Consider the following 47,821-nt stretch of genomic DNA (forward strand, 5'->3'; position numbering starts at 1 on the left):
GGTGGTAGCATTGAAGTCCGTCTGCAAATGAATCGCAAAGTTGACGAGGGGTTCATCGCTTTCGCCTTCATCATTTCATTGCCGCTGTGCCTTTTTCAATCCGACACTCATAAGAATCAGCCTGTGCACACAAAGGACGCGTCGTGATGCTACGTTTTGGATGCTACAACACAGGGTATGGGCCGACCGGACCATATTTGGACCAGACCTTGGATCGAAGTTAATCGTAAGTATGGAAGATAAATGGCGTCCCCAAGGGGATTCGAACCCCTGTTACCGCCGTGAAAGGGCGGTGTCCTGGGCCAACTAGACGATGGGGACAGGACGAGCAGATCTTTGGGAGAAGTCAAGTGAGCCCTGCTGGATTCGAACCAGCGACCCGCACATTAAAAGTGTGCTGCTCTACCAACTGAGCTAAGAGCCCATGTTCACTTTCCCGCTCCCGCGGAGAGCCCCTTGTTTACGTAATTTAGGATTTTGGGTCAACTTCTTTTTCTCATCCTGCCTTACAGATATTTACCGGTACGCGCCTAAGAAAATTAACCTTTATCATTTCAGGATGATAAGACCTGAATCCACCTGCCATATAAGGGATTGCCGCAGCCAAGCCGATCTGTCCAGGCAGCCCCTTGCACGAGTAGAGGTCATGGCAGAAAACAAATACGTCATATCCAAAGCGGTTCGGGACAAGTTCAAGGTTACCGCCATCACCGAGGCGGACCTGAAGAAGTTCTCCAACCTGAGTTTGGAGCTTTTCACCTATCTCAAGGAAGTCAAATCTCTCGACTTCAAGATCTATTTCCGCGTTGATTTGGAAATGATTGAATTCATCACGCCCAAAAATTTTGCCGCTGACCTGGTGGATGCGATTATTTCGGCTCGTAATAAAGAATACAGCAACCTCGATATCTGCGTGGAACGCAAAGACTATCCAAAATTCGATCTGCTGATCCAGAATATCCGGCAGAAAAAGATCGACAATCTGCTGAAGAAAGATCCTAACCTGGATCGAAAGACCATTGAAGTCTTCGGCGATTTAAGCCAGGCCAGCCAGATGATAGTCCGCGGCGGCATCAATAAGACCGTCGCCCATAAAGCGCAAATGGCAGCCAACCGTTTGATTGATAATCTTATGGATAGTGAAGTGGCCGTGGGAACGCTGTCCCGCATGATCCTGGCCGACGAAACGCTGTATGATCACAGCGCTGCCGTTGCCATGATTTCTGGCATCATTGCCAGAAATCTGCTGAACAAAAGCAAAGAGGAGGCCGAGCAGATCGCTCGCTCCGGTCTTTACCACGATGTGGGAAAAACCTGTGTGCCCGGCCACATCCTGAATAAACCCGGCAAATTTACGCCTGAAGAATTCAACATCATCAAAGCCCATACGTCCCTTGGCTACGATGAACTGAAAAAAGCCATGGCCAACGGCGCGCCTATCGAAGAGCAGGTGGCACTTGTCGCCCTCGAGCATCACGAAAAGTTCAAAGGTGGCGGCTACCCCATGGGCAAGTCCGGACGCTTTGAAGAGAAGCCTGAAGGCATTCATGAATACGCCCGCATCGTCACCATTGCTGACGTTTACTCGGCGCTGCTCATGAAGCGTGTTTACAAAGAAGCCTATGATCAGGAAAAGTCCCTGACCCTGATGCGTTCGTTTGCGCCGAATGATTATGATCCAGCGATCTGGGGCAAGTTTGAAAAAAGCGTGACCCAGTCCATCGATTATTATGCCGCCATTGAAAAATCCAGCGATAGCAAGGACAATGGTCGCATCATCATCATCGACGAGCATGGCAAGCGCACGACGATCCACTCCAAGAACAAATCCGCTTAATCTTCAGTGCTTTATCCCCAATGAAATACTTCCCGGTACGAAGCCGGGAAAAACTTCTTGAGAAATCCGGTTTGCTCAATCCTTACGGCAGCCATCCAATGCCTTAAAATGATTTCAAGAAAGCGATGAGTCAAACGAAAGGATTCATTTCTCAAGAAAAGTCACCCACACACCCGATGCACCATTAGGTTTTGGCGGGAGTCCCGCAAACCCACTGGAGGAAACGAGTATGCAGCCTTCTGTTACATCAGCACTCTTGGCGTTCGGCCTCTGCTTGACCGCAGCCGGCTGCTCAGATTCAGCTCAATTTACAAACGGCACGGGCCCATCAGCCGGAACGGTTGGAACCAGCTCAACAGCCGCCGACGCGACGGCTGAAGAAAGCGAATTAGGTCCTGAAACCGAAGTTCCTGATTCGTTGGAAATGGATGTTCCCAAGGTGGCCGACGCGGCTTTGGATCCATCGGAAGTCAGTGCCGGGCAAACCTTACCAGGCAGTCAAACAACTATCGATCAGTTCAAGGCTGCTTGCAGTCAAGGCACGAAGAAGACTCTGACGCAAAAGATTCGCTTTCCGGAAACAGCCAACTGCCGCTTCGGAACAGCGGGGAATCTGGGTCGGAAAAATTTCTATCTGCAAGCCATGGAAGCCCAGACAACGTCCATCACTTTACCCGGCAAAGCCCAGCTTTGTGGTGTTTCGGTGAACTCCGCTGTGAGTACGATTCAGTATGATGATTTCATGATTCTGACTTTAAATGGTTATGTTCTGTTGAGCAGCAATGCGAAAATTCTGGAAGGTTTGGAAGGCACTGCGGGGACCGCTTATAAGTGGGACTTCAACCGGATCCGTGGCGTACCGGTGGACTTCGACAGCGCCTCGTATTGCATGGGTACAGATGCTTCCATCTGTACCGTCCCGGTCACCGACACATCCGGACAGTTCCAGGTTCAGGTTGATCCCACGAGTCTGATCCATCTTGCGGATCAGGTCGTGGAAAATCATACTCTTAATTTCGCGCTGGTGGCCACAGGTGATAACGACGATCTGGACTGTTGGCACACCGAATTGAATCTGGACTTCACACTTCAGTATGTCGAGGCTCCATAAGCCTCGACACGTTCTCTACCTACTTCAGGCCAGGGATCTTTAACTTGCTTTTGATCTGATCTTTGGCCTTTTCTTCCTGCTTTTTCTTTTCTTCGCTTATCTTCTGTTCCGCTTCCGCTTTCTTCGCATCAACCATGGATTGCAGCTGATTCTTCTGAGCATCGATCTGGGACCGCGTCCCCTCGGCTTCCTGCTGCGCAGGATTCAGCTGGCTCTCCCACGCTTTCAATTGGTCACGCATGCGGCCTTCGAGTTTGCCTTTCTCTTCAGCCATACGCTTATCGAGCTCCTGCTTCAATTGATCCTGCATGGCTGCAATTTCCTTGCTGAGAGCCTGACGCAGGGCTTGACGCAAATGATCGGCAAGATTGGATGTGACGTTCCACTGCAGGCTCTGCCAGGGGCCCTGGGCTTTAGCTGCAATCCTGACTTCCGTCATCGGACCAAAGACGCTATCAAGCAGAGCCTTGATGCGCTCCGACTGAGCCTCCACTTTCCAACTGAGCTGCTTCATCATGGAATTCATTTCCAGCTGGACCTGATCACCTTCCAAAATGAAATTCATGTTCAGTCCACCCTGGGCTTTATAGAAACCCAAGGCATAGTCCTGAGATTGGGTCAGCATACGATCGGCCACAGGGAACGAGGCCACACCCACTTGTATCACATCACGGGCCACAGCCTTTCTATGATCCAAAGTCGCTTCAGCCTTCAAACCCTGGATGCCCAGCTGCTGAAAATTCCCTTCCAGCTCCACCATGGTCGGCTGCGGGACCAGAGCTGGTGTACTGCTCAAATCCGTGACCTTGCCCAGCATGTCGCCCAAGGGTCCGCCAGCGGTTTCCTTGGACGAAATCTGCATCTTCTTCAACCAGAACGCAGGCAATCCATTGCGATCAGGAAAGCTCACATCCGTTCCCGCCAATCGCAGGGGCTTGCTGGGTGCAGGCTTTTCCTTGCTTTCGAGATATGGCTTGACCTTCGCATAATACACTTCAAAAACTTTGAGGGAGCGTTTGATCTCGGGTCCACAGATTTCTTCGGCCAGGTTCTTAAAATCCAGATCAGGCAGTTTGAGCTTTTGACTGAGAACAGCAATGTCCTGCTTGACGAGCTCATCCAGAATTTTGATGCGGTTGCTAACCTGAGCACCTTCATTCTTGATCTGCTGAGCGGCGGCGTCGACTTTGTCATATTGCGCCTGAGCCTTGGCTTTCAAGCTGTCAATATTGGCAAGAGTCGCTTGGATTTGGGTGGGATCATCGGGCGGCTTGATAGCGCTGGCTTCCGCCTTGATTTGCTGAAAATCAGCCGGTTTCGGCAATGTTCCGATCATGCCTTGAAACATCTGCTGGCGGTTATTCCAGTCGCCCTCGATCTGCCGAATCGCCTGGCGCGAAGGCAAATCCTCCCAGTTGATATCCTTAAGGGGATTGACCAGCCCCTTATCTTTAAGAACGTTCATGGCATTGGCCATGACTTCGTCTTTGACAGGATTCAGCATGTCCTTGGTCTTGTCCAGGGCTCCGAGACCTTCAGCCTCGGGTGGTGGCGGCGGCAAAACCCGACCCGGGCGAGCTCGCTTGGCGTGAATCTGAATATCCTGCATGGTGGCGTCTTCGATAATAACCTTGCCGCGCAGAAGCCCAGGTGAGCCGAGGTCAAAACGCATTTTATCAACTTCAAGACGGTTGAATTCAGGCGCTTCCGGATCGGTCATCTGGACCTTTTGCACTTCGATATAAAGACCGCTGATGCTGGTCTTCAGGCTTCCGATATTCACTTCTGCGCCATTGGCATCGGTAGCGAGCTTTTCCATCAACCAACGCAGCTGCTGATCCAAAAGCAAAAACGTATAGAGAACCAAGGCCAAAATGCCAAGGGCCAGGGGCAAACCAAACTTCCAACGAATCAAACCGCCGTAAGACTTCATCTTCCTCACCTCAGTTATGTTCAGGCGCGCACAGAGCGGCGAAGGGTTAAACTCAACACGACCCACAGGGGAATCAGGCCAAGCGCCAGCACCGTAGCTCCCATGACCATGGAATTATTGAAACGCGTCCATGGAATCACCGGGGCGTTATACATCTGGGTCCAAAGTCCGCTGAGCGAGGGCTCCCGTAACACCTTAAGCCCCAGAGCATGGATACCAGCATCGACCCCGACCATGCCTAGCGCCCAGCAGGCAGCCGTTACAATCAGGAGAAGGATGAGCGGCAATCTCAGGATGCAAAGGCTCAGCAGCAGCAGCACCAAATGCAGGCTGCCAATCCCAGGCGAAAAGCCCAGCCAACTGCCATAGATGAATGTCAGAACCAATTGAATCAACGAAACGCCGTTCGGAATAATCAAACTCCGACCAGGAAAGGAAAACGCCATCCCTTTGCTCCTGCAATGCTTGGAATATTTGTCACGATATCAAGGTAACATACGGTTTCCAATGGACAAAGCATAAAACGCCGAATCTGTTGAGAAATCAGGATTTTTACAAACCCTCTTCCTGGCGAAAAACAACCTCAAGTTCCCGGTATTTTGTGCCGATACCAATACTCAATGTGGAACTTAGTGCTTGCTGCTCAACTCAGAGGATGAGAATGCGCCGTAGAAACCTTATCGTCGTCGCCCTTTTCCTGGCAGGACTGACTGCTTGCGGCGAGTCGGAGCCTGTTTCCACCGGAACCAAGGCACCGGGTATCAACCGCACGTCAGGCAATCAACAACCCGCCACGACCAACGCGGCACCGGGTGATGCCACCAAAGGGCAAACCGCTTTTACAGCCAGTTGTGCCACATGCCACCCAAAGTCAGCTCAGGTCCTGGACAAAGCCGATGCCGGCGCGGTAGCTGGTGCAGCGTTGAAGGCTTATCACGGTTCAGTGGCAAAAGTTTTTGAATCCGATGCAGCGAACATCAAAGCATATTTGGAAACTTTGTGATTTCAACGAGGGGGCGAGATACGTATGAAAGTTTTAGGTTTGGTCGGCATTCTTTTGGTAACGGTGGCTTGTAACAATGCACCTCCGACCGCGACGGGTTACAAAGAGCAGCTTGGTGCCCCAGCTGCAGTAACCGCCAACCCAGGCGGTTCCTCGGGTGATGCTACCAGAGGTCAGACAGCATTGGCTGCTTGTACGGGTTGCCATGTTGCAGGTGGCGTTGGACACGTGCTGGTCGCGGCTGACGCAACCTCGCTAGAGTCGGGCAAAGCTGCGAGCAATCCAGCCCATGGCGCTGGACTAGCTGCAACGTTCACGGCAAGCGCAAAAGATATCGCCGCCTTTCTTAAGGGCGGAGCAGCAGGAGCGGCAGTAACTGGTGACGCCGTGGCCGGTGAAGCTTTACTTAAGGCCCAGTGCGAAACGTGTCATACGCCCGATGGTACGGGTATGGGTCCAGCCCTGGACGGTTTCGCCAAAGTGGAAGGCCAGGACGCCAAACCTATTCATGCCAGCGTGTTGGCCAATTTTACAGACCCCAAAAAGAAAGCCGATATTCAGGCTGCTCTTACAGCCCGCCCACAGTAAAAATTTAATACTCGAAAGAGTCCGGCACGTGCTGCCGGACTTTTTATTGCTACTGAATGCTCAACCTAAAATAGCATCCAACAGCATAGTCCCGAACCTCCCCTGAGGTTCGCACATATCTTGGAGCACACGTGCGAGGCATTGATCCCGAGCCTCACCCTCCAGACGTTCAACCACCAACCCACTCGCCGTCAGATTCCGCCCCCCCTGGTTCCAGACTTCCATTAAACCGTGTCCAAACACTTCAAACTGCGCACGCCGGCCGGCTGCATAGTCACACTTTGCGGGTGTATCCAAACTCCGAAAAAGTTCTCGGACAACAGCAGCATTTTCAGATGGCTCAACAAAATAAACCACCCCGCCCTCATCGAAACGGGTTAGAGCATCCGTCAGATCATTCCGCAGATTCCCCGTTAAAGAAGGAGGCGTCTCGCGGTACGAATGATAGGCACGTTCATGCAAAGCATATTTGGATAATGGAAACCGAAGCCAGACAAGCGAATTAAAATAATCATGCAGATTACGTTCGCGCATGGGGATTTGATGGTCTTCAATTATGGACGATTCATAGCGCCGCAATGTGGGCAGCCCAGCGTCCCGCTTTTGTCGGGTGAGATTGCGCTTCCGTCGTTGCCCAATTTTGACTTCTGGGAACAACCGCAGGGGATGCGGCAAAGCACAAAAAACCGGATGTTCATCCATCTTCTTCTGCCAGAACGCACAATCGGGCCAATCTTCGCCCTCCAAAACTTCCGGCGCCACGGACCACAGACCTTGAAAATGCGGATATTGCGCCATGAGTCGCAGGCTCTGCACAGGATAAATCAATCCGGATCACTCCATACGCTGAAAGCCAACCTCTTAACATAAAAGAAGCCCGCGGTTCAAAAGAAACCGCGGGCTTTTTGTGTTGGAATGTCATCTCGTCTCGATTGCCCCCATACTCGGACGCTTCTTGCAGAGCGTCTGGTTGGGTGCCAAATTTAACCTATATAGGGGAAACCTGCATAATTTCTCCTGCTTCGCGTCCATCTGCCCTCACAACTCAGTTATAGCCCCGTGTTCCGGACTTCTTCCAGGTTAAAAGAACAATGTGTTCTGTGAAGGCCATGACGGGTGAACATACTGATACCCCTCACTATATTCACTTATGGCGCAGTGAAAAGGGTCGAGGTTATCCACAGGTCCGGTGGAAAAGTCCCCCAGCACCTGTCGGAACCCGCCGCCCACCAAGACTTTGCCCGAATTGCTTATATTTTGATCAGACAGGGTTTCATGCGTCGCGTGGGGTGCTTCTATGACGGAAAGAGGAATTCCTAATGACAGCTTGCTTAGGGTTGGATAGGAAAGAACCCTCGTGCTCGACAGGAAGAACACAAATGGACGGATTTCAACAACGCTTTAATGGAATCGCCCGCCTTTATGGTGAAGCTGGTCTCGCTCGCTTTCGTAAAGCGCATGTCGCCGTCGTTGGTGTTGGCGGCGTGGGTTCATGGACAGCCGAAGCCTTGGCTCGCAGCGGCGTGGGGCGGCTCACCCTGATTGATCTGGATGAAGTCTGCATCAGCAACAGCAATCGGCAGCTTCATACCCTGACCGATACCGTCGGTCGCAGTAAAGTCCAGGTTATGGCGGAGCGGTTGTTGGCCATCAATCCCGAAATTCAGGTGGATGCCATCGACGATTTCTTTACCAGCAGCACAGCTTCGGCATTGCTTGAAGTTCGCTATGATGGACTGGTGGATGCCATCGATAGTTTAAAGAACAAATGCCTCCTGATTGCCCGTTGCCGCGAGCTGCGCATTCCATTGGTCACGGTCGGCGGTGCCGGTGGACGGCGGAACCCAGCCAGGATTCAAATCGCTGATCTTTCCGCGACAAGCAGTGATGGACTTTTGCGTCAGGTTCGGCGCGAATTACGTCATCAACACGACTTTCCCAAGGAAGGTTTATTTCACATACCTGCTGTCTTCAGCACCGAGCCTCCCGTGTTCCCAACAGCCGAAGGCGGCATCTGCGCAAGCGCTCAGACAGGACAAAGCGGCAAAGGCGGGTGTGAGCAAGGCTATGGAGCAGCCAGCTTTGTGACCGGGACGTTTGGATTCGCAGCGGCCTCAGCCATGCTCGATGAACTCCTTCGCGAAACGGGGCTTTGAAGATTGGCCTAGGTTCTGCAATCATCAGAGCAGCAGGGACCTGGAGCCTTCCTTACAAAACCAGTAAGAAGCGAGAGACACACGATTAAGTGAAGACGTCGGTTTAAAGATCCGAATCGCAATACAACAAAATTTTCTCATCAAATTGAGACCTTGGCCTGGAATCCCCTGATATTCCAATGCTCTTATCCTCTCATTGCTTTTGCGACACAGTATTTTATCGCTTTTATCAACGACTTAAATTTAAAAATGACGCCAGGTACGAAACCGATTTTCAAGCCTTGCTCAGTGGGCCTTTGCCACTAGGCGCAAGAACGGTCTGCATTCCAATGGTTTACCTCGATCCTTGAGTCGGTACCATCCTTGCAAAAATAGACACGCACACAACAACAACAATAGGAGGGCTCGAACTATGTCCCATCACCTTAGAGGTTCGATCGTCACACTCTGCAGCGTGCTCAGCTTTTCATGTGCTGATGAAAAAAACCCTTACAAGAATCGTTACGAGACACAAACATCAGGTCCTGCTGGTGCAGCGACCGGCAGCAATAGTGGCAACGCCACAGTCAATGCCGATGGATCCTCTTCGCCGGCGGTGAATGAAGCTGATACGAAAACCGCGGCTAACACCGATACAATCGCCAAGGAAAGCCTAAGCGCCGTTCAGATGATCTGCGGCAACCAGCCAGCTCTGGCGAAGTTTGCAGCGGAGATGGCCGTCCTTTGCGTGAATGGCCAGCCCTCGCAGGCTTTCGCCAACGCGCTTGCGGCCCCCTATAAGGGTGGAGCCAATCCGCCCTTGGTCCTGGTCAAATCCGTGGATAATAACGGCATCAGCGAATTCGTCCTGCTGGCTGTTTTGGAAGTTCCGAAACCCATCACGGAAGTATTCGCCAAGCGTGATCTCACGCATAAAGGAACGATGACCGAAGGCAATGCCACGGTCACCCAAACTGAACTCACGGCCACCCCGGGAGCTGGTGGTGATCAGCTCGGCAGCTTTGATGTTAAATTTGATTTAAAAGTGACCGTTGGCATTATCAACGTCGCTGATACCCGCATCCTCCAGCAGGACTTCATAGGGTTGACGCCCGATAAATCCTTGATTTCCGCCGTGACCTATCTGAAGCCAGGAGCGGCTGACAACACCGATAATATTCTCGCCAACTCAGTCTCATTCTGGATTGGTGATAAAAACACGACCAAGCTGATCTCAGTCAACCATCAGATGGTTGATAACCGCGGCCAGGCAGCAACCGCCGAGACGACCGTGACATCGATCGGTCGGCGGACGATGACTGATACCTACACCACGTTCTCGCAGTAAATCAGGGGATGGGCGATGAGCAGGCTGAAGGCAACCACATGTGAACTTTGGGCGGCGGGAGTTTGTTTCGTACTGGCCTTGCCGATCGGAACGCCGTCGGCTCGGGCCAACGATATTTTTGACTACCAAGGTCCCTATACGCACGCGTCGGGAGGCGCGGGCGTTATCATGAGTCGCAGCGGAGCCGCCGTCCTGCACAATCCCGCCAACCTTTGGGCCAGTCCTACGAGTGATGCCTATGTGGATTTCGCGCCAACCAACCTCACCTATAAGGTGACGACACCAAGTCCCAATATCAAACCAGGGACCATCAAGGTTCCAGTTCTGCCGCTCACTTCAGTGGGTGGCAGCGTCAAAGGCCATTCCGGTCCGCTGAGTTTTGGCTATATGTTCGTGCCTACGGGAGTCGGCAGCACTGTCAAGGTCGAGGATTTCCCCATCTCAGTCAACGGTCAGTATCAGACCGCCAATATCAGTTCCACCCAGAAAGGTTTCCGTTTCGGCATTGGCTCCGCGTATAAGGTGATGAAGAATCTTTGCGTTGGTTTTAGCATTCTGAATAACTTCAGCAGCAACACGACCAAAATCAATGTCGGCGGCCAGGATTTTCTTGAGCTCCAGAACACCTCCAGCTCCTTGCATTTGGCCCTTGGCGTCCGCTATGAGATCGGCTCATGGGCCACGCTCGGCGCTATCTATCGGCCCTCGACCGACATGCACTATACTTTAAAACTGCGTGCGCTGGGTTCCGATACGCAAAGTTTCTATCGTCGCGATTATCGCCCAACGCTCTATGGGGCTGGCCTGCATAGCAAACCTCTAGGCCGTTTTGAACCTTATGCGCAGTATTCCTATGAACGATGGACCCCTGCCACCTTTTATGCTCAGGCCCCCACCCAGGCTGTCAATGGCACAGCGCCTGTGGAGTTCCTCAATACTCATAGCTATGTGCTGGGCTCACGTTATGCTCTGCAGCCGTCTCGTCATCTGTCATTTGCCTACAGCCACTATACAAAAAACAAGGGCGCCGGTGTGATCGACCCGGCTGGGCAGGTGGTCATGCAGGGCCGGGGCGCCCAGGATTTTGAAGCCCTGGACCGCACGCATCTCACAGCCGGACTGGAGCTCAACACCAGGCCTGCCGATTGGCTGGTCTATGGCAGTTATATTCATGGCACGGCTGAAAGCCCTGAAAACACACCGAGTGCCGGCTTTTACGAACTGACAGCCCTTATGGTGGGGCTTGGGTACGTGAGCAAGTGAGAGTCCTGTTTGGAACGACGGACTTGCGGGACGCTCCTAAAAAGTTCAGAATGAGTTGCCTGTTGCCGAAGGATTCGCCATGACAACTGATCGACTCATACATGACCATGAGGGCCTGCAGCTCTATCAACTACCGGTTTTAACCGATAATTACATTTATGTTTTATATGACAAGGCCAGTCACCAGACAGTGGTGATCGATCCTGCCGAGGCGCAGCCTGTGGTGAATTTTTTGGAAAGCAAAGGCTGGTCGCTCGATGCGATCTGGAACACGCATCATCACGCGGATCATGTCGGTGGCAACCATGAGCTCCAAAAACGCTATGAGTGCTCGATCTACGGATCCGATTATGATCATGACCGAATTCCCGGTATCACCCAGACCGTACGCGATCAGGAAGAATTTCAATTGGGAACCTGGCGGGTGGAAGTTTTCGCAACGCCAGGCCATACGCTGGGTCATTGCATTTATTATGTGCCAGCGGCTGAGATTCTTTTTTGTGGTGATACGCTGTTTGCTCTAGGCTGTGGACGGCTCTTCGAAGGTACCGCCGAACAGATGTGGAACAGCCTGCAACGCATTCGCACGCTGCCTGGCACCACCCGCGTGTGCTGCGCTCATGAATATACGCTCGGCAATGCGCGCTATGCCCAAAGTTTACCGCGCTACGCGCTTGGCTTATTAAATTACATTGCAGAATTGCAAACACTGCGCAATCGGGGTGAGCCCACGGTTCCGACCCAACTTGCGGCCGAAGTTGCCTACAACCCCTTTTTGCAAGCGGATCAAACACCGATGCGCGAGGCGATCGGTCTCCCGCAAGCCTCACCGACTCAGGTTTTTGCCTGGCTGCGTACGGGCAAGGACAATTTCAAGAGCTAAAAGGCTTTGGTACTTCGCAAAAAATCCAGGAAAAAGCCCACTTTTTCTGACTAACCTCTGTTTGGCACCTTACGAACCAGTAAAGATCGATCCCGTTTCCGTCGAAACATAAACGCGGAATGGTGTCGGCAACCTGGTTTTCGTGAGGCAACCTGTGACCACATGGCCTTTCAAAAAAGTGAAGCTGCAAACTCCAGTGGAACGATTGGTCTCCAGTGTCCCTCTGCCACCAAGCTGGCAAGGCGACTGGCAGCATACCAACGAACCGCGTCTGGAAGCAGCATTGATTCGCATCGCTGAGAATTGGGATGCGGCCCGCTTCGAGAAAAAAATGCAGGCGGTGACCGAACTCTTCCCGCTCCTGCGCGCTTCGCTCAGTCCGGGGCAGAAAGCCATTGCCATCCGCGAAACACATAAGGTGCGTTGGCGCCTCCTGGATCAACCCGAGCTTCTGCAGCATGTCCTGCACAAGGGTTGGACCGCAGAAATCAATGGTCAATTGCAAATCAATCGGGCTGACAACCATCTCTGGGAAGCGCTTGTGGCTGTCCAGGATGAAGGTGGATTCCTCGTTTGCCTCGTGGCCCATCCCTCGATTGCTGATGCCAGCATGCTTCATGCAGCTCTGGCGAATCTTGAGGCCCACTTTAAGAACCAGGCGCCCTCACCGACCCAGCGGGAAATCCTGGCTCGCGAACGTTTGGACATTCTTACAAAGTCAGCCTGGAACACCTATCATCAGCCATCATCGACGCAACCCGTGGCTTTCCCGGCAACCCTGGTGCAAAAAGCCCGGCAGCCAGGCAAGGCCGGCAGCTGTTCCTTCCGTTTGCCGGCTCATGCCTGGCAAAAAATGAGTGATCATGCCCGGAATCTGGGCCTTCCCTCCTTCACGGTCGCGGCCATGCTCATGCGCGCAGCCCTGCAAAGGCTCTTCGCCGATGATGTCGGCCCCGTTCTTTATAAAAGCAGTCTACGCTTTCCAAAAGCGTCGCATATAGCCTCCCCAAGTGGTTGGGAGGCCATGCAGGTGCCCTGCGCCTCCGAGCATAATTTCACGGACATACTGAAGGCCGCCGATCAAACCGCCTGGACACCCATGCCGCACCCCAGTGAGATAAGCTGGGCTGATGGCCTATGGGTTGGTGTGGGTCTTTTGCCGGGATCGAGTGAATCGCAGCAACTCCGTGTTCTGAGCACCGATGCAGGGCCTACTTCGTTGCTCTGGTTGTGCCCGGATGGTGACGGGGAAACGTTCCTGACCTGGACCGAAGGTGCGTGGGACGCGGAGTTTCCGTTATGCCTGGCTGCACTTCTGAAGGAACTCGCTGAAATGTGGAGCGAGTCGGCTGAAGAACCTCTGAAAAAACTCCCGATCGAGTATATTGTTTTGCCTCTCTGGCAGCGATGGAACAGCACCTACCAGGCCTGGCCGCTCGAGCAAACCATTCCTCAGCTCCTGGCGCCGGCTTTGCAAAAAGCGGGTGACGCCATAGCTATTCGCAGTCGCACCAGTGAGATGAGCTATCGGCAGCTGGATATGCAATCAAAGCAGCTGGCGTTGCTCTTACGCAGCCAGGGTATTGGCACGGGTGATTTGGTCGGCATTGCCCTCCCACGAACACCGGCGATGCTGGTGGCTTTGCTCGGCGTCTTACGAGCTGGTGCCGGTTATGTGCCTTTGGATCCGGCGTTTCCAGCGGAGCGTTTGCAGTACATGCTGAAAGATGCCAAGGTCAAAGGCTGCTTCTGCGAAGAGGTTATGCGGCCCTTGGTTGAAACCTCCTGCACACCTTGGATTTGGACCGAGGTTCAACAAAAGCTTCCCGAGTACATGGCGGATCAATGGCAGGATCCAGGTCAGGATCCGTCGTCCATTGCTTATGTTATTTATACCTCGGGTTCCACAGGTCAACCCAAGGGTGTCATGCTCGGGCATCGATCCGTGGTGAACTTCCTGCTTTCCATGCAGCATGCGCCCGGTCTTGACTCGTCCGATCGGGTTCTGGCCATCACCACGTTGTCCTTCGACATCGCAGTTCTGGAACTGCTTTTGCCGCTGCTGTGTGGGGCCAGTCTGTACCTCGTCAATGCCGAAGAAGGCAAGGACGGCACCCTCCTCCGCCATCTCGTGGAAGAGGAAGGCATCACGCTTTTCCAGGCGACGCCTTCCAATTTCAGGTTGCTGCTTGACGCCGGTTGGAGAGGTTCCAAAATTCGCAAGGCCCTTTGCGGGGGCGAGGCCTTCCCCATCGATGTCGCACGACGCCTGCTGCCGATTATCTCGGAAGTGTGGAATATGTATGGTCCGACCGAAACCACGGTGTGGAGTACACTCCATCGCATTCAGAAAGTGGACGGCCTGATTCCCATTGGCCGCCCCATTGCCAACACGGCCATCTATATTTTGGATGACGACCTGAATCCCGTTTTGCCTGGTGAAAAAGGTGAGATTTATATCGGTGGCTCGGGTCTGGCCTTGGGTTATCTGAATCAGCCGGAATTGACTGCTGAAAGATTTAAGATGATCCCATCCGTGTCGGCACTGGCTTACAGAACCGGTGACATCGGGCGGTTCCTATGGAACGGCGAACTGGAGATTTTCGGCCGGGCCGATCATCAGGTCAAGCTTCGTGGCTATCGCATGGAACTTGGCGAAATCGAGGCCGTGATTGCCAGCCTGCCAGACATTGAACAATGCATAGCGGCAGTGAAGGAATTTGGGCCGGATGATCCCAGGCTCATCGCCTATATCACCACCGCAATTCCATTTGACGAGCGAAAGATCCGGCAGTTGGCGCGGGAAAAGCTGCCCAATTACATGCTGCCGTCACATTACGTTGTACTGCCGAAGATGCCGCTGCTACCGAACGGCAAAACGGATCGTAAACAGCTGCCACATCCTTTGGACCTCCGAGGAACGCCAGCTTCGACTCAAGGTGCGATCAGTTCTTCATCTTCGCAGGTCAGGACGCCTCCTGCTGCCGCACCAACGGCATCACAGGTGCAGTCGCAGTCAGCTGCCACATCAGCGCCATCTCAGGTGCAGTCGCAGTCAGCCGCCACATCAACGTCATCACAGGTGCAGTCGACACCACCTCTGCCGATGACGCCGTCACAGGCTCGCATGCTCTTCGTCGAGGACTTCTATCCGGACACGACCGTTCACAATCTGCTCGGTGCCTGGCTTATCAATGGCGCGATGGATTTTCAGGCTTTCCGTCGTGCGATCGAAGCCCTGATTATGGAACAGGACAGTCTCCGCATGGCAGCTGTTCAAACCGACCAAGGTTATGCGCTGCAAATCAGTCCTCCATTCGCTCCCGAGCTCAAGATCCACGGGCGCGAAAAACCCAACATGTCGTTGGATGAAGTGCGCGCGGCCATAGTCGAGCTGGCTCGTGAAAAAATCGATGCCACGCAGGTACCGAACTTCCGCATGGGTTTATTCCGGCTGAATACCGATACAACGGTCTTTTTTCTGCTCACACATCATATTTTCTGGGATGGCTTCTCGTACGGCGTACTCTGGAAAAGCATTCAGCGTCTCTATAAAGAGGTTCTGGTTTCCGGGCGCGCCAATCCCCAGCCACCGGCTTTTAACTTTTCGCACTATGCCTTGCAGCGGCAAACTGAATTGCAAACCCAGCAAATGCGCGAAGAAATGGACTACTGGCTTAAAGTCTACGAAACGGTGCCTGAACCTCTGGAACTCGCCTACGATTTCAGCCGCCCGGCGCAGTTGCATCACGCGGCATCAACAGCTTGGGTGCCATGGGATCAGACCGTGGACACCAAACTTCAGGCTTTGGCTAAAAACCTGGGCTGCAGCGTTTTCCATGTGCTCCTGTCCGCCTATTATATCCTCCTCTATCGCCTCTCGGGCCAGAACGATCTGGTCGTTGGCACGCCTGTGCATGGACGGCAACAGGTCGAGGTCTTTGATTTGCTGGGCAACTTTATCAATGTCGTGGCGTTAAGGCAGAACATTGATCCTGATCTGAGTTTTGTCAAACTCATTGAGCGCGTGAAAGCGTCCACCACCGATGCCATGGCGCATAGTGATTTGCCTTTTGAAAATCTGGTAGCCCAACTGAAGCTACCACGCGATGCAGGTCGAACGCCTCTTTATAACACGATGTTCTTCTATCAGGATCTATCGCTGCAGCGTATCCAGTTTGGATCCACCACAATTGAGAGTCTCCGTCTCCCCAATATCACTGTGGATACCGACTTGATTCTGTGGATCGAGCGCTACGCACAGCAAACCTATGCTGGATTTAATTTCCGCGTGGATCTTTGGGAGCAGGGAACCATCGACAGCTTTGCCGAAAGTTTCCGTAATCTGCTCGATCGATTGCTGGCCGACCCCCAGCAGACGACCTGTCAGCCTTCTCTGGTTTCCGAGGCTCTGCATCTGGAGCTCATTTATAAACGCCATGAAAACACTTTGCCTGAACCTACTGATAAAACCCTCCCGGCTCTCATGGAGCGACAGGCCCAGGCCGCCCCACAACAGGTGGCCGTGCGTGATTTAAACGGTGGCAGCCTTACGTGGCAGGATCTGGATCGCCGTTCCAAACAGTTGACTCAGGTGCTTCGTCGCAAGGGTGTTGGGCCTGGATCGGTGGTGGGCATCTGTCACAGCCGTAAGCTCGACCTCATCGTGGCAATGCTGGCTACGCTGCGGGCTGGCGCCTCCTATCTGCCTTTGGATCCGTTTTTCCCAGCGGATCGATTGAATTATATGATCGATGATGCCAAGGCCAAACTGATTCTCACAGAATCGGCCTGGCGTGACCTGCTTCGAGGAACGCCTGTGCCCCTCCTATGCCTCGATCAGGATCGGGACAGCTGGATGAATCTCGATCCCGATAAGGATCAGGGTCCTCTGCCACGTCCAATGGATTTGGCTTATATCATCTATACCTCAGGCTCCACCGGTAAACCCAAGGGTGTGGAGATTCAACACGAGGCCGTGGCGTGCTTCTTACAATCGTTCCGGTCGGCAGTCGATGTACCCGCCGAGCCACGAACTTTGGCCATCACCACCATTTCCTTTGATATCTCGGTCCTGGAGATTTTTGGAACATTGGCCTGGGGCGGCACCATCACGCTCGTCGAGCAGGAAAAAGTCATGGACGGCCCGGCTTTGATCAAAGCGCTTACCGATCATCGCATCAATCTCTTGCAAGCCACGCCCGCGACCTGGCGGCTGCTCCTCGAATCGCGCTGGTTTGGGCAGAAGGATTTGACCGCACTTTGTGGTGGGGAAGCTCTGCCAAGAGATTTAGCGCGTGAACTCATTTCCCGCACGCGGGTCCTGTGGAATGTCTATGGTCCCACCGAGGCAACCGTATGGGCGACTGCATCCCGCATTGACAACGCCGAATCTCCCATCACGATTGGTCGCGTTTTACCTCGATACGAAGCCTATATTCTGGATGATCAAAAGCGGCCATTGCCAGCTGGTGTCATTGGCTCCCTTTACCTGGGTGGTCCAGCCCTGGCGCGCGCCTACTGGAATCGCCCTGATCTGACCGCCGAAAAATTTATACCGCACCCTTTCCGCGACAAGGATCGTCTCTATGATACGGGCGACCTGTGCCGTTACCGGGCAGATGGCCAAATCGAATATCTGAGCCGTAAGGATAATCAAATCAAACTGCGTGGCTATCGCATTGAACTGGGTGAGATTGAAACAGCCATGGTGAATCTGCCGGAAATCAAACAGGCTGTGGTCCTGGTCCGGGAAGATCAGCCGGGTGATCAACGCCTTGTCGCCTATGCTGTGTTGCATACAGGTAAAACTATAACGCTAAGTCAGCTGCTGCAGAATCTGCGTCAGTCATTGCCCAACTACATGCTGCCTAATCATCTGCTGACACTGAATCAATTCCCACTGACGGGCAGCGGAAAAATTGACAAAAAATCCTTGCCCGCGCCACAGCCCGGAAAGGAACCCACGCCCGCTTCTGCCAACAGCTCAAACGAGCCGGGATTAAGCCCAGCGGAAGAACGTGTGGCTGCCATCTGGCGTGACATGATTGGCATCAAGAAAGTCAGAGGCTCGGATAACTTCTTCGATCTTGGCGGGCACTCGCTGCTGGCATTGAAGGTCCTGCACCGCTGTCAACAGGAGCTCGGCGCCAACTTTAAGGTGCGCGACCTGCTCCTTTTGAATCTTGCGCAACTGGCCAAGCAGCTCTCCAGTGAAGCACCCAACGCCAGTCGCATGAAAGGAGAAAGGTCATGACCGCTCAACGGAGTCGACCGTTCTTTCTCAACAGCACGAGTCAACAGATTTTTACACTGCATTATCCAGCCGAGGGAACGGCGAAGGAAACCATCGTCATCTGCCCACCGGCACCGCAGGAAATCATGCGGGCTCAGGCAGGCCTCGGCCAGCTGGCCCGCCGTCTGCAAGAGGACGGCTATAACGTTATCAGGTTTGATTACAGCAGCACCGGGGATTCTGAAGGGACCGGCGACACCGCGTCCATCGACCAATGGCTGCAGGATATCCTGCAGGTTTGCACCTTCGCTCAAGAGCAAACTGGCGGCACTGTTCTCTCGCTGGTTGGTTTAAGACTCGGCGCCGCGTTGGCCATTCGCGCCAGTCATCATACGCCTCTTCATCGTCTGGTTCTCTGGGATCCGGTCCTGGATGGAATCCACTATCTACGCGAAATGGAAGCTTCACACGCTCGCATGTTCCACCTTAATGCCATCGAACCGCCCTTCCCTTCCTGGCGTTATGGTCAGACGCAGTGCTGGGGTTTTCCATGGTCCGAAGGTTGGCGCTCTCAAATTGCAGCTGTGAGTCCGGCTCTGCTCGTTCCAAAAGCAAAGAGGACCCATATTGTTCTAAGTGCCACCGACCCTATCGCCCGCGATGTGAGTCAAGGTTGGCAAAAACTTGGCATCCAATCGGATCTGCAGCATATCGGTGAGCCCATGTACTGGGGAGACGAGCGCTACCTTAAAATTCGCGCTTTTCCATCCGCTCACGTGCGTCGCATTCAGGCTCTTTGGGAGACACAGGAATGACTAGAATTGCCCTGCGATTCGGCCGCGACGAACATCTGATCGGGGTGATCCACGAGGCGGAGAATCAGCCACGCTCTCTGGGCATTCTCCTTTGGAATACCGGGATCTCCCATCGCATCGGCCCGTTCCGCGTGCATGTGGATCTGGCCGAAAAAATGGCTCAACTGGGTTTCACCGTACTGCGCTTTGATCTGTCCCGACTGGGCGACAGCGAGCTGGCGGAGCATGACGCTTCGATTCAGGATATCTTTACCCGCGATATTCATGACGCCGCGCAAATTCTTGAAGATCGCTATCAGATTAAAGACATCATTTCCGTCGGCATCTGTTCCGGAGCGGTCGACGCCTGGTATCACGCGCGCCAGGATCCCAGGATTCGTGGCCTTGTCATGGTTGATAGCTTTGTATATCCCACTTTCCGCCATGAAGCCATGTTTCTCCTGAAGCGGATTTTCAGTCCGAAGCGTTGGAAGCGTCTGCTTATAAAATCTTTGCTGCCTTGGTCGGCCCGGCAGTCCTTGAATCCTGCCAATGATTTCCTGGATCCCAATTATCCCGCGCAAGGGGAAGCCATCACCGATACGCAAAAACTCGTGGATCGCGGCACAGAAATGCTGGTGATCTATACCGGTGGATTTCATCCCTGGTACAGCTATAAGAATCAGTTCCGTGCCATGCTCAACGGTGTGAACTTTCGTAAAAATCTGCAGCTCGAGTTCTGGCCGGAAGTGGATCACCTCTTCACTCTGATCGAGGATCGCAAACGCTTTCTGCGTCTCGTCCAAATCTGGACTCAGGAAAAATTCCTAAAACCTATAATGGCCCTGGAATTGACCGCGCCTCACATGCGTTCTGAGCCCGAGCTGGTGGCGATCGGACCCTCCGCGGATTCCGTCGAGGAGCCCATGGCTCAAGCCGAGCCACGCACCCCATTCGAAGCCCAGGCACCGGTTGCCCCAACTGATCCAGCTTTGCCACTGCCAGCGTCTCACACCATGGATCCGGCAGAAACACGGATGCAGGACCTGGTCCTGGAGACCATCAATAAGGTGCTGTATCCAGCGCGTCTTGAAATCGAAGACAACTTCTTCGATTTTGGTGGGAACTCCATCCTGGCGATCAAAACGTGCCAGTCTTTGAGCGAAAAATTAGGGCGTCCCGTGCCCATTACCTTACTCTATATTCATTTGCGCGCTGGTGAACTGGCCCGGGCCCTGCTGCAATCGGCGAGTGATCATGCCGTTCCTCCAGCCTCGCCGGAACCTCCACAATCCGTTGCACAAGACGACGCGAACCAGGCCATTGCCATTATTGGTTACGCCTGTAAAGTTCCCGGAGCGAAGAATGTCAACGAATTCTGGTCGATGATTCGCGAAGGGCGCGAGGGTTTGACTCATTTCAAACTGGACGAACTCGATTCCTCTCTGCCAGAAACCGTGATTCGTCATGCCAACTATGTGGCCGCTCGTGGGGTCATTGAAGGCGATCGCTTTGATCACGAATTCTTCAACATGAATCGACGCGAAGCCCTCTTTCTCGATCCCCAGCAGCGCGTTCTCATGGAAACCTGCTGGCAGGCCCTGGAAGATGCCGGCTGGGCTCATCGGCGTCAGTCGGTTCGAGTTGGTGTTTACGCCGGCGTCGGCAACAGCACCTACCAATCGCGCAACCTCATGATGGGCCATGCTGCGCCGCATTCCGAAGAGGAATTCTTTGCGCAAATGGGCAATGACAAAGACTATGTGGCAACCCATATAGCTTATTACCTTGATCTGAAAGGTCCGGCTGTTTCGGTGCAAACGGCCTGCTCCACATCTTTAGTGGCCGTCATCGAAGGCATCAAGACTCTGCTGACGGATGAAGCCGATATCGTGGTCGCCGGGGCCGCTTCCATCAACTCGCCCATAGCCAGTGGTCATCTGTATCAGGAAGGCAGCATTTTTAGCCGCGATGGACACTGCCGGCCCTTTGCCGCAGACGCCACAGGCACCCTATTTTCCGATGGCAGCGCCGTGGTCGTACTGAAGCGACTCGATAAAGCTTTGGCTGATGGGGATCCCATTCGCGCGGTCATTCATGGCTGGGCTTCAAACAATGACGGTCGGAGTAAAAGCAGTTTCGCCGCCCCCAGTGTGGATGGACAGGCTCAGGCCATTGCCAAGGCTTATGAGCGATCCGGTTGGTCACCGCGCAGCGTGTCTTATATGGAATGCCACGGCACAGCCACACCCATTGGTGATCCGATCGAAATCGAGGGCCTTCGCAAGGTCTTCCAAAGCCAGACCAAGGATCAGCATTTCTGCGCCCTGGGATCGGTCAAGGCCAACATCGGGCATCTGACCGCCGCCGCTGGGACCATTGGTTTAATCAAGGCCGCTCTTGTTTTGCAAAAGGGTGAGATTCCCCCGGCTTTGCATGCCTTTCCCGTCAATCCTGAACTTCGCCTCGCGCAAAGTCCGTTCCATATTCCAAAAACTTTGCAGAGCTGGCCAGCCTCAGCTCCCCGTCGCGCCGGCGTCAGTTCCTTTGGAGTGGGTGGCACCAATTCTCATGTCCTGCTTGCCGCCGCGGTTCCGCCCCCTGCCGCTCATGAGGGCGACAATCGTCTCGATCCCTGGTTGACTCTGACCTGGACAGCCCGTGATCCACAGGCCAATCAACGTCTGACAGAATCCTTGACCGCGAGCTGGCAAAATGCGGACATTACACCCCGCGACCTTTGCTATACCATGAGTCGGTTCCGTTCCCGCTTTCCACACCGGCAGAGCGTCACCGGACGCAATCCTCAGGAATGGCAGCAGGCTTTGCAGCGACTGAATAAAAATGCGGCGTTTTACCCCGAGAAAGTGCCACCGGTCATACTCATGTTTCCAGGTCAGGGCAGCCAGTACATAGGTATGGGCCGCGAGCTGGCTCAATCCTGGCCGCGATTTAAACAGCATTATGACAAAGCGATTGCCGCCTTCGAACAGCGTTTTGATCTGGACCTCAACCTCGCCCTGGATGGGGTTGAATCCGAATCGGGCCCCCTGTTGAATGGCACTCTTTACACGCAGCCCGCTCTTTTCTGTCTGGAATGGGCGTTGGCTCAAAGTCTCATCGACTGCGGTTTGAAAACCACAGCCGTGATGGGCCACAGTATCGGTGAAATCGTCGCGGCTACGATCGCTGGCGTCTTCCATTTCGATGATGCGATTCATCTCGTTTACCATCGGGCGCGCATCATGCAATCCGCCCGCCGGGGAATTATGTTGGCCGTGCGTGCCACGCGGGAGAGACTGCAAAGCATCCTGCCTAAGGATCTGAGTGTCTGCGTGATCAATAGCAATGAAGCCTGTGTGGTGGGTGGCGAACGCGCGTCGGTCGATGCCCTCATGCCCGCCCTGAAATCAAGAGGGATTGCGTTTAAAGCCTTGGAGACATCACATGCTTTCCATTCACCGATGATGGACGACGTGTTGGATGAATTCCGTCAGGCGATTCAGGATCTGCCGCGGCATAAGCCGACTCTGCCGATTATTTCAACAGTCACCGCGCAGCGTCTTCTGGATGCCGAAGTCACTTCGGTTGACTATTGGGTCAATCAGATTCGTCAGCCCGTCAACTTTCTTGGGGCCGTGCAGTACGCTGCCACCCAGCATGATGCGCTCTTTATTGAAGCCGGTCCCCGCGATGCACTCAGCCGGTTCGTCCAACAAATTCTTCGGGAAGAAGGCCGCTGGCCGTCGCAGGCGCTGCTGCCGAAAAGTGCAGCCAACCCCGAGGATGTGACCTTCACCGAAAGTATCAGCGAGATTGCCAATTACGGTGTGCCACTCTTTGTTCCCCGCACCGGGCGGGTGATCGCAGCTCCGGTTTATCCGTTCCATGGCGAACGGCTTTGGCTTGAACCCAGGAGCATCGAAAGTCGGGACGCACCGGTTTTGCGTCCGAGCAAAGCGAGCGGGCCGATGGCGTCGCCCGCACCTGTCACGGTGCCCACACCCTGGCTGAAAAAACTGATGGCGTCGCTTACGCAAATCAGCGGCCTTGAATCGCGAGAACTTCAGCCTGAAGCCTCGTGGGTGAGTCTGGGTCTTGACTCTTTGTTATTGACGCAATGGTCGCTCAAAATGCAAAAGGAATGGGGCATCAATATGAATGTCAACATGCTGCAAAATGAGCTACAAAATTTGCAGGCCCTAGCCTTACATCTGCAAAGCCTTCTGCCGCAGGACATGCCTGCACCTGCTCCCGTACCTGCGCCCGCACCGGCTCCGGCTGTGACCGCGCCAATGACGATGTCACCACATTTGAGCACGCCAGCTCCGATGGATGCGCAGACAATCAGCGCCTTACTGCAGCAGCAAATGGTCCTGATGAGCAAACAAATCGAGTTGCTGACCGGGCTTGTCGGTCAACAGACGCAAGCGCAACGTCCAGCGTCGGTCGCACCTTCGGTCAAATTGGAGACCGCACCGGAAAGTCCCTCCCAAACGCCCGAGCCCTTGGCCGCAGCACCAATTAAATCCCCCACGGAACCTTTGCCTGGATTTTTAAATCGACTGGTCCACGAAGGTGAAATTGAATTCGCAAACGACGAGGGCGTGCTGCGGATGCCGCGCTATCGCGGGGCTTTCCTGGCCCTTGACAGTGACGGGCAACCCGGTCTTTTTATTGAAAATCCCGATCAATCCGGAGAATACTGGCAGGTCGTGGGTGAGTAAATCGTAGTCTTCCATAAGTGAAGGTGATTGGACAAAACCCGCAAATTCCTTCATCATCCTGGTGGCTCAACACAGAATGAGCTTCCAGCGTCGGAAAGTCCCAGGAGTTGAAGATGACTCTGTTTTTCTTCCCTTTCCTGGACTACTTTACGCTTGACCAGGTGGTGATCTCAGAGCAAAGATCACTCGCATTAAGGATAGCGGTCCTAGACCCGCAAAGCGGCGACCGAGGCAGAATTCGTGCCGCCTGCGGTGTTCGACTGGCCGCGTTTGGGGGTAAGGTATGAATCGTCAGCAAGAGTCAAAAAGTTGGTCGTCACAAGAACTCATTCCTGATTACGTCAAGAACCAGAAGCTGATTCAATGGGTCAAAGACACTGCTGAGTTGTGCGAACCGGATCGTATTTATTGGTGCGACGGCTCACAGGAAGAGTACGATCGACTGAACAAACAAATGGTCGCCTGTGGAACCTTGATTCCCCTCAACCCGGCCAAACGTCCAAACAGTTTTTTGGCACGTTCTGATGTGAGTGATGTCGCGCGCGTCGAAGATCGGACTTACATCTGTAGCCAGCGCAAACAGGATGCGGGTCCTACCAATAACTGGGCCGATCCTGCCGAAATGAAGGGTACCCTGACGACTTTGTTCCGTGGTTCCATGCGCGGCCGCACCATGTATGTCATTCCATTCAGCATGGGTCCTTTGGGCTCGCCCATCGCGCACATCGGCGTCGAAATTTCTGACTCCGCTTATGTCGTCGTGAATATGCGTATCATGACACGGATGGGCCGGAAGGTTCTCGATGTCCTTGGCGACGGTGAATTTGTCCCTTGCCTTCATTCGGTCGGTGCCCCCCTCTCCCCAGGTCAACAGGACGTTCCTTGGCCTTGCAATCGCGAGCAGAAATACATTGTCCATTTTCCGGAAGAGCGTTCGATCTGGTCTTACGGCAGTGGCTACGGCGGTAATGCGCTCCTGGGCAAGAAATGTTTCGCCCTGCGGATCGCGTCCGTTTTGGGCCGCGACCAGGGTTGGATGGCTGAGCACATGCTGATTCTCGGCGTGGAATCGCCTCAGGGTGAAAAAACCTACGTGGCAGCCGCTTTCCCCAGTGCGTGCGGCAAGACCAACTTCGCGATGCTGGTCCCACCGGCTGGCTTTGAAGGCTGGAAAGTGACCACGGTCGGTGATGATATCGCCTGGATTAAACCCGGTGAGGATGGTCGTCTCTATGCGATCAACCCGGAAGCTGGTTACTTCGGCGTAGCTCCCGGAACTTCGCCCTCGTCCAATCCCAATGCTATAGCCACCGTCAAAGAAAACGTCATTTTTACGAACGTGGCTTTAACACCGGACGGTGATATCTGGTGGGAAGATCTGACGGAAAACCCACCGCCCAAACTCATCGACTGGCAGGGCAACGAGTGGACGCCGGACTGTGGTCGCAAGGCCGCGCATCCGAATGCCCGCTTCACCGCTCCCGCGCATCAGTGCCCGTCCATTGACAAGAACTGGGACAACCCCGCCGGTGTTCCGATCAGCGCGATCATCTTCGGTGGTCGTCGCGCGACGACCGTGCCTTTGGTTGTTCAATCGTTCAACTGGAACTTCGGCGTTTACACAGCCGCCACGATCGGTTCGGAAATGACCGCCGCGGCCTTTGGCAACATTGGTCAGGTTCGTCGGGATCCGATGGCCATGCTGCCCTTCTGCGGCTATCACATGGGCGACTATTTCAATCACTGGCTGGAAATGGGTCGCAAGATTTCCAACCCGCCTCGTATCTTCTGCGTGAACTGGTTCCGCAAAGATGAAAATGGCAAATTCATGTGGCCCGGTTTTGGCGACAACATGCGCGTTCTGAAATGGATTGTGGACCGTATTCACGGCCGCGCCTTTGCGGAAGAAAGTCCACTGGGTTGGATGCCGCGTTATGAAGATATCGAATGGAAAGGCATGAAAGGTTTCCATCGCCAGGATTTCCGTCGGTTGATGACCATCGACCGGGAAACCTGGAAGAGCGAAATTCTTTCGCATGAGGAGCTCTTCGAAAAGCTCTATGACAAGCTGCCTCGTGAATTCATGCTGATGCGCGAACTCCTGCTCTCAAGCCTGTGGCGTTCACCCGTGAAGTGGGAAATGGCTCAGGAACGTTACCTGGAAAACTGATTCGGACTTCGGTGCCCCGCTTCATGCGGGGCCGCCTGACTCCACACGGGGGTCGCCGGGCTCCAAATCCATCGCTTTTCAAAACCCCGCCACGCGGGGCCGTCACACTACAAAATAAGGTTAGCAAATTTCCGTCGATACTGATGAGTCAACTCGTGATCGGGCCCCAGCACTTCAAACAAAGCCAGCATTGCCTGCCTGACCTTACCTTCCCCATAATTTTTATTTTTAGCAATGATCTGCAGGAAACGATCCATAGCATCCTGAAAGCGATCCTCGAGCGTCAGGACCACACCTAAACGATACAAGGCTTCCAGGTCCTGCGGGTTCTGCGCGGCGCGAGCCTCACAATCCTCGACCGTTCCGTAATCGGAGGCGGTGCTTGCGTAATCAATCATCTGCTGGAGGCTTTTCACCTCGCTGTGCGTGGCAGGTAACACGGCCAGCGTTTCACGAGCTTTTTCAAAATCATGCTGGTGAATCAAAGCACGGACCAAAAGACGGCGGGCATCATCGGCAGCCGGATCTTCAGTCAATATCCCTTCGAGTATCGCCATGGCGTCATCGACCTGTCCGCCACCCAGCAGCTGGCGCGCAACTTCCAGCGGCTGCTCCTCAGGATCAGCGCAATGTTCATCCAAGAATCGCCGAACCTCGCCCTCGGGTTGCGCGCCTTGGAATTCAGCCACCAAAGCCCCGTCTTTGAAAAGTTTGCAGGCGGGAATGCCGCGAATCCCAAACTGCCGAGCCAGATCCTGATTCTCATCGGTATTGCATTTGGCCAGAATAAAACGGCCGCCATAGTCTGCCGCCAATTTTTCAAGCACAGGGGTCAGACTTTTGCAGGGTCCGCACCATTCCGCCCAGAAATCGACGAGGACGGGAACATCCTGCGAACGCCGCACGACGTCTGCGGCGAAATTTCTTAGGTTGACATCCACTACGTTCGGTTTATCCATGTGCCCCTCCTCCCAGGCCTTCATGCTAGCATTTGCTTTCGTTTTTTGCCAACATGCAGTCCTGGACTCTTTGTCAGGAAGGACAGGCAATATGAGCAAAGTGCTGGAACAGCTGGTCAAGCTTTTGGATCTCAAGGCCATTGAAACCAACGTGTTTGTAGGCAACAGTCAGGATCTGGGATTCAAAAGTCTCTTCGGAGGCCAGGTGCTGGGGCAGGCTCTGGTGGCCGCGAGCCGCACCGTGGAAGCCGAGCGACCGATCCATTCCCTGCACGGCTATTTTCTGCGTGCCGGCAAGCCCAATGAACCCATCTACTATGAAGTCGATTTGATTCGCAGCGGCAAGAGTTTTTCCACCCGCCGTGTCGTGGCCAAGCAGGGTGGTCTGGCTATTTTCAGCATGTCAGCTTCCTTTCACGCGATCGAGAAAGGCTTCGAACATCAGGTCGAGAAGCCTTCTGTGCCAGGACCCGATGGCATTTTAAGCGAGCTGGAGCAATTTCGCAAAGTGCGCGACAAGGTCCCCGAACCCATTCGTGAAAAATTGAACGCCGATCGTCCGATTGAAATTCGTGTGGTGGATCCCGTGGATTATTTTGATCCGCACAAACGTCCGCCGCTCAAATACTCGTGGTTCAAAGCCAGCGGCAAGCTTCCCGATGATACCCTCACGCATACGGCCATGCTCGCTTACGCTTCTGACTTTGGTTTGGCCACGACAGCGATGCTGCCGCATGGCGTGACGTTTTTCAATCCGCGCGTGCAGGTGGCAAGTCTGGATCATGCCATGTGGTTTCATCGGCCGGCTCGTATGGATGAGTGGCTCCTCTATGTGAAGGATAGTCCATCGGCAGCCGGGGGGCGCGGGTTCAATCGAGGTCAGATTTTCGACAAGAATGGAATCCTCGTCGCCTCGGTGGCTCAGGAGAGTTTGATTCGGGGCATCGATCCGCCTTCGCCGCAGGATTCGATGAAAGGTCTCGTGACCTAGGCAAGTCCCAGCTTTCTGTCCATCGGCGAGACACTGTCCGATCCTCAGAGAGGGGGCCGGATTCTTCCTTCGAATCAGAATCAAGGCTTAGCGCTGGCATACAAAGTGAAGACGGGTGGTTACCCATGCGACGGGAGTCACTCATGTTATCCAGAATCCTCATGATCAGTACTTTCAGCCTGATTGTTCTTGCTTGTCAAAAAGCGCCGCAAATCCCTGATAAGGACCGGGATGCCGACGCTGCAAACCGGCCGGACCTTCCCGAACTACCTGAATCGACGTCTTTGCAGTCCTTTCAAGTCAACGTTTATGATCCTATCCTGAAGCCCTACTGTGCCTCCTGCCACGGGTCAACATTTGTCGATTCCGATCCGGAGCGGGCACACGCTAACTTTTTGCGTCGGGTTTCATTTGATAAATTCAGCGGCGTGGACCAGACTCCAGTTGTTTTGAAACTCAAGCAGACCCACAACTGCTGGGAAGGCGAAACCAGCAAATGTGTGGCCGTCATGGCCAACGGTCTTAATCTTTGGCTCCTGGATCTGGACGCGGCCGGCTTTAAACCCAAACCGCCGGTTTATCCCAATGCGACCAAATCTGTCCTCTTATCGTCAGGTTCGCCCGCGACAGTGGAAGTCGATACCACTCAGTATGCAGGTGCCAGCGCGGAAGCAGCGACCCTCGCCGAGCCCTTTGCCAAAGGCACAGATGATGTCGATGGTTCCATTCTCTCGTATGCGATGGGTAAGGCCGGCACGCCCCCGATTGCAGCAGTGGCCCAGGCGCAGGCGGCGCAGGCGATCACATTTAATGTGGACGTAAAAACAGCAGGAACCTATCAGGTTTGGGCGCGCGTAAAAACACCGTCGGCCCAAAGCAATGGCTTCTTCGCACGCATCAACAATGCCAACGTTTTGTTTGATACGCCGGTCACCGACGTGGCCTGGAAATGGGTTCAGCTGACCCGAAATCAAAACAACCAGCAGCAACCGATCACGATCCAGGTCAACGCACCGGCCATCGTTCCCGTTCCGATTCTGTTCCGGGCTCCAGGCGCTAAAATTAACTTCGTAGCCCTGACGCAGAAAGTCGCGGAATTTGATGGTGAGCAATTCGCCAATCAGTATCGCGACATTGCCGTCGACCTGCCCATTGCGAACAGTAAAATCATAGCCACTGTTTGGGAAAAGACGACCGAGGAAGGCAAGCGCTCGTTAGGCGTGAAAGAACTGCGGATTGAATCACCGAAACCCGTTCGCGTGAAAACCATCTATCCGTTGATCAACGGCATGTTTCACGCCAATCACGGAACTTATACTTTGGTCGATACGATCGCCGGTGGCTCCACGGAGCGTCGCCAGCAGGTGATCAACACCGGCGGTTCGAACGCTACAACGTGGATTGCGGATATCACGAAAGATGAGCTGTCATTTGCTTTTGAAGTGCTGGAGGAAATGCCTTAGCACCTTCAACGAATCACAGCCCCAGGAAACTGATAAACGGTATGACACTGCTCGCACTGGAAATAATTCGGTGCGCTATGATTCGGCGCCACAACACGAGCCGCATCCTGAGCATGACAACCTCGGCAGTCCGTCGGCTGTCCCTGATACACACCCTGGTTATGACAGGCCCGGCACTCCGTAACCCGGTGCGCTCCTCGTAAGGGGAAACGGGTCAGGTTATGATCAAACTTCGTGTGCTGCCAGAAGTTCTGCGTGTGGCAATCCTGGCAAGGCATCAGCTGCCCCTGGTGCGGATCGTCCTCATGATGGCACTGGCTGCACTCCTGGCTCGAGCCCTTGAGAATCCGCTCGTTCACATGGCATTCCTTGCAATCCAGCTGCAGATGCACACCAGTCAGCAGAAAATCCTTATGATACTCGGAGGCGTTCTTCCAACCGCTTTCATTATGGCACTTGGTACACAGCGGACCATTCGCCCCTTTATGAACATCCTTATGACAAGTCTGGCAGTTCCGCTTGGGAATTTCCGGGAACAGATACTTCCCTTTAAAGTTCTTCGGCGGCGTGCGGAACTTCTCATCCGTATTCTTATGGCATTCCGCGCACTTCACCTGCTTGTGCTTGCCCTTCAGCTCAAAATCCGTTTCCTCGTGGTCAAATTCCTTGAGCTTCGTAAACTTGTCGGTCGTATGGCACACAGCGCAGGGCTTGTTATAGAACTTGGAATGGAACATATCCTTGTGTTCGTTTACGTGGCATTCCTCGCAGAACCCGCGGTTCGCCCCTTCGAACATGAATTTGCCCCCTTTACGCGGCGGCTTGGTCGGCAACGTGATATCGCTGGGCTTGTGGCATTCGCTGCACTGCTTGCCAATCTCCGCGTGCCGACCGGTGAGTTTAAATCGCGTGATATCATGATCAAACTCAGACAGCTTGGCAAAACCAGCGGTATTGTGACAGGTTGCGCAGGACTTTTTCTGGAATTCGCTGTGGAACTGGTCCTTGTGAACGGACGTGTGACAGTTGGTGCAATATTTTTCATCCTTGCTTTCATCAAAGTCAAATTTGTGAGCCGGCTTGGGTGGCTTCGTCGGCAATTTGTCCTTGGTCGGGACATGGCATTTTTCGCAGTTTTTCTCGATTTTTGCATGTTTCCCATCAATCTTGAAGTTGGTGATATCATGTTCAAATGCTGTTCTCTGCGTAAAATTCGTCGTCGAGTGGCACTTGGCACAGGACATATTGAAGAACTTTTCATCGAACTGCTTCTTGTGGACACTGGCATGACAGTTCACGCAGAAATCGCGTTCAGCATTGGGAAACTTGAAGGTCTCCTTGCCCTCTTTCATATGACACTGCTTGCAGTTGGTCACCTTGTGCTTGCCCGTCAGTGGAAACCGGGTCTTATCATGGAAGGTGCGATCGCCCTGAATCTGCCCCTGCAGACTCATGATTTTCCAGCCTTCCGTCGTATGGCACTTATCGCAGCTCACATTCTTGAACTTCTGATGGAACGACTGGGTATGCGGCGTGATATGACAGCTCGCACAACTTTTCTTGGGCAGGTCCGGAAACGCATAGCGCCGCACATCAAAGTCCTTGCCTAAGACCTTGTGCCCCTGCTCGCCTTTGAAGGTCTGCTGCACTGTCTTCGGCCGATGGCACTCAAAGCACTTATTTTCCTTGTGCTTGCCCGTGATCGGAAAGACGGTTTGCGTGTTGTGATCAAACTTCAGTGAGTCCTTCCACTTGATCTCATTGTGGCAGGTGTCGCATTTCTGCAGAGGACCTTGCTTGGCACTGATTTCCTTGCCGTAGCCGTGATAATCCTTGTGGCAGGGATAGCACTCTTTTTTCAAACCGACCCAGTTAAACGCCGCGGGTCCTTTGGCGAGAACATCCGGAGTTTGCTTGTGGCAGTCCTGGCATTCAATACGATCGTGCGCCCCTCGCAGAGGAAAGCCCGTCACAGTATGGTCGAATTTCTTCTGCGCCTGCAGGGGGAAACCCCACAGCACACCAAGAAAAGCGAAAATCCATAGGGTCATTCCTCTCATAGGCTTATCTTCCAGCTGTCTTGACCGTGGCAGACATCGCACTTGCCGTTACGGAAGCGCGGACTCAGACGGTTCTGGTGATGATCCAGATGGCACGACAGGCACTGTTTGGTTTCAATCGGCCAATCATAGCGCACATCAGTTTTCGAACGTTTCACATGACATTTTTCACACTTGTGCTTGGTATGGGCGCCGACCAGGGCATAGCCTGTTTCCTTCTGATGATCGAAGGATTTGGCCGGCTTCCATTTTTCGGTCGTGTGGCAAAGGCTGCATTCCTTTTGCTTGAACTTGCCTTTGTAATAATGCACATCATCTTTCATATGGCACTTGTTACAGGAACCCACGAGACCGGGATAGCTGATTTCACCGACGCGTGTGGGCTTGTTCGCGCGCTTCGCAGTATGGCACTTGGCACAATCAATTTTTACGTGGGCCCCGTCCAGATCGAACCCTGTTTTGCTGTGATCGAAGGTTTTGGGATTGATATACATGGGGTCAAAATTACGACCCTTATGATCCTTATGACAGTCGATACAGGCTTTATTATTCATCAAACCATGATAGTGCTGACGCGCGTCGACATCCTTGCGAATTTCCTTGTGGCACGCGAGGCAGTTGTTATTGGGTATCCCACCCGCCGGCTCGTGACACTTCAAACAATCGTTATGCGTGTGTTCCAGCTTATCGTGACCCAGGAGCAAAGGCCCCGGTGCCAGCAGCTGGTTGAGGAGACCTTCAAATTTCAGCTTGGCATCCGCGCTCTGGCCAAAGGCCGGAGACGTCGATAGAAAAAGAAGGGCTATGATGAGTCCGAGCTTGCGCACCTTACATTTCCTCAAATCTTGCGGGTCTGGTGCGAGGCGAAGTCGCCGACGTCCCAAACCTATAGCCAAACATGACGAACAAGGCGTTGGCTTTGACCTTGCTGTCCGATTCCATTTCGTAACCCAATGATCCGCGAACATCTTCCAAAACAAAAATACCCGCATCCAGCATCAGAATCGTGCGTTTATTGATCGTTCCGTCGTCATAGGTCTCGTTGGAAAGAGTATAGGCGACACCCACGCTCACCGTCTTGCCCCAGTAGTCGTAGGCAATCTTGGTGAAATTATCCTTGCTCAAAAAATTCTGCCGCACACCCAGCTGCAGGCGCGTGGAGCTGGTATCCCCCAGAACCTTGGGAAACAGAAGCCCACCGGTAAATTCGGTACGCACCTTGCCATCCGCTGTACGAGTTCCCTGGCTGGCGCTGGCATCCACGCTGAAAGCCTGGCTCACGCGATAGCGAAGATCCAGATCGATGGTGCGAACGGCACTGGGAACCAGCACATCCTGGATCACCTGCTTGATCAGATAATCCTCGGTCGTGGTCTGGTTCACGTATCCACCGGCGCGCAGTCTTTCTGTTTGATAATAGTAAGACACATAGCCCCGACGCAGACTCGCCTTGGGTGAAAAATCAAAATGCACCAGACTGCCGATCCGATGCAGGCCGCCGATGGTGAAAAGTCCCTGCTGATAATAATAGAGATGACTTTCCGAATCGGTGATGTCATAGGTTGGCGCTTGAGCCACGGCGTTGGTTAAGTAGCTGCTGTCGTCCGGCGTGTCCTTGGTCTCGTAATTATAGTAGGCACCGAACTGGGTCGTGGGTATGACCCTGGTCTCCGGATCCACATACAGAGGGGCAATGATATCCTTGGCCCCTTGTCCGGCAAAGGCGCCATAGCGTGAGGCCTTGCTGGTCCGATAGCCGAATTCCGCACCATCATTGGCCACGATATTGGCTTCCGGCAAAGTGAATCGGCCGACCGTAAAATAGGTGCGATTCGACTCCCATGGCCTTTGGTACGCAGCCAGACGCAATTGCCGTCTTTCGTAATTCGACAGCAGAAGGTTTTCCCGTTCCAGCTTGCCGAATCCATCACGCTTGTCACGGAAATCGAAGATGAAGCGATCCTTGGAATCATTAAATTCGTCCGCGGTCGCCTTCAGCTGGAGGTTGATGACCTGCTCATCGTTATTGGTCTCGCCTGCCGTTTGACCCAGGAAGGCTCCTTGGAACTCGACCTGACGCGAGTAATGACCAAGGCGGGCATCACCCCTGAATTCCACGGCCTGAGCTGTCGGCATGGTACTTTGAAAAATTAGGCCAAGGACTCCAAACAAAATTCTCGCGTTAGCAAAAATATTGCGGATTCGCAGGTTTGGCAATTGTCTTTTAGCAGGCATTGGCAAGTGCGATACTCATTGGAGGAATTCAATTATTTCCTCCAGTGTATCAGGTCACGGCGGGAAGTTGGAAAAGAATCGTGGAAAAAAATGCGTCCGTTTTTAGTTGACTTTCCACTGTGTGCCGAAGCGGTGGCAAGCCGCGCAATCACCGCGCAACTGACCATTGCCGTGGGCTGCAGGCTTACTAAACTTCGCCGCTTCACCGGGAAGATTGTGACAACCTAAACAGGCGGGAGGCGTCGGACTATGAGAATAGGCCTTGGGTGTCCAGCTGGGGGCTGTTGCCACATATTGATGGCATTCCGAACATTCACGGCCAAAACCGTGAGCCACAAGGGTCAGATCCTGAGTGGGCGGGAGGCGCCGATATTCATGACACGCGGCACAGGGATCGGTAAATCGCGCATGATCGGCCACCGGTGACGCAAATTTGGAATTCTCCACCTTCGGTTGCTTCACTCCGCATTGAGACAAGCCAAGACTGAGAAACAATCCAGACAGGCAGAGGAACACTACGCTGCGCAGTCGCTTGCAAGCCATGTTATGAACTCGCTTTCACGGCTTCACCGTATTTGGTGTCAATCATAATGCCAAGACTCTTAAGAAATGCGAAAGGCAGGATCGCGCCAGCAAAGACGAACAGGAAATCGTTCTGCAGACGCAGAACCTTGCCATCCATCTTGATCATCAGATGATCTTTTTCAATCTGCTCCACGGTGGTGTTGTAGCAGATTTTTACCATACCTTTACGCTCATAATCCTTGATGATGTTCTGGTTTTCTTCGTTACAACGGTCAAACGTTGGACCGCGTACGAGCAGAAAGACTTTATTACGAAGACCCGGCTTGCACAGGTATTGAGCGGCTTCCACGCCTGCGTTACCACCGCCGACCACCGCAATCCATTTCTGCTGATACTGATCCGGATCCAAAAGGTTATACGTAACCTTGGTCATCTCTTCGTTCGGCAGGTTCAGCTTCCGCGGTGTTCCGCGTACGCCCATGCCGAGGATCACTTTTTTCGCGGTCATGATGCCCTTGGATGTTTCCACATGAAAAACATCACCCCGCTTTTGCAAATTAATAAAACGACAATCCTCGACCATACTCAAATTACTTTGCCGCTTCAGGTGCGTCCAAAGGCTAAGCAATTCTTCTTTCGACACTTTATGCTTATTGAACTTGATTTGCCCCGCCAAAGGAAAATCGAGGGGATGCGACATGACCACTTTTTGTTTTGGGAAATTATAAATCGTTCCCCCGAACTTGGCCTGCTCAATACAAAGATATTTGACTTTCGCTTCCGCGCAAGCCAACGACGCGGCGAGCCCCGCAGGACCACAGCCCACGATCAGGACGTCGAACTGAGCTCCCCCGCCCCCGCCCAGATTTTTGGCAGCATGCGACGCAGCGAGCTTACCCTGCTTCACAGCATTTCGAATCAGACCCATGCCGCCCAACTCGCCGGCAATATAGAGGCCAGGGACGTTGGTTTGGAAATTGGGATCGATACGGGGCAATTCCATGCCGCGTGTCTTGGTGCCAAAGACCAGCTGAATGGCATCATAAGGACAAGCCACCTGGCAGGCCCCGTGACCCACGCACGCGGTCGGCTCAATGAGCACAGCCCGGTGATTGATCAACTTGATGATTTCGCCCTCGGGACAGGCTGCCACACACGCGCCGCAACCGCCACACAGGGTGGGATCGATCTCGGGGTGCAAGCTCGCAGGCTCATTCATTTTTTTAGCGACCGCATCATCCCATTTGCGCTTGGCTTCCTTATGATGCTTATCGCGCTGGCGCATACCCCAGACCGCGAGACCAACCATAAAGGCTATACCGAGCAACCACGTAGACTGCGCGAGGAAAACGTAGATCTTCATCAACATTGGCTACACTCTGATAAAAAATTACAGCCATGCTATCGGCTCGCGGCCTCAAGTTCTTAAGTGAAATCAAAATAGTTTTTAATACCGCGGGATTAGACCTTGAATATCAGAGATGAAGCAATGTGAATAACAGCCACAATATACATCCAAATTGCAAACGGGGAGTGAAACGTTCGCCAGTACCCAAAGAGGATTTGGTAAAAATGCATCGACAGGAGGCGACGACGCAGCAGCGCCCACTCCCGAAGCTTGATCTTGAACTGACGAGATTCCTGCCACGGCGTTGGCGGCAGCGAAGCCAGCATGCGAATTTCTCCGCCAATCGATCGGATCATAAAGCCGGAAAGTCCAAGCCTTTGCAGTTCCGGGCCTTGCACGCCACCTGCCATGGAAAAGGCATGAGCTTTGGCCATGATCATCGCCTGGGCCGGAATACGATTGCCGGAGCCCTGCTGATACTGATCAAAGGCTTTTTCCAAAGCATCAATTTGCTTTTTGAGCATGGGCTTGGCCTGCAGCAATTGCATATAGAAGTAACGGCCGACGATACCGCTCAAAAATGAAATCACCATGCTCCAAAAACTGATGCTGACCAGTCCCCGCACCTTAAAATCGCTATGAAACAGGACAAAAGTAGGACCGACCATTCCGAAAAAAATGTGCCAGTTAAGCCAACCCTGAAGGCTGCCCCATGATTGCATCGAATGCATGCGCTTGCGCAGGATATAAAGATTGGTCAGCGCCATCACGCAAAAACCGATCCAGCCCAAGGCATAGCTCAGCGGCTTTCCTGGCAAAGGCGATAGAGTTTTGCAGTGCCCAAGGAATTTGCAGGCGCCGATTGATATATAGCTTGGACCGTCATACATCTTATGCAACACGGCATATTCATAGAACATAAAGGCTGTAATAAGCAACCAGAGGTAAACCAAAGGACGCAGTTTCATGCTCAAGATTCTCCCATCCCTACATGGTAGCATAGACCCTGCTCTTGAAAAAGACAGGGGAATGCCGATAAGGACGGAGACTCTTTCCTTCATCAGGAGCCGCGCATGAAGACTTTCCTCATCACCCTTTCCCTGGTTTGCTCATCGAGCAGCCTTCTGGCTTATGGACCTTGTGATGATGATGTCCAGAAATTATGCAAAGGTGAATTTCATCAGGAAACAGAACGCACCTGTCTTCACAAAAAAGTGGAACAACTGAGCGCTGAGTGCAAAGCCTTTGTGAAGGGAAAAGAAGACAGCTGGAAGAAAACCATGACCAGCTGGGATAAGGTAAAAGTCGCCTGTCAAAAAGAAATCGACAAGGAATGCGCTGACGTTAAAGCCAAGGCGGACGACCCCATCAAGGCTTTGCAGGTCTGTCTAATGATGGTGAGTGAAAACCTTGGCCCTGACTGCAAGAAAGAAATGAATCGTCACATCAAGGAATTCCAGCCCAATATTCGCGAAATCCCCTGACAGTTTGCGGCTTGAAAAATTCGAAAGCCGCTCCGCAAAAGCCCTGGCTTGACAGTGAAGACCACTTTGCCCATGATCCCTTGAACGATCGACAAGGAGATCAGGATGAGATTCAATGCCAGGTACGTAGGACTTTTCGCAGCAGGTTTGTGTAGCCTCTCTTTGATGGCTGCCCCATCAAATGCTGATCAAACCCCTCAGCCCGTTGAGCCGACGATCCCCCCAACTTATGAAGACGTCGCGAGCATCATCGCCAACAACTGCCAAATCTGTCACACAGGGGGTGAAGAGGCTGTGGCTGGTATATCCCTGGATACAGAAGAGGAAGTGGTTGCCCGTGCAGCTCAAGCTTTCGCAGCGTTGGACATTGGCCTTATGCCTTATGGGGATCCTGAATTTCGTACGACTCCCGATGGCATTAAATTGCTCGGTTATCTGAAATCGCAGATACCGCTTGAACCCGCACCTTTGCCGACCCCAGCACCGACACCCCCAGCGAATGGACCGGCCAACTAGACTTGAGACCGCCGAGATCAACCAAAAAGATGCATCATTTTAAAAGGTTGAGCTTGCACCCTCCGACACTCCTGACCACCCGAGTGTCGGTTTGGTTCCAAATATTCAGCGAACATGACCCTGCCCGAGTCCAAAAATCTCGACATTCGCGTTAAATTGTTATAGGCATTTGAGCCCGTCGCCCGTTTGATGGCAAGGAACTCATTTTGGAGGAACTCTGGTGACTCAGGACATATCCGCTCTGCTCGAGCAGCTCAAAAAATATTTTAAACCTCATCCATGGCATGGCATTCCGGTTAAGGCCAAATCGGAGCCCTACGTGAATGTCTTCATTGAAATCGTGCCGACGGATACCGTGAAATATGAACTCGATAAGGCTTCGGGTTATCTCTGCATCGATCGCCCCCAGAAGTTTTCCAACTATGTCCCTGCTCTCTACGGCTTCATCCCCCGTACCTACTGCACCGAACGCGTGGCGGCCTACGCCGGTGAAAAAACGGGCACTCAGAATCTGATCGGTGACGGCGATCCTTTGGATATTTGCGTGCTGTCAGAAAAGACCATCACCCACGGTGACCTTCTCTTGCAGGCCAAACCCATCGGTGGTCTACGCATGATTGATAATGGTGAAGTCGACGACAAGATTATCGCTGTTCTGAAGGACGATGCGATCTACGGCCGCTTTGAAGATATTGAAGACTGTCCGCCGAAAATTCTGGCGCGACTCAAGCATTACTTCCTTACCTACAAGGACATCCCGGGTGAAGGTGAGCGCAAAATCAGTATTGAAGCGATGTATAACCGCAAGGAAGCGCTTCACGTGATCGAACTCGCAGCACAGGATTACAACGCAGCGTTTCCTATCCCATTTGAGTCTTAAACGGCTTTCAGGTCAGGTGCGAAGGGTTCTTCAAGACGAGGTAACGTAATGATGAACTCGGTCCCCTGCCCTGGCTCTGTCCGGATCTCCATACGACCTTTGCATTCCTTGATGGCCCCATAGACGGAAGCCACACCGACCCCACGCCCCGAATAGAGATCAACTTCCTTGCTGGTGCTGAAACCTTCCAGTGACAGAATTTCGATTAGCTCGGAAAAGGATTTGGTATCCAAATCACTCGAGCCTGCGAGCCCTTTTTCCACCAGGAGCCGGACGATTTGGTTGCGCTCGATGCCGCGACCATCGTCTTTGCAGCGGATTTCCAGCCTATCCTGGTGCGCCCTAAACATAAGCAAGACGCTCCCACGGACTGGTTTGGAACCACGATCCTGCTCGATACCATGAATCACGGCATTGCGCACAAGGTGCACCAGATTCTTGATCACATGCTTTTCGGCGTCAGAGTAAATCTTGACATCCGCGCCTTGCAGATCAAATTGAACTTTGCGGCTGCTGCGACGGGCTAGCTGCTGCACATCATCGACTATGGGCCCCAGCAGGCTGCGCGCCGAACGCGCTGTAATACTCAGAACCCAACTGTCAAAGAATCGAAGGAAATCGTGCTGCACGCCGAGCTGGTTCAGTTCCTGACGCAAACTCAAAAGCGTGGAATGCTTGATGACCACATCTTCATCCTGCTCCTCATCCCAGCTCAGACTCAGAATATCCGCATGCCGATTTAAAAAGAGCTGGAAGGTCTGTTCCAGGGCTTGGACGTCCTCAACGCGCAATTCACCAGCTTCTTCAAGTTTATGAATCCGATCGGCCTGGAGCTTCATATTGAAGATGAGGCAATTGCCCTTCAGCGTATGCAGAATGAAGGCCACCATCTTGGGCTTGCTCCGCACATCAGGATCGGCCAGGTGCTTCAGATTTTCCCGGGTAATTTTAATAAACGATCGGAACGCGTCCATGTTCTTGAGGATCTTGATCAGCATGGAGCTACGCAAAGCCTCGCGCTGTTTCATGCGCAGCTTGGTGATATCATTCACCGTGAACAGGATGGCCTTCGGCTTGCCCGCATCATCCCGAATCAAACCGCCTTCTAAAATAAGAATGCTGTCACCGATGCGAAAGGTCTTAGGAATCTGAGACAGACTGACTTCCTCGGGCATGCTATCGGCAAAGGCCTGCTTGACGGTCATTTGAAAGATACTGCGACGCGAGCCTTCCAAACCCAGGACATCCAGGATCGAAGCCTGGTCGCGTATGCGTTCACCCAGAAGGCGATAGCAGGCTTTGGTAAAACCTGCTTCCACTTCCAGCTGAAGGTTAATGGTAAAAAAACCGCTCTTCACGTGATCCACAATGGAACGAATGGTCCGGGTGCGCTCCGCAACGGTATTCTCGACTTCCTGAATGTGCCGGGTGAGGGCCTGGTTCAGGTCCTTAATGGTTTGCTCTGAGCGCGCCTGCAAATAATTCACCCGACTTCCCAACGCCAGCGACATAAGCGCCACTTCCATGGCGCCTCCAATCAGATTGCCCCACTGGGCGAAAAAATTCAGAGGAAAAAGTCCGTTAAACATCAACGTTATGACCAAATTGCCCATGAGAAGACAGGACCAGGCCAGCGTGTAATACACAGCTGGGCGAAATCCACGCCAGGACGCAACGACTCCAGAGGCAATCAAGGTCAGGCTGACCACGATCGTCGAGTACGTAATTTCGCGGCCCAGCAGAGCATAATTGGCAAAGAATCCATGGACGGTAATCGCCATGTTCACGAAAATAAGGCCGAGTATCCATTTTCGCCAGTTCGGCATTTGCTCCTGCATATTCAGAAAGCGCAGAGCAAAAAGACAGCTAAAGATATGGCTCACCGAAACCAGAATCAGCCAGCCGCGATTCATAAGCCAATGTCCGACAGAGCCACCAATCCATTCAATACCGGTCGCTTGAAGCCCGAACTGCGTGGCCAGGAAAGCGACGAGATAAATGACATAAACCAGATAGGTCTGGCTCTTAAAGGAAAACATCAGAAACATATTATAGAGCATGAGAACAATCATACTGCCATAAAGAAGACCCAGGACGAGGTTATCGCGGCGCGTATAGTTGTCAAAATTCTTCTTGTCCCAAAGAAAAAGGCTGATGACAAAGGTGCCCTTATTCTGCATCTTCATCACATAATGGTTGATTCCAGGCGCAACTCGTATAGGGTAAACAGGAAAGCGAAATTCGACCGGCCTTTGCTCGTAGGCCACTTCATCACCGAGAGTGAGCTCGACGCGCGCGCTATCGGCATGCAACTGGTAGAGTGTCAGGTAATCCAGAAGCGGATATCGATTTTCCAGGATCAGGTCACGTGTCACGGGGCTCGTATTATGCACGGTCAGCTTCACCCAGAAATGCGCATCCTGATTATTCAATCCCGGGAAATCACGGGTCGCCGGTTGAAACTTATCATCATGTTGACCGGACAGAATATCGTCCAATACCAGCTGACGCGTGCGATCCTCCAGGATCGATACGCTTCGGCTCACGAGGAGTTCCCGCACCTCTCCAGAACTGACCTCCGGTGTCACGGACAAACCAGCAGCATGCCCCGACACAGGCTGAAATATTCCAGCGAGCATCATGGCCCAGGTAAAAATCGTTTGCCGCAATAAGGTCACGCTTCCGCCTCCGCTGCGAGGGATCCGCAATCGTTATCGGTCAAGTGGCTTGGATATTAACAAAAGTGCTACGGGAATACGTATTCCCGCGTTTGGTCGTTCCTTTAAATGGGAATCAATCCCTTGAGAGCACCCGCGGATGCATAGGAACCTTGAGGCTTGCCACCCAGCACCTGGGCCATGGAATACAGCAGCTGCGAGTGTGGCGCCCCATTGCAATCAAGGATACGACCGGGGTTATAGCCGGCAATGCCCTTGCCTCCCATAAGGTAATAGGGCATATCCTTTCGGGTGTGCGAAGCCCCCTGGGCGATCTCTGTCACGACCAGAACCAGGGAATTGTCGAGCATGGATCCGCCCCGACCGACGCGTGGTTCAGGTCGCGCCGCCAGAAGACCAAAAAGGATGGCCAGTTGCTGATTCAACCATTTTTTCTGCTGCGCATGGATCGCGCCGCTGTTGTGCGAAGCCTGGTGACTCTCCATGGGCCACTCATTGTTCCACCGATTGAGCCAATCGTAATCCATCTTGATCGTACTGGTATGCCGTGAAAACTGAAGGGTCGCCACGCGCGCCAGACCGCACTCCATCGCATGCACAAGGTTGGACATCTGCATTTTCATGATCACGGGCGCGGTTTTATCTTCCCACTTTTTGCTATCGTCATAAGCAAAAGCAGACAGATCATACCCGCTGCAACCCACAGTTGGACGCAAAAGCACCTGAATCTGCTGCAGGTGCTGCTGCAGCTTATTGCGTTCTCGCTCGATATCAGTCTTCGCCAGAAAACTTTGCAGTTCCTTTTCCACGTTCTTCAGCATCGCAGCATCTGAAGCTCCAGCAGGCATGCCGCTGCCTTGAAATAGGCGCTGATAGACCGCAAGTGGGCTATCATCAGCGATTTTTTCAGAGCCGCCGGGTAAAAAACTAATGGAGTGACCTTGATTTTTACTGGCCTGAATGCCGACATGCAGCAGAGCCTGCTTAAAGTGATCGGCCAGGTGCACATCCAAGGATCCATTGACCGGATCGATGCTACCGGAGAGCAGGCAGCGAGCCGCCTCCTCATGACCATCACCGTTACCGTCCATGAGGTTCAAACGGCGAAGCAAGACCAGTTGATCGCGGTAAGGCACCAAGGGCAGGAGGGATTCCGGGAGTGTCCCGATGGATCCCGTAAGAGCCGATGGATGCCATTGCTCCAAAAATGCCCCATCCGGGTGGTACACTAGGATCAGACGCTCGGCTTTTTAGGATCAAAGGGCGCAGACGATGATTGGCCTAGAAGCTGACGAGCCCAAATGAGCGAAGCCATGCCTGTCATATATTGCAAAAAGCTGCGACGTTGCATCTCTTATTTCCTCCACATAAAGCTATCAGAACTGACAAAGTCCATCATCACGGTACGCAGACTCTTATCCAGCTGCAGCTGCTCACGTAGGGATGTCTGCAGGCACTGATCGCTGGTCTGGGCGACATGACCCTGGGCATAGCGGAGGTATTGGATGCCGACACAGGCCTTGGCTGTTGGACTTTCACTCAGCAGAGTTCCGAGCTCGGGAAAATTCTGGAAAGGAATCACGTTCGGATCCGATAAAGTCAGAGGACCCTTGATTTCTCCCGATACATCAATTGGCGCTCCTGGCTTTTCCGCGTAAGATTTGCGAAAAGCCCCCACTTCATCAAAACGTTCGAAACCAAAACCAACTTTATCAATATACTGGTGGCAGGATGCGCATGAGTTGCTGCCATCGCTTTGCTGGCCCTGTGACAGGTGACGAGCCAGGCGTTCCCGCATGGTCAATCCCGGGCTCGGCGGCGGAATCGTGGTATCAACATTTGCAGGTGGCGGCGGCAGATCCTGGCAAAGCAATCGATTCCGCACGAACACGCCGCGTTTGATCGGCGAAGCCTCATTCGAATTCGCATAGGTCACCAAAATGGAACCTTGCGCAATCAGACCCCGACGTTCGCTGTCATAGTTCACCTGCTGCCAAACCTGGGCGGGCGCCGGCAGACCGTAATGAGACGCGAGCCTGGGCGTTAACGGGGTGGCATCAGCTGCATAAAGATCCTTCACCCCTGCGTTCTGGTCAAAGACCAGCGTCGACAGAAATCGTTTCGTTTCCTCAAGCATATCGTTTCGCACGTCGGTTGGCAGTCTTTGGCTGTCCCTCGTCACATAGGGAAGGGCGCTGATCCCCAGCCACTGCATGGCGAAATCCGTAAACGTATCCCGAGCGGCTGCCGTATCCAGCAAACGCTCAGCCTCGCCCCGCCGCTTGACAGGATCCTTGATGCTGCCGTCGGCTGCTGCAGCCAGCAGCGTAGGATCAGGGGGCATACCCGTGAGGCCATAGGCCAGGGCTGTCGCCGTTTCATAAGGGTCCAAGGCATAGGCATTCATGGGCGCAACAAAATAGCCCATCTCCGAACGATAGAGGAAGTAAGGCGAGTGCAGCATGATTTCGAGAGCCGCCGATGTTTGCATAGCTGCATAGGTATCGACTTCGGCTGTTGTCAGGGGACGGCGGTAAAGGCGTAATCCAACCTGCTCCACCAGGCAACGCGCATTCGACCCACAGCTCTTGATCACTGGCGCCTGACCGGCTATTTCACGAGCAGCCTTGGCAAAGACAACCAGATGCCGATCCGTGACCACGGCCGCATCCGCGTTGTTGTTGTAACCCAAAACATTGGCTGGCTCAGGCCAGAACTTCAAGGCATTGATCTCGGACACGCCCAGAATCACACGTACACTGTTACGATATTCACGTTCCGTGAGAAGGCGCAATTGGCGCCGGCCCAGATTGTTTCCTGGTACCTTGCAATCCACAGCATCGGCTGGATTCAAGCCGAACCGAATATAGCGGGCCACATCCTGGGCGCAGGTGCCTGTACACTGGCCCACTTTGCCCAAAGGCATGGTTGTGCTGATGCGTTCCGCCAGCTTCTCGACCTGACCGCAGCTTGTGCATTTGCCGACACTGATCTGCAGCGGTGTGCCGGCTCCCCCTTCACCGACTTTGCCATGACATTTCGCACAGAGTGTTTGATACTGTTTTTGACCAGAACTCAAATCTTCATAGCCGGCCTTCAGACTCACATCACGTTCAGGCATGGAGAACTGCGTTGCCCTTCGTTTGGTGTCAGGCAGAAGAGCAGTATCCCCTGTCCACCCCAGGAATAAAAATGGTTCGGGAGGCTCTGCCGTGATGCGAACCAACGATCCTGGACTGTACTGGCCCGATCCGGATCCATTTTGAATGGTGACCGAATAAAGTTTTTCTTCCGGATTTAAATCAAACCATTGATTGACGACTTGATTTTGCTTTTTCCAGACATACCAGCCATTGTCCTGACGCGACAGATCGGGGGTTTGTTCACCGCTACCGTTATGAAAAATCAGCTGAATGGATTCATCAGCGGGATCTGTTTGCTTCTGATCGATAAAACCTCGATACCAGCCAGCCACATCCGCTAAAGCTTTACCAGGCCAGCCTCCAGTAGGTTCGACGGCCTGATTGTTTTGCACGAACCACGTATAGATGTAGACCTGGTTCCACGCCTCGGGTTTTTTGAAGAAGACGTAGAATCCTGACACGTTGTCCTGGGCCATCGCACTCCATGACCAGAGCATGGACAAAAACAAAATCAGCCTGCGTCGCATATTATATCCCCCTTCTTGAGTTCATTTCTAATGGCACAGATGCAGGCTGACAATTGTCTTTTTTTTCCGAACCATCCAAATGGTCGGCTCTCAAGGTGCACCGTTCTGTTCCGAAACCATACTGGCGAATTATTACGCAGAGGTCATCACCTCGCGAGAAGGATTGGAACATGAGCTTTCTACGCATCCTGGGGTTTTTTTGGGTCGCGGCGTTCACGTGGAATCATGGTCTGCTGTATGGAAAAGAATACAAAGAGCATGAAATCAATTGGGAGCCTCTCAAAAAGCGCCCGGAACTTTATCAGGAATACTGGGGTATTTACGGCGACGGCAAGGAGCAGAAAACGCTCACACGCGCGCAGATGGCCCGTTCTTATGAGATTACAGAATCCGTTCTTAAATCCAATCCGCGCTGGGTGGATGGCTATTGGATCCTCGGCAGCACCGCCTTTCAGTGGGCGTCTTCGTTTAATGAAGAAAAGGATCTGCCGTTGGCTCGCGAGATTTTTCTGAAAGGCAAAAAAGCGACGGAAAGCTGTTTGAAGATTGAACCCAACCAACCCCTCTGCAAACTTTTTCTAGGCTCGGCCATTGGCAGCATCGGCAGCATCGATGGAATTTTGTCTTCGCTTAAAAACGCCAAGACTGTGGAAAAATTATGGGTGGATGTCTTGAACTCGAACGTCAACTATCACTTCTACCCTCACATCACCATGCAAGGCAGCGTCCGTTATGGTCTTGGGATGTTTTATCGGCTGGTTCCGGATATGTGGCTGATCCATTGGCTCTTTGATGTCCGCGGCAGCCTCGACAAGTCGATCAAGCTCCACCGCGAGGGGATTGCGTTGGACGGGACCAATGCCTGCTCGGATATCATGCTGGCCGTTTCCCTCATCTGCAAAGCCAAGGGCGATCGCAAATCCTCACAAGGTCAGGAAGGATTTGCTCTGCTCGACAAGGCCGCGCGTGCCAACACCGAGAATATCAATCTCAAACTTTGCGTGACAGATGCTCAGAAGGTGGCGCAAGACCCCTCCCGCGCCTGCGGTTACACAACCACCAAGCAGCAGGATGTCAGCGAGGAAGCGGTCAAAAGTCAGAACAAGACGTAATTTAGTTTTTCTGGACTGACTTCAGCAGGGAAAAATGCTTATGCAGAAGTTCATGGAAGGATTGAAAGCGCTCTTTCGGCAGCGCCGAGCTCATAATCTGGTGGGTAGCCTCGGGCAGGTGCCCCCTAAAATCATGCAGACAATGCCCCAGCTCATGATAAACCACTGTTTTCAAGGTCAGGGCATCGATCCTGATCTTACCTACATAACCATTCGCGTCCGGCTTCCGAATCTTCACCAGTCGAAATCTCAGCTCTGGATCGGGATGATTCTCATTGAGACGTTCACAACGCCCCAGGACCGTCTCGTCGTCCTGCTGGCCTAAATCATCCTGCCAGATGACTTGAACCAGCTGCCGCTTGAACCCAGGCGCCACTGCCGTCCTTGCCTCAATCGCGTCGGCTTCATAAGCGTCCACCAGGGGCTGCAATTCAGCGTCATATTGCGCCTCGGGGATAGCCACGGTCGGATCCCCTCCAGGAGATTGTGGACCACAGGCCGACAAAACCATAACCAATAAAAATGTTTGGGATAAAATAAATCCAGAAGATGCAGAATGCAAGGACGCAAAGCGGGTCAACAGCAATAGCATAAATCCTCAGCAGCAGCGATAGAGTCATGGGCAACCAGCCACGGGCGGCCGGTTCACCCTATTTAAGCCAAATTGACGGCTTAGTCAAGGCTAATTCACGCGCATTTCCTGCTTATATTATCTAATCATTCTCACCCATTGCGGAAATGACCAAGGAGGCCGTATAAAATGCTCAAGTTGAGGCTGTATTATTCGGTTACGACAAAAATGTAGTTGAATGTATCTCAATTAAGTTTTATTAATCTCCAAACTGACGCTCGAAGCTCACATGGGCTTTTTTTTAGCCAACCAGACTGGCTGGATGGCCGACCGAAGAAGAAGGGGCTGAAATGCGGATCACGAGATTCCTGTATCCAACGACCTGGCTCATTGGACAATTTATTTGTCTGCAAGCTGCCTCAGCTCAGCACCACAGCGATGATGTCCTGGAAGTAAGGGCGCAAGGCTTTACCCCGTCCATCTCGACATCTTATGTACGCAGTGCCGCCGATGAAGATTCGGCCTATTACCGGTCCATAGCAGCTGCAGAAATAAACGTTTCCTATGCCGTGCCTAATGATAAGGGCATCCTGGGTCTGACAACAGGTCTTGCGCGTGATCTGGAGGCACTGGAAGAACGCAACGTCTGGTCATCCACAAACTTGGTCTACACCGGCCACCCGATTGAAATCGCGCAGGACTTGGCTTTCACTTATGCCGGACTTGTGACGGCACCGACCAACTCCGACATGCGAGATTATCTTTCTTATCGTGGTTCAACCGGTCTTAGGTCCAGCTTGACCCGCACCTGGACTGCCTTGCCTATCGGCAGGAAACTGAAAACTAGTGTGACCGGGAGCGCGATACGCAATTTCTTTCAATACGATGCCAGTCAAGCCGGAATTCCCAACACGATCCTCGCCTTGGGAGCCAGCGTTTCTGCAGCACTTGAAATTAACGAAATGTTTCAAGCCTCAGGCTCGTTTGGTTTGAAAAAACCACAGAAGTCCAACGGCACCTGGAAAGACGCGAACTATGTGCACAAGATCGCAGCTGGAGTTAATCTGACCAAGGACATGTCTGTTACTTTGAGCGAAACCACCGAAAACCGTGCCTATACCTACGATGCGCAAACCACTCAATTTGCGCTCTACGATTTCGAAGCGACTATGTACGAACTGGCTGCGACTTATAAGTTTTAAAACTCGAGGGTGAATCATCTTGAGGCGGCTTGCCTCACTGATTGGAAAGGAACTGCTTATGACGATGTTTAGGGGAACATTTGGAGCGATCCAGACGCTG

Annotated in this window: 33 protein-coding genes and 2 tRNA genes; 19 read left to right on the plus strand and 16 right to left on the minus strand. The window is 53.1% G+C overall.

The annotated features are described in order from the left end of the window. Positions 1-244: 244 nt before the first annotated feature. Positions 245-321 (minus strand) — tRNA-Glu (locus tag VE954_RS17715). 30 nt (positions 322-351) lie between these two features. Further along, positions 352-424: transfer RNA gene (locus VE954_RS17720), tRNA-Lys, on the minus strand. Between the two features lie 222 nt (positions 425-646). Between VE954_RS17720 and VE954_RS17725 the strand changes: the two genes are divergently transcribed. Together VE954_RS17725 and VE954_RS17730 are read left to right on the plus strand one after the other, a co-directional pair. Further along, on the plus strand, positions 647-1,837 hold the full coding sequence (locus VE954_RS17725; protein WP_324955148.1) for an HD-GYP domain-containing protein: 1,191 nt from the start codon (positions 647-649) through the stop codon (positions 1,835-1,837). A 229-nt stretch (positions 1,838-2,066) separates the two neighbouring features. Next, a complete protein-coding gene (locus VE954_RS17730) occupies positions 2,067-2,948 on the plus strand; it encodes a hypothetical protein (protein WP_324955150.1) in 882 nt (293 codons plus the stop codon). Positions 2,949-2,967: 19 nt separating this feature from the next. Here VE954_RS17730 and VE954_RS17735 read toward each other — a convergent pair whose 3' ends face one another. Both VE954_RS17735 and VE954_RS17740 read right to left on the minus strand, forming a co-directional pair. Beyond that, positions 2,968-4,881, minus strand: coding sequence for a TIGR03545 family protein (locus VE954_RS17735; RefSeq protein WP_324955152.1), 1,914 nt, complete (start codon positions 4,879-4,881; stop codon positions 2,968-2,970). Positions 4,882-4,901: 20 nt separating this feature from the next. Further along, positions 4,902-5,327 carry a hypothetical protein gene (locus tag VE954_RS17740; RefSeq protein WP_324955154.1) on the minus strand — a complete coding sequence of 142 codons (426 nt, stop codon included), beginning with the start codon at positions 5,325-5,327 and terminating at the stop codon, positions 4,902-4,904. A gap of 215 nt (positions 5,328-5,542) precedes the next feature. Here VE954_RS17740 and VE954_RS17745 point away from each other — a divergent pair, with 215 nt between their 5' ends. Next, the gene (locus tag VE954_RS17745; RefSeq protein WP_324955156.1) at positions 5,543-5,884 is read left to right on the plus strand and encodes a hypothetical protein; all 342 of its coding nucleotides are present in this window, start codon (positions 5,543-5,545) and stop codon (positions 5,882-5,884) included. Between the two features lie 24 nt (positions 5,885-5,908). Continuing rightward, on the plus strand, positions 5,909-6,472 hold the full coding sequence (locus VE954_RS17750) for a c-type cytochrome (RefSeq protein ID WP_324955158.1): 564 nt from the start codon (positions 5,909-5,911) through the stop codon (positions 6,470-6,472). Between the two features lie 60 nt (positions 6,473-6,532). Here VE954_RS17750 and VE954_RS17755 read toward each other — a convergent pair whose 3' ends face one another. Continuing rightward, a complete protein-coding gene (locus VE954_RS17755) occupies positions 6,533-7,300 on the minus strand; it encodes a DUF3025 domain-containing protein (protein ID WP_324955159.1) in 768 nt (255 codons plus the stop codon). A gap of 551 nt (positions 7,301-7,851) precedes the next feature. Between VE954_RS17755 and VE954_RS17760 the strand changes: the two genes are divergently transcribed. From VE954_RS17760 to VE954_RS17795, 8 genes are all read left to right on the plus strand, one after another. Next, positions 7,852-8,628, plus strand: a complete 777-nt coding sequence (locus VE954_RS17760) for a tRNA threonylcarbamoyladenosine dehydratase (RefSeq protein ID WP_324955161.1) — start codon at positions 7,852-7,854, stop codon at positions 8,626-8,628. 412 nt (positions 8,629-9,040) lie between these two features. Beyond that, positions 9,041-9,955 (plus strand): hypothetical protein, encoded by a 915-nt coding sequence (locus VE954_RS17765; RefSeq protein WP_324955163.1) that lies wholly within the window; start codon positions 9,041-9,043, stop codon positions 9,953-9,955. A 15-nt stretch (positions 9,956-9,970) separates the two neighbouring features. Then, positions 9,971-11,218, plus strand: coding sequence for a hypothetical protein (locus VE954_RS17770; RefSeq protein ID WP_324955165.1), 1,248 nt, complete (start codon positions 9,971-9,973; stop codon positions 11,216-11,218). Positions 11,219-11,297: 79 nt separating this feature from the next. Beyond that, on the plus strand, positions 11,298-12,101 hold the full coding sequence (gene gloB / locus VE954_RS17775) for a hydroxyacylglutathione hydrolase (RefSeq protein WP_324955167.1): 804 nt from the start codon (positions 11,298-11,300) through the stop codon (positions 12,099-12,101). A 154-nt stretch (positions 12,102-12,255) separates the two neighbouring features. After that, positions 12,256-18,357 carry a non-ribosomal peptide synthetase gene (locus tag VE954_RS17780; RefSeq protein ID WP_324955169.1) on the plus strand — a complete coding sequence of 2,034 codons (6,102 nt, stop codon included), beginning with the start codon at positions 12,256-12,258 and terminating at the stop codon, positions 18,355-18,357. Next, positions 18,354-19,151 carry a serine aminopeptidase domain-containing protein gene (locus tag VE954_RS17785; RefSeq protein WP_324955171.1) on the plus strand — a complete coding sequence of 266 codons (798 nt, stop codon included), beginning with the start codon at positions 18,354-18,356 and terminating at the stop codon, positions 19,149-19,151. Before VE954_RS17780 ends, VE954_RS17785 begins: the two co-directional genes overlap by 4 nt. Continuing rightward, positions 19,148-23,857, plus strand: a complete 4,710-nt coding sequence (locus VE954_RS17790; RefSeq protein ID WP_324955173.1) for a polyketide synthase — start codon at positions 19,148-19,150, stop codon at positions 23,855-23,857. Before VE954_RS17785 ends, VE954_RS17790 begins: the two co-directional genes overlap by 4 nt. A gap of 283 nt (positions 23,858-24,140) precedes the next feature. After that, complete coding sequence (locus VE954_RS17795) at positions 24,141-26,027, plus strand: phosphoenolpyruvate carboxykinase (GTP) (protein ID WP_324955175.1); 1,887 nt, start codon at positions 24,141-24,143, stop codon at positions 26,025-26,027. Positions 26,028-26,134: 107 nt separating this feature from the next. Here the strand turns inward: VE954_RS17795 and trxA are convergent, their stop codons facing one another. Next, the gene (trxA, locus tag VE954_RS17800) at positions 26,135-26,986 is read right to left on the minus strand and encodes a thioredoxin (protein WP_324955177.1); all 852 of its coding nucleotides are present in this window, start codon (positions 26,984-26,986) and stop codon (positions 26,135-26,137) included. A gap of 91 nt (positions 26,987-27,077) precedes the next feature. Between trxA and VE954_RS17805 the strand changes: the two genes are divergently transcribed. Together VE954_RS17805 and VE954_RS17810 are read left to right on the plus strand one after the other, a co-directional pair. Beyond that, positions 27,078-27,977 carry an acyl-CoA thioesterase II gene (locus tag VE954_RS17805; RefSeq protein WP_324955178.1) on the plus strand — a complete coding sequence of 300 codons (900 nt, stop codon included), beginning with the start codon at positions 27,078-27,080 and terminating at the stop codon, positions 27,975-27,977. Between the two features lie 143 nt (positions 27,978-28,120). Continuing rightward, positions 28,121-29,440, plus strand: coding sequence for a hypothetical protein (locus VE954_RS17810; protein WP_324955181.1), 1,320 nt, complete (start codon positions 28,121-28,123; stop codon positions 29,438-29,440). 5 nt (positions 29,441-29,445) lie between these two features. Here the strand turns inward: VE954_RS17810 and VE954_RS17815 are convergent, their stop codons facing one another. From VE954_RS17815 to VE954_RS17840, 6 genes are all read right to left on the minus strand, one after another. Next, positions 29,446-31,500, minus strand: a complete 2,055-nt coding sequence (locus tag VE954_RS17815) for a hypothetical protein (protein ID WP_324955183.1) — start codon at positions 31,498-31,500, stop codon at positions 29,446-29,448. Next, positions 31,497-32,327, minus strand: a complete 831-nt coding sequence (locus VE954_RS17820) for a hypothetical protein (RefSeq protein ID WP_324955185.1) — start codon at positions 32,325-32,327, stop codon at positions 31,497-31,499. Before VE954_RS17820 ends, VE954_RS17815 begins: the two co-directional genes overlap by 4 nt. A 1-nt stretch (position 32,328) precedes the next feature. Beyond that, positions 32,329-33,636, minus strand: coding sequence for a hypothetical protein (locus VE954_RS17825; RefSeq protein ID WP_324955187.1), 1,308 nt, complete (start codon positions 33,634-33,636; stop codon positions 32,329-32,331). Positions 33,637-33,837: 201 nt separating this feature from the next. Next, the gene (locus VE954_RS17830) at positions 33,838-34,278 is read right to left on the minus strand and encodes a hypothetical protein (RefSeq protein WP_324955189.1); all 441 of its coding nucleotides are present in this window, start codon (positions 34,276-34,278) and stop codon (positions 33,838-33,840) included. Between the two features lies 1 nt (position 34,279). After that, positions 34,280-35,629: an NAD(P)-binding domain-containing protein gene (locus VE954_RS17835; protein ID WP_324955191.1), complete on the minus strand. Its 1,350-nt coding sequence runs from the start codon at positions 35,627-35,629 to the stop codon at positions 34,280-34,282. A gap of 92 nt (positions 35,630-35,721) precedes the next feature. Then, positions 35,722-36,576: a hypothetical protein gene (locus VE954_RS17840; protein ID WP_324955193.1), complete on the minus strand. Its 855-nt coding sequence runs from the start codon at positions 36,574-36,576 to the stop codon at positions 35,722-35,724. 105 nt (positions 36,577-36,681) lie between these two features. On the opposite strand from VE954_RS17840, the gene VE954_RS17845 reads away from it, so the two are divergent. The 3 genes from VE954_RS17845 (at position 36,682) to VE954_RS17855 (ending at position 38,488) form a co-directional block, all read left to right on the plus strand. Continuing rightward, the gene (locus VE954_RS17845; protein WP_324955195.1) at positions 36,682-37,092 is read left to right on the plus strand and encodes a hypothetical protein; all 411 of its coding nucleotides are present in this window, start codon (positions 36,682-36,684) and stop codon (positions 37,090-37,092) included. 105 nt (positions 37,093-37,197) lie between these two features. Further along, positions 37,198-37,608: a hypothetical protein gene (locus VE954_RS17850; protein WP_324955197.1), complete on the plus strand. Its 411-nt coding sequence runs from the start codon at positions 37,198-37,200 to the stop codon at positions 37,606-37,608. A 220-nt stretch (positions 37,609-37,828) separates the two neighbouring features. After that, a complete protein-coding gene (locus tag VE954_RS17855; RefSeq protein ID WP_324955198.1) occupies positions 37,829-38,488 on the plus strand; it encodes an inorganic pyrophosphatase in 660 nt (219 codons plus the stop codon). Here VE954_RS17855 and VE954_RS17860 read toward each other — a convergent pair. From VE954_RS17860 to VE954_RS17870, 3 genes are all read right to left on the minus strand, one after another. After that, positions 38,485-41,166, minus strand: coding sequence for a 7TM diverse intracellular signaling domain-containing protein (locus VE954_RS17860; protein WP_324955200.1), 2,682 nt, complete (start codon positions 41,164-41,166; stop codon positions 38,485-38,487). The two genes, VE954_RS17855 and VE954_RS17860, sit on opposite strands and share 4 nt — an antisense overlap. Before the next feature lie 104 nt (positions 41,167-41,270). Beyond that, a complete protein-coding gene (locus VE954_RS17865) occupies positions 41,271-42,395 on the minus strand; it encodes a DUF1552 domain-containing protein (protein ID WP_324955202.1) in 1,125 nt (374 codons plus the stop codon). Positions 42,396-42,520: 125 nt separating this feature from the next. After that, on the minus strand, positions 42,521-44,836 hold the full coding sequence (locus VE954_RS17870) for a DUF1588 domain-containing protein (RefSeq protein WP_324955204.1): 2,316 nt from the start codon (positions 44,834-44,836) through the stop codon (positions 42,521-42,523). Between the two features lie 170 nt (positions 44,837-45,006). Between VE954_RS17870 and VE954_RS17875 the strand changes: the two genes are divergently transcribed. Next, the gene (locus VE954_RS17875) at positions 45,007-45,948 is read left to right on the plus strand and encodes a hypothetical protein (protein ID WP_324955206.1); all 942 of its coding nucleotides are present in this window, start codon (positions 45,007-45,009) and stop codon (positions 45,946-45,948) included. A 1-nt stretch (position 45,949) separates the two neighbouring features. Here the strand turns inward: VE954_RS17875 and VE954_RS17880 are convergent, their stop codons facing one another. Then, positions 45,950-46,411: a hypothetical protein gene (locus tag VE954_RS17880; RefSeq protein WP_324955208.1), complete on the minus strand. Its 462-nt coding sequence runs from the start codon at positions 46,409-46,411 to the stop codon at positions 45,950-45,952. 458 nt (positions 46,412-46,869) lie between these two features. Here VE954_RS17880 and VE954_RS17885 point away from each other — a divergent pair, with 458 nt between their 5' ends. Continuing rightward, positions 46,870-47,721, plus strand: coding sequence for a hypothetical protein (locus tag VE954_RS17885; RefSeq protein ID WP_324955210.1), 852 nt, complete (start codon positions 46,870-46,872; stop codon positions 47,719-47,721). The last annotated feature ends 100 nt before the right edge of the window (positions 47,722-47,821 follow it).

Source organism: Oligoflexus sp., assembly GCF_035638955.1.
Classification (GTDB): Bacteria; Bdellovibrionota_B; Oligoflexia; order Oligoflexales; family Oligoflexaceae; genus Oligoflexus.

Excerpts from the sequence above, each read along its gene's own strand:
- VE954_RS17725 (WP_324955148.1), top strand. The coding sequence starts at position 647 with ATGGCAGAAAACAAATACGTCATATCCAAAGCGGTTCGGGACAAGTTC.
- VE954_RS17730 (WP_324955150.1), top strand. The coding sequence starts at position 2,067 with ATGCAGCCTTCTGTTACATCAGCACTCTTGGCGTTCGGCCTCTGCTTG.
- VE954_RS17735 (WP_324955152.1), bottom strand. The coding sequence starts at position 4,881 with ATGAAGTCTTACGGCGGTTTGATTCGTTGGAAGTTTGGTTTGCCCCTG.
- VE954_RS17740 (WP_324955154.1), bottom strand. The coding sequence starts at position 5,327 with ATGGCGTTTTCCTTTCCTGGTCGGAGTTTGATTATTCCGAACGGCGTT.
- VE954_RS17745 (WP_324955156.1), top strand. The coding sequence starts at position 5,543 with ATGCGCCGTAGAAACCTTATCGTCGTCGCCCTTTTCCTGGCAGGACTG.
- VE954_RS17750 (WP_324955158.1), top strand. The coding sequence starts at position 5,909 with ATGAAAGTTTTAGGTTTGGTCGGCATTCTTTTGGTAACGGTGGCTTGT.
- VE954_RS17760 (WP_324955161.1), top strand. The coding sequence starts at position 7,852 with ATGGACGGATTTCAACAACGCTTTAATGGAATCGCCCGCCTTTATGGT.
- VE954_RS17765 (WP_324955163.1), top strand. The coding sequence starts at position 9,041 with ATGTCCCATCACCTTAGAGGTTCGATCGTCACACTCTGCAGCGTGCTC.
- VE954_RS17770 (WP_324955165.1), top strand. The coding sequence starts at position 9,971 with ATGAGCAGGCTGAAGGCAACCACATGTGAACTTTGGGCGGCGGGAGTT.
- gloB (WP_324955167.1), top strand. The coding sequence starts at position 11,298 with ATGACAACTGATCGACTCATACATGACCATGAGGGCCTGCAGCTCTAT.
- VE954_RS17785 (WP_324955171.1), top strand. The coding sequence starts at position 18,354 with ATGACCGCTCAACGGAGTCGACCGTTCTTTCTCAACAGCACGAGTCAA.
- VE954_RS17790 (WP_324955173.1), top strand. The coding sequence starts at position 19,148 with ATGACTAGAATTGCCCTGCGATTCGGCCGCGACGAACATCTGATCGGG.
- VE954_RS17795 (WP_324955175.1), top strand. The coding sequence starts at position 24,141 with ATGAATCGTCAGCAAGAGTCAAAAAGTTGGTCGTCACAAGAACTCATT.
- trxA (WP_324955177.1), bottom strand. The coding sequence starts at position 26,986 with ATGGATAAACCGAACGTAGTGGATGTCAACCTAAGAAATTTCGCCGCA.
- VE954_RS17805 (WP_324955178.1), top strand. The coding sequence starts at position 27,078 with ATGAGCAAAGTGCTGGAACAGCTGGTCAAGCTTTTGGATCTCAAGGCC.
- VE954_RS17810 (WP_324955181.1), top strand. The coding sequence starts at position 28,121 with ATGTTATCCAGAATCCTCATGATCAGTACTTTCAGCCTGATTGTTCTT.
- VE954_RS17815 (WP_324955183.1), bottom strand. The coding sequence starts at position 31,500 with ATGAGAGGAATGACCCTATGGATTTTCGCTTTTCTTGGTGTGCTGTGG.
- VE954_RS17825 (WP_324955187.1), bottom strand. The coding sequence starts at position 33,636 with ATGCCGACAGCTCAGGCCGTGGAATTCAGGGGTGATGCCCGCCTTGGT.
- VE954_RS17830 (WP_324955189.1), bottom strand. The coding sequence starts at position 34,278 with ATGGCTTGCAAGCGACTGCGCAGCGTAGTGTTCCTCTGCCTGTCTGGA.
- VE954_RS17835 (WP_324955191.1), bottom strand. The coding sequence starts at position 35,629 with ATGTTGATGAAGATCTACGTTTTCCTCGCGCAGTCTACGTGGTTGCTC.
- VE954_RS17840 (WP_324955193.1), bottom strand. The coding sequence starts at position 36,576 with ATGAAACTGCGTCCTTTGGTTTACCTCTGGTTGCTTATTACAGCCTTT.
- VE954_RS17845 (WP_324955195.1), top strand. The coding sequence starts at position 36,682 with ATGAAGACTTTCCTCATCACCCTTTCCCTGGTTTGCTCATCGAGCAGC.
- VE954_RS17850 (WP_324955197.1), top strand. The coding sequence starts at position 37,198 with ATGAGATTCAATGCCAGGTACGTAGGACTTTTCGCAGCAGGTTTGTGT.
- VE954_RS17870 (WP_324955204.1), bottom strand. The coding sequence starts at position 44,836 with ATGCGACGCAGGCTGATTTTGTTTTTGTCCATGCTCTGGTCATGGAGT.
- VE954_RS17875 (WP_324955206.1), top strand. The coding sequence starts at position 45,007 with ATGAGCTTTCTACGCATCCTGGGGTTTTTTTGGGTCGCGGCGTTCACG.
- VE954_RS17885 (WP_324955210.1), top strand. The coding sequence starts at position 46,870 with ATGCGGATCACGAGATTCCTGTATCCAACGACCTGGCTCATTGGACAA.